Source organism: Collinsella sp. AM18-10, from assembly GCF_003471585.1.
Taxonomy (GTDB): domain Bacteria; phylum Actinomycetota; class Coriobacteriia; order Coriobacteriales; family Coriobacteriaceae; genus Collinsella.
The window spans coordinates 1-52227 of the sequence record NZ_QRJO01000015.1 but is presented as its reverse complement, the minus strand read 5'-3'; the positions used below and the strand labels follow the sequence as shown (position 1 = coordinate 52227).

The window sequence follows — 52227 nt, the reverse complement described above, 5'->3', positions numbered from 1 at the left end:
CGGTTTAGAGTCTACTAGATTGGGGGGACGCGAGCCAAGCCATGGTGCGCCGAACGGTTAGCCACAAGGTCACCTTCGGCGCCAATGGCCTCATTCGTATAACCATTGAGTTCCAGATGACCGGCATCGATCCACACCCAGCCAACGCCCGAAACGCCTGGCTCGCAGCACGCAACGTTGCCTATAAGCATGCTCTCCGTGTCCGCGGTAAAAGAAAGCCCGCCTAGCAAAACGCACGGACAGGCCATAGCAACAGGCAATTCGGCGCAAATCGTTTGAGCAGGCGGCGCGCGGAAGGAGCGTATAGGGCGGTTTTCTGTTGGCTGTCAGCCGCGATATCCTCATGGAAACCTAATTGTCGCCGGAATCAAAGTCCCAGGCGCGGGCTCGATATCCTCTCGGATATCTAATCGTCTTGGACTTTTACCTGCCCAAACACAGTACAGCTTTTACGTGCTGTCACACGGAGCAAGGCTCAAAAAGTGTTATCTACAACTCAAGCCTCTAAAGCAGGCTACGCACGGGCCTGAAGGAAATTGAGGTCTAAATAGGACCCTTATCAGTCTTGCTGCGCATCAGGTTCACAAAACTGACAGCAGATTTGCTGGCCTTATATAGCTGATCATCAGATTTCTGAAGGTCATTCTCGCTTAATGAATCAAATTCAAGAACTTCTTGCCCGGCGTATATCAGCCAGCCGTTCTGCGCGAGAGATTCTTTCTCGACATCATTGAGATGTATGTCACCACGTAAATCTAAGGAGCAAAGCGCCTGCAAATCAGTAGAAGGAGTATTTGCAACCAAACCAGCAAGCCTCAAATACTCGTTGTATCCTATGCTTTCCTCAATGAAGGCCGAGAATAGCTTACTTAGATAATCCACCTTTCGTCTGTCTTCAACTTTATTGATCAAATTCAAGGTAGTTTCAAAATTCTCGATCAACTTCTTCTCGTTCTTAGCAAAGAACGAACGACGCTGTTCGTCATCGACGGAATCCAGTCCGACAAGGAAGCGTTCAACCTTATTAAAAAAGAGCTGATCAGGGATTGAAGCCACCGCTTTGACGGCCTTAAAGAATGAAATGCCGTCCAACGTTTCATCAAACACGATGCTTACTGCATCCATCGGCAGCCCCAATGAATCTCCGATACTTTTACAGTTTTCCAAAATAGTCACGATATTTGAAACAATAGATTCCATATCATAATGCGCTCGACTCAACTCATCCATACGCCACTCCCATAAGTCCACAACTTTATATCATTAGAATTCACTAAAGATATGGTTTATTAAAAACCATCCATCAGGGAGAGCCACCAGCTTTGAGGCGCTACAACCCTATGAATTAAATTCAAACAGATATAACACCACCAAAAACCAATAACGAGGCTAAACCTTCCACCGCCCTCGCGGCTCTTGAGCGTACTATGCCGGATCTTGGGATTGCTTCGCGCCGAAGCGAGAAGTACTCGCTCTCGGAGGATAGGTTTGCCCCAAGCCACGGATCGCCCGTCAAGAAGAACTCCGGCCAGCGGGAAGAGATGCCGGGCGGCAGGCGGAGCATGGCCACCGGACCTATCGAAACACATCTCCACCGTTCCTTCAACTGGGAAAATGCCGCCCCCGGGAGCCCGAATGGGACCTCGGGGGCGTTCGGCTAGCTGCGGGAACGGACTATTCGCTTAATGTGTTCGGCTGAGTTCGGAAATCAATCTCTTGAAGATAAGCAGTGGATTAAAGTATTCAACAAGAAATCCCGCATTACATTCAGCCCACAGCAAAAGACAGATCGCTAATACTCCGCTACGCCTTCGAACTCATATAAAAACCTCATATGATCGACGTCGAATCTAAGTGATAGCATATCTATAGATTTGCGCACATCAGAACACAGGCAAACGAATTTAAAAAACGATTCAGTTAATTCGCTTTCAAACTCTTTGTCGCAAATACGTTTTCCAAGCTCAATAGCTTGGCTCAATTTAGTAGCCACAAGGTGGTTAGAAATAAAACCAAGCATGTTATTAGCCTTCTTAAGGCTATCAAGAGCAGGCAAAACATATTGTATTGCGAAATCTAATGTGATGGTATCCTCCTCAATAAAATTTGGAAGTTGATACGCTAAATCACATGTATCTATATAATATTTAAGCCATGACTCTTTCATTTTTGGAAACCGAGAGATATGGATTAACCGACTTTCAGCAGAGGTATCGCCCAATCTATTGGAAGCTGGAATCAAAATAGTATTTGACCCTTGCTTTCGCCAAGACGAATTATCAAAATTCAAACGAACACGAATATACTCTTGCAACCAAACAAAATAGCACGCTCCATCATCCGCCAAAGAGCACCTGATTAAAAGAAAGGGTATTGCAAACATTTCAGCGTATAAAAGCGTCTTCGTATCAATGGAAAATGGAATTTCAGGTTTATCTTCGAGAGGTTTATCTGTTCCCTTCACCTGAATTGCCATTAATTCACCAGTAGCGAATCCGTTTTCAAAGCGCTCAAAAATTTTATCGATTCCAAAATCACGTTCTGTTAAGTCTCGAACAACCCAGCTTTCAGAAGGCATAAGGGAGGTGACGAAAGAGCATGCCGCTGTTTCAATTATGTGGCTACTTGGACGTTTCGGAGGATATGCCATATGAATCATCTCCATCAGTCTTAACGCAAAGGCACCTAATAACGACAAAATAAAGATAATAGCCAACATAATTAGACTGCGTGTCAGTTGATATCAAATAAGCGGTTAAGGACACAATAACCCATAAAACAAGAAGCACTCGCTGTGTCCAGGGGCATGGATCATCTCCTTCATCCTTCCTGCTCGAGCACGCCAGAGTAACCACGCGGTAAAACCATTGGCCAAGAGCAGCGCCCCCAATCCCCGGGGAGCGACCCGCTTGATTAAACTGCTCAGTATTACGTGCTCACGGGCTCACCAAGAACCAAGTAATAATCCCAATTTGATAAGAAAATCTTAGATAAACAACTCCCATTAACGTAAATTACATCAAATTATCTTTCGAAATGTCCCAGTAGATATAGCAATCGCCAACTCAGGAGTCCACTAGTACACGATTCAGCTGACAAACAAATGACTATACGGCACTATTAACGGATAACTATCACTGTTCATCTACAGGAATATCCAGTTTATTCGCCGCGAAAATGCAACGCTCTCTATCCTCTTGAGTCATCCTGCTCCCAAGAATAACTCGCAACGGCTTGCATGGGCGTTGTACATAATTCATCTCAAGCTCATCTGGCTCTGGTACAAGACAGCCACGAAATTCGTTCTCCCACTCAAACGCACTGCCCTTTCTGTAAATTGCCCGCAGATCACTAAGCATGTCGTCGCTGCCCACATTAAGACCAAGCATCCTAGCAGCAGTCCAAGCAATTTCGGGGTCGCAATTAAATGGTTTGTCATCATATAAAATTGGCAATATCTCAGTACGCATTCCGTTAGCAATATTGCAATTGCAAATAGCTTCTCTGTCGTAAGCAAGAACGAAACCCGCTTGGTTTTCGGAATAAACATTCCACATATTTGAATCGCTAGGATTGTCTGTTAGGCACAAAATGCGGCAACAATTTCGGCAGTTATTCTGATGAACTGGAGCAATAAATCCTCCAACAAATAAACGCAAGTTTTTAACAGCCGAGCGAAAAAGGCTAACTCTCCCCTCATCGGATAGCATCTCGAACTCATCAATTCTTACTCGATTTAAAGGAACCCCCAGAGCCCCTAAAACAAACGCAAGTCGTCTAAAATCAATTTGATTAATTATCTCTAACGCTTGTTCATCATCATTGAGATAACTTTCGATTTCATCTATACCATTCCAGTTATAGATCGGCACCGAGTCGCGCTGATCGCTGAAAACCCTTGGATGAGAAAATGTAACAGTTGCGTTTTCTAGGTCGGCAAAAGCGTATTCAGTTGGAGGACGATAGCGGTAAAGCATTCGTGGGACGAGAAAAGTCGATAGAGCTTCCAGCTCCTTCCCTGCGGAAACAATGGAAACGTCATCGTTTTGCTTGGCAACGAGATTAGCCAGCGTCTCCCGATATGTTTCTTTCTGCGTCAAGCTTAGCACCATGCAATATCGCTTCCCAATCTAGCTAAATTAGATGCAGTTGATTTTATCCAGTGCAAAAAACTGAATGCGCACACGAAGCAGAAGTCATGTCTATAAACTACCAAAAAATGATTCCGATTGGAACGTACCGGAAATCATAAAAGCTGCCAACAATATCTTTAATAGTCTGAGATGACCAGAGATGAAAACATATAGCTATCAAGCAATCTTATCCTCCAATAAAGACGCCAGCTATGACATCGAATTCCCCTCTCTGTCAGGTGATTTATCAATGACGGAGCGCCGCAGATACTGCAGAAGCAGTCGAGTATGCAGAAAAGATTTATATGTGCGTGTCAATTAAAAAAGTCTCTGTTAAAGAAAGTTAATCCAACGATATTGCCGCCCCTTCCAGTAACCCCAGTACAGCCGCAAGGTGCCCCTAGGTCATCTCGCACATTCTAGTGGGTTCCGTCCGAAACTGAACCTCGAACGCGTCGCACCTATGACTGTCGGCGTGCCTTGTCAGCCCGGTCAACGAGAACCATATGAGGAAGCGGTCAAGCATGCGCGAGCTCACCGCGCAGAACGGATTCCGATTCAGGCACACTCGCCTACACGGACTCCCCGCCCGAGCCAACAACGGCATCGACCGGATAAACTACAAGGTCAGGCAAAGGGTGAGGTTCGTCAGCACCTTCATCGATGGAAACTCGGTCCCATGCTCGTCACAGCAAGGTTCGTGCGCACCGTTGAGCACGAGCGGATAAAGAGGAGGTATCTGGAAATGACAAAGTCGGAAGAGATCGACGAACTGAAGACAAGAATAAGGGCTAGGGCATCGGACAGAGCGAGACTGGCTCAATCAATTATCGAAAGAATCTTGGCGGCACCTACAACCACTCGGAGAATTTAAGCATTTAAAAAATCACATTAATTTGAGCAAATGCAGTCATCAGGTCAGAAAAGTAACGCAGTAGCAATGCAAGCGCTGAATATGCAAGGAGCGAATCAAAATTGAAAGATAAAAACACCACAATCCCCTTTGGAGCCGATGAAATTATGTACTCATTCCTCAAATCAAACGGTGCTCCCTTAACAGATAGCGAATTGAAAAGGATAAAACATACTGAATCACTGAAGGATTTAATGGCCCTTGGCTATATTCGACATGAGCACTCAAACGTTTTCCTGACATTGCAAGGCAGAATGGCTCTTCGACAATTTGACGAAGAACATAAGAGTGAATCTAACAAAGAATCCGCAAACGTTTTCAGTATTATCATTAGTGTGCTGGCAATTTTAGTATCTATGCTAAACACAGTTGCGGGATTAGTTAAAAACGACGCAACCGTCAATTATGCCTCAATCAATTTATTCACTAATATGCTTAGCGCACTTGAAGTACTGCTAATCGGATTTTTTGTCTCTAAAAATATATTGCCCTCGGTAAAGTACTTTAGATTCCACCCTGTAGCTCGAGTCTTATTTGGAACGATGGCAGCGGTACTATTATATTTTATTGTTCAACGCTTTGGATAGCAGATGGTACCCCATCCACCCTAAGCTGCGAAAGGCTTTCACGGACCTCAGCACATGGTACATCGCTTTTAGTGGTCGGGTCCAACCTCTCGTGGACCCTGTTGACCCGCAAAAGGCGAACGTACCAGTCGAGGTAGGCCTGCAGTTTCTTAGGAAACATACTCGTGAGGCACCATGGGAAGTGTCTTTGCCACGAGCAGAGAGCTGCTGCCCGAGGGCGGCGGCGATCCTCGAGGAGGCCGAGCCGGACGCGCTGGCCTACCTCGACTTCCCGCCAACCCACTGGAAGCGCCTGCGCACCAACAATGTCCAGGAGCGGACCAACCGAGAGATAAAGCGCAGGTCGCGCGTCGTGCAGGTGTTCCCGTCAACGGGCTCGCTGGTGCGGCTCGCGGGCGCGGTCATGTGCGAGCAGGACGAGATATGGCAGGAGTCCAGATACTTCTCGGAGGCAAAGATGAGGGAGCTCTACGACGAGGGCCGCACGCGTGGAATCGACGGGACGGTCGACTGGGAGCGGCTGGAGGCGGAGGCCAGGAAGATGATCGAATCCGGCCTCGAGCTTGCGGACAGGATCGAGGCGGCATAGGATATCAACCGTGTTCCAGGTTCCCGGACGCCGGGCCGACTCGTTTCGGATCGGGCGCTGCACCAACTTTCTCGACACTACCCTCGAAAAGATTGACTACGAAGGTCACCTGTCTCAAATTGACGGCGAAGATCATCTGACATTAGCGGCGCACCTTCTCAGAAGATCATGCCAAGCGTTTGCGTTAAAAACCAAAGAGATTCTCGGATACAAGGCATTAATTAACAAAGGATACAACGGAAAGGGTCACTATGTATTTTGCCAAGCTGACTTGGAAGGTAAAATTGCGTTAATTGATGCCCGAGGAGTAACGACAAGTTACGATAAATTCATACCCAAGCGCCCACCCGGAACTTTGTTTGATGACAATCCCTCCGGGCGGGCGTTCGTACGTGCGCCGAAACGCCCGGGATACGGCGCACGGCACGCTAGCCAAGGATGGCGGGGTCGAGAGTGAGGCGCACGGGGCAAACGTCAACGACCCAGTCCGCCTGGAGCGGATGGAGATAGTGAACGACCTGTGCTCGAGGCTGAAGCGCTGCCTTTGGCGCTACTCGGGAATGTCGCCGCGGAACACCCAGGCGCATCCCGACTGGCGCGTTGGCCTCTTCCGGGTCCAACAGGCGTGCGGTAGATGGGACCCGACCGCAAGGGTCGTACGCCATATCCCGATGGCCGACGCGACCTACCACAGCTTGGGGCAGGTGCTACATCACCCGTTATCTAAACTGCACAATCTGATCCTAAATGTCCTCTCTTGATTCCATTGCGCCTCGCCAAGCCGGTAGGAGCGTTCTAGAAAATTCACTTTCTGTTAGCGTCAAGACGTCCTTCACGCAAAATCCTTTTAATTTGTCCGAAAGCCCAAAGCGTGCCTTTTTCCTAATCGAGTCGGAAATCAGCTTTGACGCCGACTGATTCGTCGGCTCATTCTTGTTTCCGTTGTACACCAAAACAAAAACGCAGTGCTCGCGAAACCAACTTGTTCTCTTTCCCCATAAATCCGAACAGATCAAAACGCTGTCCTTGCATTTCTCAACGAGAGCGTCCCTCTGGCCAAGATTGATGCCGAGCTCTTCATCAAGCTTTGAATTAAGCCTCTTTCCCAGCCCCTTCGTCAGACTACCGTTTTTGAATTCAATTAGATATAACGTTTCCCGGTCACAATATAGTGCATCAGCAGAGCGCGGAAGATCCATTCGCCTATTAACTCTTTTGCAGTAGCTCTCGGTAACGGAGTCAAAATTAACAATAGAGAAGTCGTCATCAACTAGGGAAGACTCCCCATCTTTAGATGTTTTGGATACTGAGGACATGCAGTCCTTTAGAATACAGGTTCTGCAACGGACACACTCATCACCGTCATCATGCACCTCGGGAGTCTTCGGATGCGGGCAGGAAATGCACAAGTCGCTACTCAAGACCGCACTCCTCCCTCTCAAGAATATCAAAAGGAGCTGCTAACTTCTCATAGGCCACTTCCGTTGAGCGGGTTATGTCGGTCAAACGAGAGCGTCCATCGGCGCAGGTTTCCGCAAGATAGTATGAGCACAATCCATCAATTCCGTACTTTTTAGAATACACTTCGATCGCATTCAAGAAATATGGACTATGGGTACTCATCAAGACATGCATTCCGAGCTCCTTCTGGAGCAGCACGATTATCTCGGCAAAGGCAAGCTGCCATGCGGGATGAAGATGAATCTCAGGCTCATCGAGGATAATGGTTCCTCCGGCTTCAAGCGCCCCAGACTTCAAGAGCACCTTCATGATAGCGAACGTCTTCAAGCCGGCAGAAAGGTTGCCTGGCTCTAGCCCTCGAACAAAACCCCCTTCAAGATATATAAGGTGATCGCGACTGCCGCTCTTCTCGAAATGACCCGGACATAAGGAGACGACTTTCTCCATAAGGACGTTCAGGTGCCGTTCCATTGCAATTTCGTCGAATAGCGAGGACTCTTTGTCATCGTTGCGGATGGTAGACCTAATCAGGTCTTGGCGAAGCTCCTCCTGATGCCCAAGTAGAGTTCTGGAACGAAAAGCGGAGCCGTAGGGGCCCGCGAGCGAGTCAATCAGGAACGGATCGTCTAGATAATGCGCCCTGAATCGCAAGGTTCTTCTGTCGCACACCTCCGTTACCTCATCACCTGCGATTGAGAAAAGCGTAGAAGAGCCCTTTATCTGGAGCTCGACTCTTCCGGATTCATCGTCGAAAACAGAATTTATCTGGCCGTTGAACTCGCTTCGGAATCTGTTTGTCGCAATTGCACGGAACGCTTCGTCATCGGAAATATCCATGATCTCGATAATTTGATCTGCGACTCCTGCCACACCATTCGTGAAATCGGATTCAATTTCACGAGAGATTTCCTTCCCGTAATAGTCCTTTATCTCATCAATTAGTTCATCTCTCGTGTACTTACCCGAAAAAACCCTATCGATAAAATCGGATATTCTTCCAGCACTTCGCCTGTGGCGAGGCGTGGAACCGAAAGGACCGCCTATATAAGCCTTTCTGAGAGCACGCTCAACGCTATAGCGCCTCATGCAATCGATTTTATTTTCAGAATCGGACATACTGTTGAACGCCGCATAGAGAGCTTTCCCGACCGTGCTTTTTCCCGTTCCGTTCTCTCCTGCGACTACGGCAATACCATCAATTTCAACATCAGCCTCAGCAACTCTACCGATGTTTTTCACATTGATTTTCATTGCATGTCACCAGCTCTCAACTTGATATATACAGTGCTTAGATTATCGCACAGAGAAATTGGCTTCTAAGGGACGCCCCTAATGAGGAGTGCACAAAAGATGCCATTTAATTATGCAAAGAAAGGTAGGGCACTTCTAAAACCTGCGGCTACCAAAAACTGCCTTGACGCTAGGATTTTCAATGTTAATCAAACTGTTCCCAATTGCACAAACAAGATCATCTATCTCATCCTTTGAGAAGCAGTCAATAGCTTCCATTTGCTTCAGCTGCTCATAAATGCTGTCAAGAAATTCCTTCTTCGTTAGGCTTTTGTCGAAATACAGATCTTTATTCTCTTCTCGTACTACTGGATTTTCAGAGTTTCTAATAAAATAGAAACAGTTACGAATATTGTTCCCGTGAAGAAACACGTCGATAAAATCGGCGTCTGACATGTTATTTAATGGCCCTGGATCACGCACGTAGAGAAACGACACCGCCTCTCCAGCAACAAATCTATCATAGGATTCACAATATTCACCGCGAAATAAACCGGGCCGCATGGTCAAGTTATGAATGCACGGCTTTATTTTGTTAATAAGCTCTTTTCTGAAATCATCAGATGAATTATTCATGGGCACCCCCTCAGTCCTTCTCCTATTAACGCTTTAATTAGCATCAGCAACCAGCGCTATTAAACAAGTACATAAATAAGACCGCAGAAGCCATTGCTAGAAACACGCTCGCCAATGAACCCAGCAAATAAACCTCAGCGAAATCCTTGTCACTTTCCAGCTGTTTAAAGCGCGCGATACTTTTTGCAGTAAAAATAAATGCAATAGCCGAATATTGGTTCAGCAGAGAAAGCGCCGCGACAATCAGTCTTTCAAATATTCCAATCCACTTGCCTGAATGTGCATTTGATGTGCACGCCGACTGCTCCGTACCAGGGTTTCGGAGAAATTGGAGGACCTTGGCAATAGCGATGCTGCAGGGGCGTCCGCAAAAGCACAATGTCGAAACCCAAGAGAGCTCAGCTCCACGGGTGCCCAAGAGATTCGAAGCAATTGGCCGCATGACCCAGAGGTGACAACATAGAACGCTCAACATAAACAAAAGTACAATATGCAGCATCTGATCGATCAAAAAACTACCAACCGGTGAGAGATCAAGCCCTGCAATCTTTCTTCTCAGGCTGCCATCGATAAACCAGTGTGAAAGAGCAAATACTGTAAAGGACGCAGCCGTGGCGGCTACACTCGCCTCAAACAGAAGAGCTACTGTTGCTGCGGCGCCGGCCGCGTAAATTAAACAGTGCAGACCAAGGGCAATTCTATTGCTTTCCTTCTTATCTGCCATCTTATTCGTCTGAAAATAAAAATCGAACAGCATGTGGAATAGAAGGAAACACCCGAACACCCTCATGACAGCTCCATTTCATTAAGGAAATGAACGGCGAAAGCAGCCAGCTCTCTTTCTCTTACAACGTTCGCGAGCCTAAGGCTTTTCTCGAGCCCCTGCCTCGTCTTCCCCATCGCAACACCCATTTGTCCCGCAAGCCCTACATGACTAGCCCTGATGCTATCTACGTTGAGGTTGAGAGAGCTGCCCAACGCCACTGGCGCGCAATCGCTCGGATTGCTTTTAGCGCCGTACTTTTTGCCTATACGCGCCTCGATTAGCTCAGCATACCTTTTGCTCAAAGTCGCGTCTCTGTCATCATGCAGCATAAGCGGTCGCAGTAATTCAACAACCTCACAGTAATTACGCTGCGACTCGTTTCTGCGATCAATTATTTCTAGACAACCCGCCGCGCACAGTTCCTTCTCGCGCGAAACGCCCGAAACATCAATGATCTTTAAATCGCTGTACTTATCCTTTTCAGACTCAGCAATTGCTCTACGCGCACGATGGTATGCTGACCCGTCTTGTTCCGTCGACAATGCGGACTGCATCCGAGTTTTCCATTCTCCCACTCCAATACCGCCCCTAAGATCAACCGTCTGGACGAGTATCTTAATAAACCTGTATGCCAAGAATGCGCCAGCCATACTACGGAAAAGGCCCTGCAATTCATCGCCCGCACTAAACATTAGCGGCATTTCGAGCTCAGTTTTGAACAGCTCGTTTGTGCATTCCATTGCGTTTGCAAGATCCTCCTGCGCGCTTTGCCTTCTACTGTCCGAAAGACATCTCGAATGCCTCATGTCGACCATGAGAGCCGAATAGCTATTGTTCATCAGGCTTCCTTTCCTCATGGCGATTATAGCAACTAATTTAGTTGCTTTCGTTCGTTTGCAACGGTTTTAGTTTCTTCAGAGCATATGCAACCAAAATCGTTGCTTTGCAATAGGGTATAATTCTTCCAAATCGCCTAGAGAAAGTGTTTAAATGCTGACCGTAATCGTGCCTACTTACAATGCCGAGCCGTATCTTTCTCAGGCTATAGGCAGCCTATTAAACGAAAAAAATATCGAACTGGAAATCCTCGCCATCAACGACGGATCCACCGACAACTCGCTCGCCATTATGCAAGATTTCGCTGCGCGCGACTCACGCATTCGAGTGATCAATAAGGCAAACCAGGGTTACGGCGCAACCTGCAATCTGGGCATTCGCGAGGCAAAGGGAGACTGGATCGCCATCCTCGAGCCCGATGACTGGATCGAGTCCGGAATGTACTCCGACATGTTTGCCTTTGCCAAGCGCGAATTTGGCGGTCCGAACAAGCTCGATATTATTGAGACCCCCTATTGGATCATTCGCAACCCCGATACCCCCCAAGAGGTCAAGCTACATTGCGCATATCGCGGTCGCATTAAACCGCCTCGGCAACCGTTCACCATTCACGACGCTCCACACCTGCTGGCCCACCATCCGTCCATTTGGTCGGCAATCTATCGTCGCGACTTCCTGATGCAAAACAATATCTGGTTTAAGGAAATCCCCGGTGCGGGCTGGGCCGACAATCCATTCCTTGTCGAAACGCTCTGCCAGGCAAAGGCGATCGCTTACTGGCCCAAGCCGTATTACTGCTACCGCGAGGAAACACCCGAAAAGGCAGCCGCTCTGGCCAAGCGTGACCCTTTGATGCCGTTTAATCGTTGGAACGACATGGTCGATGTTCTTGAGAGGCTTAACGTCACCGACTCCGCCGTCTGGACACCGCAAATCACACGCGGCTTCACCTATATGGGCATCATGATTGAGCACACCGGAATTGAAGGGCACCCCGAAATCAAGCGGGCTATCCACAGGATGTTCGAACGCATGCCGCAAGAGCTAGTATTTGCCAATCCTCGCGTTACCCCTGCGGCCAAAAAGCTCTATGCCGAGTATATGGGCATTGCCAATCCTAAAATCAGCTACTGCGCATACGCCAAGGACCTCGTGGGAGAGGGCTTGTATAACGTATGGAACAAGGGGCCCAAGCAAACTCTAAAAATGATCACATCGCACTTTGGTTCGTACAACGCACGCGCTGGAAAATAGTCTGATGGGCAGCAAAGCAAGCAGAAATACCTCCATCGAGGCGCTGCGCTTGGTCGCGGTCGCCGGGATTGCGATATTCCACACGTTTCAATGGACCTTCCAAGCCGTCTGCACCGGCGTGCCGGAATACGCATCGCTTGCGGCTTTCCCCTATTCGGGACTACTGGGATTCATTAACCTGCTGGGCTGTTGGGCCAACGAGATCTTTTTTATGATCTCGGGGTACTTCCTTATTCCCTCGGCGGTACGCGCCCTCCAAAACGGTTCGTCCGCGCGGGGCCTCACGCTCAAATCACTTGAGCGCCTCAAGAAGATCGTCTTGCCCACGCTCTTTTATTGCGCAGCTTGTCTGTTTGTCTCGATGTACGTCTATCCCCTGCCCGAAATCTCACTACACGAGATCGGCTGGCTCACGTTAGGCATCGAGTTTATCTGGGTCTACGCCGCCTCCGTATTGCTCGTCCCAATGATTGCGCTGATACGACAGCGAATCGGCAGCAAAAGGGCCCCGTTTGTCGTAGCACTTCTCGTGCTCGCAACATTTGGAATCAACTGCTACATCGCAGCGACGGCAAACGAACCGGCCGGTATCGTTTTGTGGCGCAAGCTCATGAGCGCCGTTACCTACCTGGTCGCGTTTATTGCAGCTGGAGAAATGCGCTTTGTCCTCGATTGCCACGGCAACGCATCCGGCGCTCAAAAATCCGAGATCGCGCTAATCGGACTCGTTGCCGCCACCATCGCGCTCGAGCTTCTGCTATCGGCAAATAGCCAGTACGACGCGCTCTGGAAGCTCTCCTACAAGTCCTCTTCCGTCATATCCTTTATCTTGGCCGCCGCATCCGTTGCCGCCGCAGCGCTCCATCAGCCGCGCCACGAAGTCCCAGCTGCAGACAAGACAATCATGTCCCTCGCCGCAGGAACGCTCGCTTTCTACGCCGTACAGTCGTTTACCTGCAACGTCTGGCGACCCATCTTTGACAAAGCAATCTACACCATGGCAGCAGGCATCCAAACGGGAGATCCACATCCAGCCGCCGCCATTTTGCTCGGAATCCTTATGAGCCTTTGCCTCGCACTTGCCCTGCTCCTCATGGATATAGTACGCAGGGCCGTAGTCGAGGCCATCAAGGCCCATATGAACAGCTAGACGCCCTTCTGACCCTGCAGACCACGAAGCGCGCTAACACCCGAAGCAAATAAAATCGCAAAGACAATCGCCCAATTCTTGCAGCCAAATACCGGAATATGGACGATCGCATGGTCGTGCATTACAACGAAATAACCCAAAATGACAACCAGGGGCAGCGCAATGAGCAGCGACTGGATCAACACTTTACGACGACGACCCTCTTGCGCGCCACCCCGTATTGAGCATGCGAGTACGGCAATCCAGGTCACCAATACGGCAGCAAACGAAACAAGACAAACGACGTTCGAGAGCATCGCATAACCAGCAGTTGAGCAAATGGCAAACAGCTGCGGGTTCATGCAATAAAACTCCTTCAAAATCTGAGGCCAGTCAGCTTGAGGCAGCAGCGACGACGCACCGTGTGCAGACCAAAGGTCCATCTCGCCCAGAACGTTCGAAAAGACCTCGTTCCAACCCAACACCGATGCAGCGATAATCCATTTCATCGCCCAGGCAAAGACAAACGAAAGCCCAAACCCAAAGAGCGCCTGCAGCATCGTAACGACGCAGCGCTTGGGACGCTCGCCCTCGGGGAGTGCAATGAAGGCGAAAAAGCAATGCAGGGCGACAACTGCGGCAGGAATGGTTAAAAAGTCAAGAAACGAAAACACGGCGCCCGTCGCTATCGACCAAAGGACAAGGCGGCTTGTGAAAACCCGTGCGTTCGGGGCCGAGTCCAAACGAAGGCTCATGCAAGACATCATGATGAGCGCCACAAAAAACGAGATGCACAGCAGCAGATCGCCGATAACATTGAAAAATAGATTGGTCGAGAACAACAGGATTGCAAGGAAACCCAACGTCGCTGGCATTGAAAACCGCTTGTGCAAGACAACGTAAGCGCAAGCGGAGCCGGCAATCGCCAGAGCAGCCGCGGGCGCCACGACAACGTCGATACCGCCAATATACAGGCAGACATTCGTAAGTAGCTGCCATCCATGCCAATACCGGTAGTACTGCTGATGCGTAATCCCGCCGGCTTTCGTAACGTCATCAATCTCGGCAACAGCCATCGTCTTAAACGGAGAACCCTGGTCCTTTTGCTGTGCGACTTCAATGATAAAGCGATTGTTATCAAAGCAAACAGGACCAGCTGCAACACGGTGGTCGTAGACATACATGTCGGACAACAGGGCCGAGGACTCCGAACCCTGCGCATGCGAGTCGATAACGGGCCTCGGCAGGCAATTCGCCGCGGTATTGCTCAAGACAAATGCGGCCTGAAGAACCAAAAACAGCAACATGGCCTTGATGGGAAGGCCATCGGCAAAGGAGGCTAAACGAGATTTATTCACAGGGCATCCAAACAGAAAGATCGCGTCCACAGGAATCGGCACCTACGTAATACCACAATGCGCGCTTGCAACCTCGCCACGCTCACACGTCAACCAGGCTTGTAGCAAACGTTCTTGGTGATTAGCGGAACATTACCCGCGGGCGCCCGCCTACGCTTACAATAGTCCTGTCCCATGGGACACATTGTTTATTCCGCAGGGCCGATACGCTGCCCACGCGAAAGGATATACTCGTTCATGACTTCAACCCTTCCCGCCCCCATCGATAAGCTCGCCATCGTGGTCGTTACGTACAAGCGCCAGGAACTCCTGGCCAACTTGTTCGACTCCATGACCGAGCTCACGGCAACGCCCTGGCGCATCGTGATTGTCGATAACGAGAATTCGCGCGAGACCGAGGCCATGTGCACCGCATTCAACGAGCGCCTGGCCAGCCTGTGGGGCATCGACACCGAGCAGCCCGACGCGCAGGGCGGCACCGACCGTGTCATCTACGCCCCGCAGCTCGAAAACGGCGGCGGTGCGGGCGGCTTCTCCGCTGGCACTAAATGCGCCTACGATCTGGGGGCCCAGTGGTTCTGGGTGATGGACGACGACGTGCTCGTCATCCCCGAAGGCATCGAGCGTCTTGCCAAGTGGACCGACCGCTACGATGTCATCCAGGGTTCGCGCCTGGACTTTGACGGCGGCGCTTTCTTTTGGCAGTACCAGCTCATCCTTTCGCTCGGCATCCCTAACCCCATCGCCAAGTGGGACTTGGGGCCCGAGGGCTACCGCACCATGAACCAACTGTGCTTTGAGGGCGGCATGTTCTCGCGCCGCGTGGTCGACAAGATTGGCCTGCCCGACGCGCGCTTCTTTATCTACGGCGACGATGCCTGCTACGGCTACGTGGCCAGCCAGCACTTCCCCGCCGCCGTGGTTGCCGACGTGGTGCTCAAGCGCGCCCGCGCCGTCTCCAACTGGGATATCGCCGGCAAACGACAGCTCAACTCCACGAGCGACACCAACCGCTACTACATCATGCGCAACCGAGGCTTCCTCGCTCGCTATATGCAGATCTACGGTGACTACCACCCCATGCTGTTCCGTCTGGGCAATGCCGCGACCTTCTGCAAGGAGTTCATTCGTCTGGCAGCAGTCGACAAATGCTTTAAGACCGGCATTCCGGCGCTGCGCCGCGGCATGAAGGACGCCCGCAAGATCGTTAAGGATCCCAACTGGAAGCCCATGCCGCCCCTGAAGGACGCCGAGTAGTAAAGGGCTTTCGCCCGCCGCTACAGTCGTTGACACACCACGGACACACGCTGACCGTCAAAGCCAAAGCCCCAACGCATGCGCCCGACGGCGGGGCGCGGCACGCGGATATCATCGATGCCGTCGCGCTCTATGTCGAGCAGCGCCTGAACCGCCAACAGTTCCAGGCCCAGGGCATCGACGCCAGGGTCGTACAACATGTTGACCGTAATGAGCGGTCGCTCATCGAGCATGCCGAGCGTGTCGGCCACGTCAAACACCCGACCGGTGGGAATCACCTGGATATCCCAGCGATCCGAGACGCCACTTCGCTTGGAGCTGGGATTGCAATAGCCGGGCAGTCCAAAGCAGAGCCCCTGAAGCGCCAGATGATAGGCTGTCGGCATATCTGATTGGCCCACATCGATGCCCAGATCGCCGATAGCACAGCTCAAAGCTTGCTTTACAGTGTCCTCGTCTCCTCGACACAGCCCGTCATGGAACGAGTCGATAACTCCAACGTCCTCAACGGCGCACTCAAACCATTCCAGAATTACAAGACGGAGCGCCTGACGCACTTCGTTATTAGGCAGACGCAGGGAACGAAGGCACGCGCCGTCCTCCGAATGCCCCGTCATATCCGTCGTAAGGAATCCAGACAGATACAGCGCAGTCCAGATATCTTCGGGCTTGGCGGCATCGACCTCCTCGGCATGCATATGCACTGGCGCCTCAATAAACCCATGCGGCTCAACCAAATCGAACAATGTGGACAGGCGAATGAGATTCCAGTCGCCGACGCATGCGCCCAGACGGTCGGCGTAACAATACAGATCCGCCCGAACGGGCGCGACGCAATCGCGATGTGCGTAGTCCACCACGCGCTCCGGGCTCGAGCAATAAAAACCACCAAACAGATAGCCCTCGAGCCACTCACGCGCGTCATCCAGGCAGCCGTTGCGACCGATGCAATCCAACAGCACTTGGACTTCGTCGTCCGAAAAACCGAACCATCGATCACACCAACTCGACAGTGGCGTCGCCGACCGATAGGAAACCCCACGTTGGGACAACGCAAACTCGGCATGACCGGGGCGTTCGCACATCAGACACGTCAATCGCAACGAGTCGCCGGCATCGGCAATGGTGTCGAACAACATTCGGCTGAGCGACTCTAGGGAATCCACGCTACCGTCGTCCTTAGCGTCCAAACGCTTTGGACATACCGCGTCGTAGTCGTCTATCAGAAGAACAACCTGCTCATCGAAAGCTGCCTGGAGCAGCTTGATAAACACGCCAAGCGCCGCATCGATCTCCTTATCGCTGGCCACCCCACGCGCCGCCCTCTCGATAAGACGGACCTCACGTCTTGACAGATCAGGTGCGGCAAGCAGCGGCAGCAATCGGGCGCACTCGTTCGCGACAGCGCTGCGAATAGCCGCCGCAGCATCGGCGTCGCGCCTCGCAGCGGCAGCTGTAAAGTCGAGCATGATGACCGGATAACTCGCGTACTCATCACGATAGCGACCGCCGCCCGCCTGCCAAATCTGGGTACCAGCGAACAGGCTTCGATCCGGCAGCCGGTGATCAGGTCGTTCCAAATAGCACTTGAGCATCGATAAATTCATGCTCTTGCCAAAACCCTTAGGCCGACAGCAAAGCGCAACGGGTACTTCGCTGTCCAATATATCGGCAATAAACATAGTCTTATCGACGACTAAGCACCGATTGATTGCATCGGAAAAGTCGTGTACATCAACCGGCAGAGCTGCGTTATCCGCATAACCGAGCAACCGTGCACCAAACGCATGAGCAACACCATAATTCGCCTGTTCAGACACCGTAAACTCTCCTTCTAACGCAGCACGATGCCCATTGTAGCTAGCGGGTAGAGCGCAACAATATCGACATGAAAACGTTTCGGGCAACGGTAGCAACAGACCCCCGAGGGGGCATAACAAATCGTTGCACAACAAAACGGGGCCCGATGCCGCCGCACCGGACCCCGTCCCAAACTCTTATAGAAAACGATCTGGAAGATTACTCCTCCGAGCCGTCCTCCCCAGAAGCCTTCTTCTGCTGATCGAGCTTATGCTTACCACTTACGATAGACGTAGCGCCCAGTGTGGCCAAGCTTGCACTAGCAAGGCTCGCCATCACAATCAGATCGCCCGTCTTGGGCATGTTGCCGCCCGAAGACTTGGTAGTTGTAGTCGTCGTGGTCGTGGTGGTCACCGTTTTGGAGTCATTTTGCTCCTGGACCTGGTCATCGGTGTTGCCCTTACCGCTGTCCTCGCTCTGCTGCTTTCCGTCCTCAGTCTTGCCCTTGCTCTTGTCTTTCTCCTCAGATTCAGACTTCTTATCCTCGTCCTTCTTCTGTTCGGACTTGTCGCTCTTCTCCTCAGAGCTAGAACCCTTATCGGATTCGGTCTTCTCGGAAGCCTTGTCCTTGGAGTCGCCCTTTGCGGCTTCGATCTTTTCCGTGGAAACCTGATCAGAGTTGCCCTTGTTCTGGGTCGAGCCGTTATTGACGCCAGCCATCAGCGAAGAGCCCAGCGTAGAACCAAGCTGCTCGGAGAAAGAAGGCTTCTTGTCCGGCGAAGCAACGGGAACGTCCGGCGCCTTATTCGAGTCATCCTTGGAAGCATCGGAACCAGGGGTTGCGTCAGAGCCGGAGCCGTTGTTAGAGCCGGTGCCAACGGACGAATCGCTCGAGCCGGTGGATGAGTTAGAGGTGCCAGCGCCGGTCGAACCAGAAGCGTCGCTGTCCGTATTGCCGGCAGAGCTTGAAGACGAATCGCCCGCAGCAGAGCCGTTCGAAACGGAGCCGTTCGAGGTAGAGCCGTTGTTGGTAGTGCCACCAGCAGAGCCATCACCGTCAGCACCGGTCGAGGGCGCATCCATCCTGTCATCGTTGGCATCGTCGCTCGAGTCGTCATTCGAATCAGGCGTCGGCGAGGGCGCCGGCGTGGGCTCGGGCTGCACGGGCGTCGCAGCGGCAGCGGCCTCGTCCTCGGCGATATAAACCAAGCAGTCCTTCAGCTCGTTGCGGTAGCGGTTCTTCCAGCCCTCATGATACTGGGGCTGGCTCGAATACTTGGTCGCCACGTTATTGACCACACTGTTGGAAAGCGCCGTCACAAACTCGCGATCAGTCATACTGTTAGAAAGGTTTGCCCAACGGAAGAAGTCCCTGCAACCACCGGTGCCGCACATGTTGGTGATGCTCCACACCATGCCCTTAACGCAATCGGCACGGCCCGAAATATCAATGCCCAGGCCGCTCTTGAGCCACGCCTCGGTCACCGCATAGTACGAGTTGTACGCATACGCATCCTGCAGAGCCGAGAACTCAACAGGGTCGGTGTTATAAGCACCTTGGAAAGCCTCCTGCGCAATACGGCCCAACTCGGTGAGCTGGCCGTTCTCGTACATGGCATTGCTCGTGTTGGAAATCTCGCTGCCGCGATCAATCGCATCCTTGAGCATGCTGTATTTTTCGGGGTTGTAGTTGTAGGCCTGCTTCATAAACGGGATGAGCGACCAACGACGGTCGAACTGGTAATAACCCAGCGCGTTATAACCGTCACCGTACGAAAAGCCCTGGTTATAGTTGCCGTGACTCTCGTATTTGGTGAAGTACTTCATCTCGGGAGTCACGTTAACAAACGAAACGCCCTGGACCGACCTCAGCACGCCCGAGAAGGACTGCTGGGTGTAGAGACCCTTATCGATATCGGTGGCATCCGAGGCAACGCCCGGCGTGGGCTCCTCGGCAGCGGCGGGTGCCGGCACGGAAACGGCGCCAAACGAAAGCGCCAGCGTCAGGCCCGCGACAATAGCAGAATGCTTGGGCTGCATAAGATCCTCCCTGCATTGGTGTAGTTAAAGTGCAGTTTGCAAAGATAAAAATAAGTATTGCAGCTCGCCCGTTGTTGCACAACAACCCCTCGGTAAACGGCAACAACCCTCCGCGAAATCTTAAGGAATTAAACAAACTGGTCGTCGGGCGCCATCAGAAGCTCGCCGTATCGCTCCATCAGCCCGTCCCTCAACTGACAAAAAGCGGGAATATATACGTTCAAGATGCGCTGAATCAAATCTTGAGCGAGCTTGTTGTCATAGATATGGACGTTCGTATTGCGGTCTTTGAGCATATCTAGCCAGGCCGCCTCATCAATAAAGTAGTAGAATCGGTAGGACTCCTTCAAGATGGCACGAGGAGACCCCGACGCGGCAAGCGTGGCGCCCTCATACTCGAGCAGACGCTTAAGGAGCTTCCAGCTCAGTTCAAATTGAAGATTGAACTTATTAATCAAACCACTCTGAACAAAATCATTGCTAAGATCCTGATTGGGTGCATCCTCAAGATTCGCCAAGGCGCTGGCAAAGTTCTCATATTTTTTCATACAGAATCACACCATCCCTGGCAATTTCATCGAGCAATTGCTGCGATAAGGACTCATCCAGATTGACGACGTCTATATCTAAAAGAGTATCAAGACGCTCCTCTATCAGATATGAGAAACGGTCGAAATCCCGGCAACCTGCTACAGCAATATCAATATCGCTCTTAGGCAAGTTGTCACCGCGGGCACGAGAACCAAACAGCACAACCCTCTCGGCGTCACATTCCCGAGCAAAAATCTCAATTTGCTTGTACACCTTGTCGAGAGATACCATCTGCAGCCCTACAGCTTAATGTCGAAGTTGATCTCGGGGACGGCAGCAAGGTCGGCCAACGTCACGCCGTCGACGTACTTTTCGATCACGTCGTCCAGACCGCGCCAGAATTTGACGGTCGAGCAAAGATCGCTGCGGGCGCAGCTGTTGTCGATGCCATCGCACGCCACCGGAGCCGTGCTGCCTTCGACGGCGCGCAGGATGTCGCCGGCACGCACCTCGGCCGGGTCCTTGGCCATCATGTAGCCGCCGCCCTTGCCGCGCACGCTCTTAAGTAGGCCCGCCTTCATGAGCGGACGAACCAGCTGCTCCAGATACTTTTGCGAGATACGCTCGCGGTCGGCGACCTCGCGCAGAGCGATCTTGCCCTCGGCGTCGCCCAGCGCTGCGATATAGATCATCAGTCGGAGGGCATAGCGGCCCTTAGAAGAAATGAGCATACCTACCCTCCCATCGCATCTTGGACAACATAACCAGGTTTGTTTGTCCCAAATCTTAAGTAAGTGGGACAAACACAACAGGTTATTTTGTCCCACATCTAGAAAAGTCGAGTGGATTAGTCGGGTTTTCCCTTGACTAACGCCGAACCCATAGTAACTTTATTCCGAGAAGATTCCTAGGGTTTCGTACACCCATGAGTACACCATATACAGAGAGGGACAGCATGAGCGCAAATCCGCTGCTTTCCATCGAAGGTCTGACCGCCTCCGTGGACGAGAAGACCATCCTCCACAACGTCAACCTTAACGTCGCCGCCGGCGAGACCCACGTGTTGATGGGACCCAACGGCGCCGGCAAGTCCACCCTTGGCCACCTGGTCATGGGCGACCCCGTCTACACGGTCAACGACGGCCGCATCGTCTTTGACGGCCAGGACATCACCGAGCTCACCACCGACAAGCGCTCGCGCGCCGGCCTGTTCCTGAGCTTCCAGGCCCCTGTCGAGATCCCCGGCGTGCCACTGTCGAGCTTTTTGCGCGCCAGTATCGCCGGCCGCCCCGGCCTGGAGATGAAGGGCAAGGAATTCCGTCGTCGCGTCAAGGAGCTCGCGGCCGAGCTTAACATGGATACCGCCTACCTCAACCGTGAGCTGGGCGTGGGCTTCTCGGGCGGCGAGAAAAAGAAGGTCGAGATGCTCCAGCTTCTGCTGCTGCAGCCCAAGCTCGCCATCTTGGACGAGACCGACTCCGGCCTGGACGTCGACGCCCTGTCCACCGTCAGCCACGGTATGGACGCCTACCGCAAGAGCTGCAACGGCTCCATGCTCATCATCACGCACAACACGCGCATCCTGGAGCACCTGGATGTCGACCGCGTCCACGTTATGGTCAAGGGCCACATCGTGCGCGAGGACGATGCCTCGCTGATCCCCTGGATCGACAAGAACGGCTTTGAGACCTTCGAGCGCGAGGCCGCCGAGCAGCGCGCCCAGGCCGAGGCCGCCGCTGCCGAGCAGCAGGCGTAAAGGGGCGACGCAATGACCAAGAACCGCACCGAGGTCGCGGACATCGACCGCAGCCTCTACGACTTCACCTACGGCGAGGAGGGATTCGAGCGCCTCGACGCCGGCATCACGCCCGACATCGTGCGCGAGATCAGCGCCAAGAAGGACGAGCCACAGTGGATGCTCGATCTGCGCTTAAAGTCCCTCGAGATCTTCAATCGTTTTCCCGACCCGACGTGGGGCCCCTCGATCGAGGGCCTGGACATGGACAACATCGTCACCTACGTCAAGCCCAACACCGACCAAAAGCACGACTGGGAGTCGGTGCCCGACGACATCAAGAACACCTTTGAGCGCCTGGGCATCCCCGAGGCCGAGCGCAGCTACCTGGCGGGCGTCGGCGCGCAGTACGACTCCGAGCTGGTCTACCACAACATGCAGGACACCGCGTCCAAGATGGGTATCGTCTACTCCGGCATCGAGGAGGCCCTGCACGACCCGCAGTGGGAGCCGCTCATCCACGAGAAGTTTATGACGCTCATCCCGCCCACCGACCACAAGTTTGCGGCCCTGCACGGTGCCGTGTGGTCGGGCGGCTCGTTTGTCTACGTGCCCAAGGGCACCAAGCTCGATTTTCCGCTGCAGAGCTACTTCCGCCTTAACGCCAAGGGTGCCGGCCAGTTTGAGCACACGCTCATCATCGTCGAGGACGACGCCGACCTGCACTTTATCGAGGGTTGCTCCGCGCCCAAGTACAACGTTGCCAACCTCCACGCCGGCGCCGTCGAGCTCTTTGTGGGCAAGCGTGCACATCTGCGCTACTCGACCATCGAGAACTGGTCCAAGAATATGTACAACCTCAACACCAAGCGTGCGCGCGTGGACGAGGACGGCGATATCGAGTGGATCAGCGGTTCCTTCGGCAGCCACGTGGGCTACCTCTACCCCATGAGCGTGCTCAACGGCCGCCGCGCCCGCTCGAGCTTTACCGGCATCACCTTTGCCGGCGCCGGCCAGAACCTGGATACCGGCTGCAAGGTCGTGCTCAACGCGCCCGATACCTCGGCAACCGTCGAGACCAAAGGTATCTCCAAGAGCGGCGGCATTCAGACCTTCCGCAGCTCTATCGTGGCCACGCCCAAGGCAGAGGGTTCCAAGGCAACCGTGAGCTGCCAGTCGCTCATGCTCGATGACCAGAGCCGCTCCGACACCATCCCCGCCATGGACATCCGCGCCAAGAACGTCGACATCGGCCACGAGGCCACCATCGGCCGCATCGGCGACGACAAGGTGTTCTACCTGATGAGCCGCGGCATCTCGGAGGAAGAGGCCCGCACCATGATCGTCAACGGCTTTGCTAACCCGGTCTCCAAGGAGCTGCCGCTGGAGTATGCCGTCGAGATGAACAACCTGATCAAGCTCGAGATGGAAGGAGCGATCGGATAATGAAACAGGAAACCAACGCCGCTGCTACCACGCTCGAGCAGGTCAACGCGATGCCCGCAGCAACCTGGGGCTGGTTGAAAATGAACCAGACCAAGCTCGAGCTCTCTGACGAGCTTGCCGCCACTCCCGCCGAGGCCGTTGAGGTCGAGGGCTTGGACGAGCAGTTCTCCGGCGCGGCCGACGCCTTCGACACCGCCATGGACGCCATGGCCGAGCGCTTCCCCGAGCGCCGTGCCTCCGCCCCCGGTGATGCCGCCGACCGCGCCCGCATCACGCCCGAGACCGAGCTCGACGTACCCGCCACCTCCGTCTACCAGGCCGGTGCCATTAAGCTCGAGGAGGAGCTCTCCCCCGTTGAAGCCTTCGAAACCGGCATGGGCGAGGCTGCCTACGCCTACTTGGCCGAACACGCTACCAAGCACATCGTCATCGATGTGCCCGCATACAAGCACGCCACGGTTGCTGTGCGCGTGAGCGGTGTCGATGCCGCCGCGGCCATCGCCGCCATCGACGTCGTCGCCCGCCCGCGGGCAACGCTCGACCTGCAGATCGCCCTGGACTCCCCTGTTACCGGCGAGGGTGTCGTGGGCTCCGTGCTACGCGTGTGCTCCCACGAGTACGCCATCGTCAACGTGACCTGCACGCAGACGCTCGACGATAGCTGGATCGCGCTCGACGACACCGGCCTGTTCCTGGACGAGGGCGCGCGCGTCAACGTGCAGCACACCGTCCTGGGTGCCGGCGCCAGCGCCACCGGCCTTGCCGGCGACCTGCTGGGCGATACCGCCAAGGTCACCATCGATACTGACTACCTGGGCGCCCGCGAGCAGGTGCGCGACTTTAACTACGAGCTGCGCCACCGCGGTCGCAAGACCGAGTGCGAGATCGACGCCAACGGCGTGCTGACCGGCACGTCCAAGAAGGTCTACCGTGGCACCATCGACCTCGTGCACGGCTGCAAGGGTGCAACCGGCACCGAGCGCGAGACGGTGCTTTTGGCCAACAAGGGCGTCGACAACAAGACCGTTCCCGTCATTCTCTGCGACGAGGACGACGTCGCCGGCAACCACGGCGCCACCATCGGTCACGTCCGCGACGAGCAGCTGTTCTACCTCGCCTGCCGCGGCCTTGACCAAAACGCCGCCGAGGACCTGTTCATCCGCGCCAAGCTGGAGGACGCCGCGCTTTCCGCCACCGACGAGCGCACCCGCGCCGCCGTCGTCCGCCTAGGCAACAACCTGATCGACAACTTTGAAGAGGAGCTCGCATGATCGACACCGAGCACGTTAAATGCGACACCTGTACTGCCCCCGAGCCCATGGAGCTCGACGCCAGCGACGAGGCTTCGCGCGGCTGGCCCACTGTGGACATCGAGGCCAACCCCTACAAGGGCCAGTTCCCCCTGTTCCAGCAGCACCCCGAGATCGCCTTCCTCGATAGCGCCGCCACCGCGCAGCGCCCTGCCTGTGTGCTTGACGCCGAGCGCGACTTCTATCAGCGCATGAACGCCAACCCCCTGCGTGGCCTGTACTCGCTGTCCGTCGAGGCCACCGACGCCATCGCGAAGGTGCGCCAGCAGATCGCCGACGTCATCGGCGCCGCCCAGGCCAACGAGGTCGTCTTCACCCGCAACACGAGCGAGTCGCTCAACCTGGTCGCCAAGAGCTTTGCGCCCACAGTGCTCGAACCGGGCGATGAGGTCGTCATCACCATCATGGAGCACCACTCCAACCTGATTCCGTGGCAGCAGGTCTGCCGCGAGACCGGCGCCAAGCTCGTCTACCTCTACCCCACCAAGACCGGCCAGCTCACGACCGAGGAGGTTCTGGCCAAGGTGGGTCCCAAGACCAAGATTCTGGCTGTGGGTCAGGTCTCCAACGTGTTGGGCGTCGAGAACCCAGTCAAGAACCTCGGCAAACTCGTGCACAAGTACGGCGGCTACCTGGTCGTCGACGGTGCGCAGTCGCTGCCGCACATGCCGGTCGATGTGGCCGACCTGGGCGCCGACTTCTTTGCCTTTAGCGCGCACAAGGCCATGGGCCCCATGGGCATCGGCGTGCTGTGGGGCAAAATGGACCTGCTCAACGCCATGCCGCCCATGCTCACCGGCGGCGAGATGATCGACTCGGTCACCGAGCGGGACGCCGTCTGGGCGCCCGTCCCCGAGAAATTCGAGGCCGGCACGCAGGACGCCGCCGGCATCTTCGCCACGGGTGCGGCACTCGACTACCTGGTCAACACGGTGGGTTACGAGAACATCCAGGCCCGCGAGCAGGCACTCGTCCACTATCTGATGGGCGAACTCATGCAGCTCGACTTTGTCCAGATCATCGGCTCCATCTATTGGGATAACCACCACGGCGTCGTGAGCTTTAACGTCAAGGGCATCCACCCGCACGACGTCGCGAGCATCATGGACATGGACGGCGTCTGCATCCGCGCCGGTCACCACTGCGCGCAGCCGCTGCTCACCTGGCTGGGCGTCGAGAACCTCGCCTGCTGCCGCGCCAGCGTGGCCTTCTACAACGACAAGGCCGATATCGACAAGTTCATCGCCGGTCTGCATCACGTTTGGAGCACGTTCAATGGGTAACCTCTACACCTCCACCACATTTATGGAGCACAACTCGCACCCCGACTACAAGTACGAGATGGATGCCCCCACGCACGAGCACGACGGCATCAACCCCAGCTGCGGAGACGAGCTCACCTTGCAGCTACGTGTCGAGAACAACGTGATCGAGGAGGCCTCCTTCACCGGCCACGGCTGCGCCATCAGCCAGGCCAGTGCCGACATCATGGCCGACCTCATCACCGGCGAGACCGTCGAGGAAGCTCGCCGCCTGGCAGAGCTCTTCCTCGCCATGATCCGCGGCGAGAAGCTCTCCGAGGAGGACCTGGAAGATCTGGACGAGGCCGCCCAGCTCCAGGACATCTCGCACATGCCCGCCCGCGTTAAATGCGCCGAGCTCGCCTGGCGCACCCTCGACGGCATGCTCGAGGGGCAAGCAACCCAGTAGCGTATGCCCCGAATCCAAGGTTTTTGATTGCCGAGCCGCCCGATACGGGCGGCTCTGTTTTTTCTAATGAGCGCGAACGCACAAAGTCCGCGCGTCCTGCACCCCGTCTGTCATTTACCACACAGCCAGACGCGAACACGGGCGTTTTCCACAGCACCAAAGGCCTGCGGCAGGGCCACGAGCACGCCTAGCATCGTCCCATGCCCCATCCAGCTGGGCTCCAATTCGCTTCGCGCCTGCTGCAGACGGGTCCCATAGGGAGCGGCGTGCATTTTTGCGAGTATTCAGCACGCCAAGCTGTGTGTATACGCATCGAAAGCGTTAATCAACGTCTCCAGGCGCATATATAGTGCGTTTTAGAACAAGCATCTTGGTCTCAGGGGCGCAAACATGAGCTTCGGGAGCGCATCGGCAGGCATAAATAGCTTCGGGGCCCGTATGTTGCAAAATTGCGACGGTAGTGGCAGCACCGCGATGCTGAAAACTCCGTTTTTTGCACGGCGCAGATGGGGGTAGGCACGGGCAAACCCGGACTGAGCCCTTATTTTATGCAAGATGGCGATTGTTCTATGCATATAAAGAAGTGCAGTTACCGCACCAAGCTTTTGAACGCTTGTTGCGGCGTATAGACGACCCCATCTGCGGTGTACAGGCGACCCTACATCACGTTTCCGCCAGTCCGCATCGCCGTCCGCGCGCGGGCACGCACAATACGAGAGACGGTACTTTTGCCAATCCCGGTATAGCGCTCAATCTGGCGCACCGTGAAACCGGCATCGTGTAATCCAACAATAACGGTATCGCGCCGCGCCGGCGGTGCGGCTTTAACCCCGCAGAGCGGAACCCCGAGACTCTTCGCCATCTTGTTGGCAAAGGCGTGGCGTTCCCATTCCGTCTCTTTCATATCGCACAGCGCTGGCTCACTGCCGTCGGGCGTCGAAAGCGAATAGGCAATAAAGCCCTCGGCAGAACCAAAAAGCTCAAGCACGCAAGAAGGATCAGAAAATCCCCTCGCGACATCTGCCGCGTCACCGTCGTAAGCGCACAAATGCTCCGCAAAGCTACTCCAGGGATAACGCTCGATTAGGCTAACGCCCGCATCCTGAGGATCGGCGTGTACGGAGCGAATAGCCTCCATCGTCTGCCAGTCGGTATCGAGCGAGCGCCGGTCAAAACGGTTCTGGAACAGATGACCTGTACGCCCCGTGCGTTTATTGAACCGCCGCGCGTACGTCAAAAGCAGCCGGTGCATCGCCGCGCTCATCGCGTCCTCGTAATCTGCAAGCACCAGATGCACGTGATTGCCCATAAGGCACCAGGCGATAACCGTCACGCCCGCCTCGCGGCAGCACTCGCGCATCAGCTCCAAAAACTCCCACCGGTCTTCATCGCCCTCAAAGATGAGCTGCTTGCCCACACCGCGGGCACAGACATGGTAAAAGCCGGTAACCGTTCTCCAAACGCGCTGCATGGCGCTCCCTTCGCCGGGATCTGATTGCCATCCAATACAGCACGATTGAAGCGTGCCATCAAAACATTCACGCAAAACAATACACTCGCGCGGCCAAAGGCAGTAAACGGGCGGCGAACGGCACCGTTGCAACAGGTCAGACCCCGCAACGCATACAAGAGCTGACCAAAAGCTTGCCCAAGACGAACCCCCTCTACGGAAGTTCGCGACCACAGAACATATAGTTAAACCGTTTCAATTAAAACTTCCGGACTTCTCGCTACGAAAACTGAGCCGTTCGCCGAATATTCCGTGCATTTCGCGGTATTATAGGGGCTGCATGTCATGTCCCTTTCGAAGGGTCGCCCGGCAATCGCCAGCCACGACCCCCAGACGGGACGCCAACACGATAGAGAGGAGAGGCATGCAGTACTCACAGGAAGTGGAGAACATGTGCCCCGTTGCCAAGGGTGCATACCACGGCCCCGCACCCATCCCCGAGGAGGGCAAGTGGGTCCAGGCTAAGGAGATTTCCGACATCTCCGGTCTTACGCACGGTGTGGGTTGGTGCGCACCTCAGCAGGGCGCCTGCAAGCTCACGCTGAACGTCAAGGACGGCATCATCGAGGAGGCCCTCGTTGAGACCATCGGCTGCTCGGGCATGACCCACTCTGCCGCCATGGCTTCCGAGATCCTTCCCGGTAAGACCATCCTCGAGGCCCTCAACACCGACCTCGTCTGCGACGCCATCAACGTTGCTATGCGCGAGATCTTCCTGCAGATCGTTTACGGCCGCAGCCAGACCGCGTTCTCCGAGGGCGGCCTGCCCGTGGGCGCCTCCCTCGACGACCTCGGCAAGGGCCTTCGCTCTCAGGTCGGCACCATGTTCGGCACCAAGGCCAAGGGCGCTCGTTACCTCGAGCTCGCTCAGGGCTACGTCACTCGCATGGCTCTCAACGACAAGAACGAGATCATCGCTTTCGAGTTCCTGAACCTCGGCAAGTTCACCGACGCCGTCAAGGCCGGCAAGACCCCCGAGGAGGCCATCGCTGGCGCTATGGGCCACTATGGTCAGTGGGAGAACGCTGCCAAGTACATCGACCCGCGCACCGACGAGGAGACTCACTCCGTCGCCAGCGTGTTCCCGGTTCACGAGTAGAAAGGGAGGGAAATAACTATGACTGTTACGTTCGAAGGTTACGAGCGCCGCGCTGACAAGATCAACAAGTGCCTCGCCGACAACGGCATCGCCTCCCTCGAGGAAGCTCTGCAGATCTGCACCGACAAGGGCTTCAACCCGCGTGAGATCGTCAACAACACCCAGTCCATCGCCTTCCAGAACGCCGAGTGGGCCTACACCCTCGGCTGCGCTCTCGCTGTCAAGCGTGGCGCCAAGACTGCTTCTGAGGCTGCCGCCATCATCGGCGAGGGCATCCAGGCCTTCACCGTTCCCGGCTCCGTCGCCGAGGACCGCAAGGTCGGTCTGGGCCACGGCAACCTGGGCGCTATGCTGCTCTCCGACGACACCGAGTGCTTCGCCTTCCTGGCCGGCCACGAGTCCTTCGCTGCCGCTGAGGGTGCTATCGGCCTGGCTCTGAACGCCAACAAGGCTCGCAAGAAGCCGCTGCGCGTTATCCTGAACGGTCTGGGCAAGGACGCCGCCCAGATCATCGCCCGCATCAACGGCTTCACCTATGTGAAGACTCAGTTCGACTACTACACGGGCGAGCTCAAGGTCGTCGAGACCATCCCCTACTCCGATGGTCCCCGCGCTGCCGTTAACTGCTACGGCTCCGACGACGTCCGCGAGGGCGTTGCCATCATGTGGCACGAGAACGTCGACATCTCGATCACCGGCAACTCCACCAACCCCACGCGCTTCCAGCACCCCGTCGCTGGCACCTACAAGAAGGAGCGCCTCGAGGCTGGCAAGAAGTACTTCTCCGTCGCTTCTGGTGGCGGCACTGGCCGTACCCTGCACCCGGACAACATGGGCGCCGGCCCTGCCTCTTACGGCATGACCGACACCATGGGCCGTATGCACTCCGACGCCCAGTTCGCCGGTTCTTCCTCCGTGCCTGCGCACGTCGACATGATGGGTCTCATCGGCATGGGCAACAACCCCATGGTCGGTGCCACCGTCGCCTGCGCTGTCGCCGTCGAGGAGGCCCTCAAGGCCTAATCGCGCCCGCGCGATGCTCATATAGTTGAGCTTTAGAGCCGCTACCTTTCGAGGTAGCGGCTCTTTTTGTTTGCGCTATCGCAGGGTAGCGAATGCCGATATATCAGTTGGGGCGAAATACGAGATGTGACGAGATGAAACGTCAGAGCGTCCATGACGCCCACCTGTCATATGTGCCCTTTACCGATTTGCCGAGTCTTTGCGGCCCCATTGCCGATCACCCGTGCGACAATGCGCCGGACGAGAAAGGAATCCGATGGAATCGACTGACGTACTGGTAATTGGATCTGGCATTGCGGGCCTTTGCGCCGCCATCGAAGCGGCACGCACGGGTGCAACCGTCACTGTGGCAAGCGCCGGAAAGACTATGAGTGGATCGAGCTTCTTCCCCGGAACCTGGGGCCTGGGGCTTATCGGACCCGTTAACGAAGACGACGAACAAGACCTCATCGATACCATCCAGACCGTTGGTGGCGGCGTCGCCGACCCCGAGCTTGTCCAGACGTTTGTCCACAGCATTCCCCAAGCAATTGAATGGCTCGAGCAAGACCTAGGCGTTGAGCTCCAGCGTCCGCAAAGCGCTGAGAGCGCCCAGCAAAAGCAATTTATCCCCTGTTTTGACCACAAGACGCGCATGTGGCGCGGCCTCACCCGTAAGCCCCTTGAGGACGCTCTGACGACCCGGATCGAGTCGCTCGGCATTCGCCTGCTCCCCCGCCATGAGCTTATCGACCTTGTTGAAGATACGGACGGAAAGATTGTCGGCACCACGCTCTACGACCGGACAAACGAGCGTCTCGTGCCTATGGCAGTCAAGGCCACTATCATCGCTGCGGGCGGCACGGGTGGCCTGTTCGAGCGCAGCCTCACTTCCGCCGACGTGCTCAGCTCATCACAGGCTATCGCGCTGGCGCACGGTGCGTCCCTTACTAATATAGAGTTCATGCAGATGATGCCCGGCTTTATAGAGCCCAAGCGAAACCTTGTTTTTAACGAGAAGACCTGGCGCTACGTCAAGTTCGACCAGCCGGTCGATATCGCCGACGATAAGCTCGACGATCTGCTCGAGCAACGCTCCGGATATGGTCCCTTCACTTCGCGTCTGGATTCTCGCGCTATCGACCTAGCCATCGACCAAGCGGGAGCCGAAGGCCTGGCGCTCCACTACGACTTCCCCCGCGAGGACGTCCCCGAGTTTGTGCAGACCTTTGCCACCTGGCTACAAGACGAGCACGGCATCGCGCCGACCGACGAGATGCGCGTGGCGATGTATGCCCACGCCGCTAACGGCGGCATCAAGATCGATAAGACCGCGCAAACGGGCGTTGAGGGCCTCTACGCTTGCGGCGAGGCGACAGGCGGCATGCACGGCGCCGACCGCATCGGCGGCTTATCGAGCGCCAACGGCATCGTGTTTGGGCGCATCGCGGGCGCATCAGCGGCTCGAGCAGCGCTGGACGCTCCCAAGGCGGGCGCTCCGATGGATATCGCCCTCCCCCAGTATGGCATTGCCACAACAGATGCCAAACGCCTGACACGCAGCCTTAAGCACACGATGAGCACCTATTGCATGATCAGCAGGACCGAAGTTGGCCTTTCCAAGGCGCTGCAAGAGCTTGAAAGCCTGCAAGATGATGCCACAGCTCTAAATAAGCCGCATACCAACGACAGCGAAATCGCTGCGCTCGCCCGCATACAGTCGCAGATTCAGCTGGCAATGGAGATGGTCAAAGCCATGCGCAAGCGAACCGAAAGCCTCGGATCGCACTATCGAGCGGACTAATTCGAACACCCATCTAAAGCAGAACACAACTAATCGATATCTATGGGCCCCGTGAGCTCGAAGTGGCACGGGGCCCATTCGTGTCCGTACGGCAGCGTATCCTTATTCTGAATACGGAGCGGGCAAAGCCCGCATAGACAATAGGCCAGCGAGGAGGAGATATGGACAGTAGAGATATCGAGAAGTGGCGTGTCGAACTTGATAGCTACGCCAATGTAGAAGACGGCGTTGAGTATTGGCTCGCACAGATTTAATGGAACCCATGGGGTACACGCGATGGGAAAACTTCGCCGAAGTTGTTAAGAGGGCAAAAGTCTCGTGCGAAACAAACAAAACTCCAGTTGATTCTCATTTTCGTGACACCACGAAAATGGGAATTGCCGGTGTCGCCGCTCGCGCGGTTAAAGACTACAAACTTACGCGCCATGCATGCTATTTAATCGCCCAGAACGGAGATTCAAACAAGCAAGAAATCGCGCTCGCACAGGCGTACTTCGCCGTGCAGACGCGCCGGTTTTACTGATCCCCAGGGTAGACTCGATCTGTGAAAGCGGCTGTGCCCTTTCGGGTTCGGCCCCATGCGAGGTCAACAAAAAAGACGGCCAACCGAAGTTGACCGTCTTAACAATCTTTGGTGGGCCGTCAGGGGGTCGAACCCTGGACCTTGGGATTAAGAGTCCCCTGCTCTACCAACTGAGCTAACGACCCAAAGCTAAAGTCCGTTGTAGCGGACTTTAGAGGAGATATCGTGTGGTGGGCCGTCAGGGGGTCGAACCCTGGACCTTGGGATTAAGAGTCCCCTGCTCTACCAACTGAGCTAACGACCCGATATCAACACGAAGCAAGAACTGGGGTGGGTAAAGGGACTCGAACCCTCGACCTACGGGACCACAACCCGTCGCTCTAGCCAACTGAGCTACACCCACCGTGTCCTGTGCGCTTCGCGCTCGACTATTATTGCAAGGAACGCCACGCGATGCAAGCCCCAATTTTCAAGAATTTTGAAAAGAGTTTTTCGAGCGCGTTTCGAGCAATTCCCACCGGTTTCATAGGAGTAAACTTGCCCCACTGCAAATGCTCGAAAGGACAAGCATGAAAGAACTCTCCAATCGCACGGCATCATTTACCGATTCGGTCATCCGCCGCATGACGCGCATCTCCAATAAGTACGGTGCCGTCAACCTCTCGCAGGGCTTCCCCGACTTCGATCCTCCGGCGCAGCTGCTCGAGAGCCTCAGCGCCATCGCGACCGACCCCAAGCCGCTCTATCACCAGTACTCCATCACTTGGGGCTCCCAGGCCATGCGCGAGGCGCTCGCCGCTAAGCAGGAGCACTTTATGGGCATGCCGATCAACCCCAACGAGAACATCGTAGTCACCTGCGGCTCCACCGAGGCCATGATGGCCGCCATGATGACGGTTACGAACCCCGGAGACAAGGTCGTCATCTTCTCGCCGTTCTACGAGAACTACGGCGCCGACACAATCCTTTCGGGTGCCGAGCCCATCTACGTGCCGCTCAACCCGCCCACGTTCGACTTCGATCGCGAGGTCCTCGAGGCGGCCTTCCGCGACAACGATCCCAAGGCCATCGTCCTGTGCAACCCTTCCAACCCCTGCGGCAAGGTCTTTACGCGCGAGGAGCTCACCTTTATCGCCGACCTCTGCAAAAAGTACGACGCCTACTGCATTACCGACGAGGTATACGAGCACATCGTCTACGCGCCCCACGAGCACGTCTATATGGCCACGCTGCCCGGCATGTTCGATCGAACCATCAGCTGCAGCTCGCTGTCCAAGACCTACTCCATCACCGGCTGGCGCCTAGGCTACACCATCGCTCCCGCCGAAATCACCGAGCGCATCAAAAAGGTCCACGACTTCCTCACCGTAGGCGCCGCCGCTCCCCTGCAAGAGGCCGTCGTCACCGCCCTCAACTTCGACGACAGTTATTACCAGGAGGTCCTCGACCTCTACACCGCCAAGCGCGACCTATTCTGTCAGGGACTCGACAGCATCGGCCTCACGCACAACGTGCCGCAGGGCGCCTACTACGTGATGATGGACATCTCTGAGTTTTGCTATGACAGCGACCTCGACTTCTGCGAGGACCTAGCCTCAAAGGTGGGCGTGGGCGCCGTGCCCGGCTCGAGCTTCTTCCGCGAGCCTGTCAACCATCTGGTCCGTTTCCACTTTGCCAAGCGAGACGAAACGCTCAACGCAGCACTCGAGAACCTCAAGTCCCTGCGAGATAAAATCAAGCCGCGCGGGTAGAGACGGCCCAACAACTAAAAGCACCAAAGAAACCTCGCATCGTCCGTTGGGCTGCAAGGTTTCTTTTTATAGCGCTTTCTTAGTTTTTTAGGGCGCTATACTTTAGAGGTGAAGTAACTCGCCCAATAGAGAGGGACGCTATGGCAGAGCAGCAGCTTATCGGAGCGCTCGAGGCCGGCGGCACAAAGATGGTGTGCGCCACGGGCTATGCGGACGGCACGGTCCTGGAGCGCGAGCAGATTGCGACCACAACCCCGCAGGAGACCGTTGAGGCCGTCAACGCATGGTTTGCAGACAAAGGCATCGCCGCCCTGGGCATCGGAGCTTTTGGCCCCACCGCAGTCAACCCCGCCTCGCCCCAGTACGGCAAGATCTTGGAGACCCCCAAGACGGCATGGCGCTACTTTGACCTGCTGGGCACCATTCAAAACGAGCTCGACATTCCCTGCGGCTACGATACCGACGTCAACGTCGCCTGCTTGGGCGAGGTCACCTTTGGTTGCGCCCAGGGCCTCACTGACGTGGCGTATCTGACCATCGGCACCGGCGTGGGCGCCGGCGTGCTTTCGGGCGGCCAGCTCGTGCACGGCATGATGCACCCCGAGGCCGGTCACATCCTGGTCACGCGCGACCCGCGCGACACCATTGGCGAGCACAGCGGCTGCCCCTTCCACGACAACTGCCTCGAGGGCCTCATCGCCGGCCCCGGCGTTAAAAAGCGCTGGGGTGGCAAGAGCGCCGGAGAGATGGCCGATGACCCGGAGGCCATGGACCTGCTCGCCGGCTATCTTGCGCAGGCGCTCATGACCTACATCCTGTGCTACGCACCGCAGAAGATCGTCATCGGTGGCGGCGTGGCCGACCACACCCCCATCGCGCCGCTCGCACGCAAGAAGTGCGCCGAGATGCTCAACGGCTACATCGTCACGCCCGAGATGGCCGACATCGATAGCTACATCGTCAACAACAGCCTCGAGGGCAAGCAGGGCATTATGGGCTGCCTGGCCCTGGGCGCACAGGCGCTTCAGTAGCAGACGCACCCACAGGGCGTGGCGCGCCCGGCAAATCCGACCTACGGAACGACGCCACCACGCCTCATATAAGCTCTCAAATAAAAAAGGCCGCCTAGGACCAAACAATACGTCCTAGGCGGCTTTTTTGGCGCACATCAGCGACCGAAAGAGATATCGGAGCACAACGCCCGTTGCCGCACCACAGCAGTCGATCATCACATCGGTGATCATGCCGGCGCGTCCCGGCACAAAGAGCTGAATCGTCTCGTCGATCGAGGGAATCAGCAGCAGGAACACCGCCGTGGGCAGCAGCACGTCAAAGGTGCGCCGGCCCTCAAAATCAAAGGCGTGCGTTGCCAGGATGCCGAGCACCAAATACTCGGTAAAATGCGCGCACTTACGAACAACAAAGTTGGTCACCCATTCATATGGAAGTCCCACGCCGCGCAGGAAACCGCGGATAGCTTCCATGACCGTTAGGCTCAGCGAACCCGACCCCGAGCCGGGAACCAGCGAATTGCCCCAGATCAAGAGCGCCATCAGGCAGGTCACGACCGCCCATTTTCGATTGATCTTAACCATGCAGAAGTTATGCCTCCGCGCGGAGCGGCGCGAAGCTGGCGGTACCGCCCTCGATAACGCTCAGATAGGCACGGCCCGTACGCTTGGCGGTAGAGGACTGAAGACGCTCGATCTCTTCCTCGAGGATCTGATTGACGCGCTCGTGACGACGATTTTCCATAATGCCGGCGGCAATAGCCTCGGCCCGCTCGATGCTCTCACGCGAGATACGGGCAGTATCCTCGGGGAACACAGCGCTGTGACGGCCGACATAGGCGGGGGCAGCAGGCTGAGGGGCAGCGACGGGAGCGGGGGCTGAAACAGGAGCAGGCTCGTCAATCTCATCCAGAATCGCGGTGGCGGCGGCCCACATACCCTCGTGGCCCGAGTAATCGGCCATGGGGACATCAACCTCGAGCGAGGCGTCCGGAAGGTCGCCGGTGTCGATGCGATCTTGGGCATCAATCGATGCGGTGATGGCTGCAGGCTCATCGAGGTCATCGAGATCGATGCCCGCGGCACCGGAGATGATAGGCATGCTGGCGAGGTTTGCATTGTACGGCGCAGCCTCAGCCGCCTGCTGCTGGGCAGGAGCGCCCCAAAGCGAGCTTTCGGCGGCACGGCGGGCGGCAACAGCCTCCTCGTCCGCGGTCATGGCTTCATCAACGTACGAATTATCGGCAGAAGCGTTCGCGTCCGCCGAGGTAGCGCTGTAGGCGTTATTGACCGCCGCATTGGCAACGAGTGCCACGAAAGCCGCCGTGCTGCCCGCAGGGGCGGCCTGGGAGCCCGACACGGCGCGTGCCGCGGCGGCGATATCATCGCGATTGAAGGAGCCGGTCTGCCCGCCGTTGGTGAGCTCGTCGATGGCGACTTGATAGACGTCGCGCGAGCGCGCAGGGTCGCAGCTCACCGGCGAATCGTCGTCGAGCATGCTGTCGATCATGGACCAAGCCTCGGCCTCGTCCATAGCATCTGCGGCTCGAGCGATGGTGGGGACACCATCATCGGCATGACGGCGCTGGAACGCACCAGTCAGGCCGGAAAGGAATGCCGAGGTAGACTGCTCCGACTGAGCCTGAGAAGCAGAAGCCGCAGCGTACGGAATCGCATCCTGCTGCTGAGCTGGAATCGAGGCGGTCTTGAACTCGCTTTGATGCTGATTGAGATTGGCGGCACCGCCCATGGCATCGGGCTGGAACAGACGCTCTTCACGCTGCGCACGATACTCGGAGATACCCAGCGAGGCGGCATAGATACCCACGCCCGCCACCGCGCCCACGGCGAAGGGAACTGCACCCGCCACGACCGTCTCGTTCACCGACGAAAACGGCAGCGTCGCGGCATACATAACCACGGGAGCGGCAAGGCCGATCCCGCACGAAAGTCCGGCAAGGACTGCTCGTTGTGTTGCATCAGAAGAAGCCATGAGCTCTCCCCATCTTCCAGCACCCAAATCGCATCATTCAGTTGGCTGCGCGAGAGAAGATGAAGCGGGGCTATGCCCCAAAGCAACGGTATATGGTTCGTTTCATCTGCGTTTTCCGTCGCGAAGCTTAACAGCTATTATGCGAAACCCCCTTGGGGATTGCAAGCGCGAAGCGGGATTGAAACGGGAAAATCGCTGCTTGCCGGTCGTGAGGTCAATAATCGTTGGCGAGCGGCTATACGAAAAGGGCCAGAATCTAAACCCCGGCCCTTCTGGCATGTCTATGGTTGTTGTCGCGTGCGGCGGACGGCCTAGAACGTCTGCTCGTAATCGCTGTGCTTTTTTGCCGAACGCACCAGGAACTCCTGGTTGGTATTGGTGCCCTTGAGGCCCTTGATAAACGACGCGGCCGCGCGCTCGGTATTGTTCATGCCGGCGAGGATACGGCGCAGGCCAAAGACAAACGGGCGCATCTGCTCGTCGACCAGCAAATCCTCGTTGCGCGTGCCCGAGGCAACGGGATCGATGGCCGGGAAGATACGGCGGTCGGCCAGGTCGCGGTCGAGCTTGAGCTCCATGTTGCCGGTACCCTTAAACTCCTCAAAGATGACCTCGTCCATCTTGGAGCCGGTATCGATGAGTGCGGAGGCCAGGATGGTGAGCGAGCCGCCGTTCTCGATGTTGCGGGCTGCGCCCAAGAAACGCTTGGGCGGATACAGGGCCGCCGAATCGACGCCGCCCGACAGGATACGGCCCGAGGCGGGCGCCGCCAGGTTGTAGGCGCGAGCAAGGCGCGTGATGGAGTCGAGCACTACCACGACGTCGCCACCCAGCTCCACGATGCGTTTGGCACGCTCGATCACGAGCTCTGCCACGCGAGTATGGTTGTCGGCAGGCATATCGAAGGTCGAGGCCACGACCTCGCCCTTGATGGAGCGCTGCATATCGGTGACCTCTTCGGGGCGCTCGTCGACGAGCAGGCAGATGAGGTGTACCTCGGGATTGTTGATCGAGATAGACTGGCAGATCTTCTTGAGGATCGTGGTCTTGCCGGCCTTGGGCGGGGACACGATCAGGCCACGCTGGCCCTTGCCGATCGGCGACACGATGTCGATGGCGCGACCGGTAATGGAGTCCTTGCCGTGCTCCATGCGCAGCGGCTCGTTGGGATAGACCGGGGTGAGGTCGCCGAACTTGGGACGGTTGCGAATCTGCTCGGGGTCCAGACCGTTGACGGTCGTGATTTTGGCGAGGCCGGCGCGCTTGTCGCCGCCGCGCGAAGGACGCAGCGAGCCCTCGATGACATCGCCCGTGCGCAGGCGCGCGGAGCGGATGAGGTAGGCGGGCACGAAGGCGTCGTCGTTGGACTTCATGTAGCCATGGGCGTGGATGATGCCGGAGCTGTCCGGGCGAATCTGCAGAATGCCCTTGATGTCGCGGAAGCCCTCGGCCTTCGCAGCGGTGACGTAGATTTCCTCGACGAGCTCGGCCTTCTTCTTGCCGGTCGTCTCGATCTCGAACTCTTTTGCCTTCTCGCGCAGCTCGGCGACCTTCATGGCCGCAAGCTCCTCGCGCGAAAGCGTTGGCTCGGTGGGAGCGGCATTACGCTCCTTGTTGCGTTGCTTGCGATCGCGCTGGCGGTTGCGACGGTCGTTGTTGCGCTCGTCCTTGCGCTCGTTGCGCTCCTCGTTGCGCTTGTGCTGGCGACGGTTGGGGCGAGCGCCGTCTTCGCCCTCGGCGGGGGCGGCACCATCGGTTGCGGTGGTGTCAACATTGGCCGCAGCGGCGTCATTGGCCTCGGCGCCGGAATCGACCTGCGCTTCGACATCAGCATGCTGCTCGGCGGCCTTGGCCTTAACGGACTTCTTGCGACCGCGCTTGGGCTTCTCGGATGCAGGCTGTTCGACGTCCTGGGGCTCGACGGCATCAGTCGATGCATCGGCGGTCGTCTCGGCGGAATCCTCGGACGCGCCCTTCTTGGCAGCCTTAGCCTTGGACGTGCGCTTAGCAGCAGTGCGACGCCTGCGACCGGGACGGACGCCGGCGGGCTCGGCATCGGCAGAAACGGCCTCGGAAGTCGTAGCATCCTGGACGGGTTCATCGGCAGCAGTTGAGGACTTGGCGGTCGCCGCAGCATCCCGAGCGGCGGCGGCTGCGGCTGCGGCCTTCTCGGCCTCGACAAAGGCCTTGGGCTTGCGACCGCGACGGTGCGGGCGCAAAGCCGGATCGACAACGGGAACTTCGCTGGCCTCGACAGGCGCAGCGGGCTCAACAGACGATGCACCCTCCCCTGCCGCGGAACGGAGCGAAGTCTCAGTGGGCTCGGGGACTACCTGTTCCGCAACCTGCTCGGCCTTAGCAGCCGTGCGACGGCGTGTGCGCGGTGCCAGCTTCTCGGTCGGCTGGTCGGCGGCAGGAACCTCGGTGGCGGCAGGGGTCTCGAGTACAGACGGAGCTGCAAGCTCGGTCAGAGCCGCGGCCTCGCGCTCGGCAGCACGACGGCGGGCGCGCACCACCTGAGCCTCGCTAATCTGCGCCAACGCACGTGCCTGCGCGACCTCATCGGAAATCGGCGCCGAGGAGTCAGCTGCAACGGTGAGCTTGGCGCGCGTCGTGCGCGTGGTACGGCGCTTTGGCTTGGTGACCTCCTCGCCGTCAGCGGCAGGCTTGGCCGTGCGGCGCATGCGCTTGGGCTTTGCCGGAGCAGCCTCCTCACCAGTTGCAGGCACGGCCTTCTCAGCCGCTACAGGCATAGGCGTCGAAGCAGCCTTAGGCGTCTCAGGAGCCGAGGCTTGCGCGGGCGCCGCGACCTGGTCCGACGCAACCGGTGCAGCGGGAGCGGCCTGCGTCGTCGTTATTTCGTTTTCTTGCTGTTGATCAGACACAGTGTTTGCTCAACTTTCTTTTCAAGCCCTGTGATCACATGCTCCCTGCATAAACCTTCAGGGCGGCTAAACAGTCTAGTTCCGTTCAAAACGACGGACATCATTGATCTGTATCGAGATGATTGCGTCAACTACGCAGCGTTAGTGTAACACAACCGCCGCCACCTGCAACTTAGTCATTAGGGGCGTTCTTAAACGACTAGTCAAAAGGGACACTCTTTGGTCTACCACCCACAAATCAGACTGCCTCCGCCAAAACTATGGCGGTTTACTACGACGAATCGATCAACCGCGACCACTCCGAAACATGTTGAACTAAAACCGCAGGTAGATGCCTTGCGCTTTTTTGCGAAAAGCCGGCGTGGTTGGAAATTCCCAATTCATCGTAGTAAACCGGCATAGTTTCGTATTTCCAGCAGTTCCAAATTCGTCAATACGTCGGCATTTGCGAAAAAAGCCCGACCTCCGTGGGAGATCGGGCTTATAGGCCTCAGTTAAACCAAACCTACACGGTCAAATGACCCGCAGGTTACATCTGCTCGGGCGCGGAAACGCCAACGAGGGTGAGCACCAGGGCGAGCGTCACGCGGACGGCATCGCAAGCGGCCAGACGGGCACGCGAAAGCTCGGGGTCGACGGGACGGCCCTCGCTCGGCAGCACCTGGCAGGCAGCGTAGAAGCTGTGGAAGTCACCGGCGAGCTCCTCGGCAAAGTGCGTCAGACGGAACGGAGCGCGATCGCGAGCGCAGCTGGCGATCAGGTCGGTAAGCTCGTTAAGCTTGCGCGAAAGGGCGAGCTCGGTCGGGTCGGTCAGCAGCGAGTAATCGACGTTCTCACCGATGGCCTTGGCGGCAACGGCCTTCATGCCCATCTCGTCGGCCTGCTCGGCGGTAACGTCGGCGGCACGGCGCAGGATGGAGCACACGCGGGCGTGAGCATACTGCACGTAATAGACCGGGTTGGAGTTGTCGCGCTTCTTAACGGCCTCAATGTCGAAGTCGACCATCTGGTTGGAGCTCTTGGAGATGAGCGTGTAGCGAGCGGCATCGGAGCCGACCTCGTCGACGAGCTCCTGCAGGGTCACCATGGTGCCCTTGCGCTTGGACATACGGACGGGCTTGCCGTTACGCAGCAGGTTGACGAGCTGGCCCAGTAGAACCTCGAACTTGCCGGGGTAACCCAGAGCGTCGCAGACGCAGCGGACGCGCTCGATGTAACCGTGGTGGTCGGCGCCCCAGATGTCGATGACGTGATCGACGCGCTGGAACTTATCCCAGTGATAGGCGACGTCGGAGGCGAAGTAGGTGTACTCGCCGTCGGACTTGATCAGGACGCGGTCCTTGTCGTCGCCCAGATCGGTGGAGCGGAACCACAGGGCGCCGTCCTTGGTGTAGAGGTAGCCCATCTTGTCGAGCTTCTCAAAAGCGCGGTCGACGGCGGAGGTGCCGGCGGTCTCGCCCTCGGTGTCCTTCACATACAGCGAGCGCTCGGAGTACCAACGGTCAAAGTCGCAGTTGACGGCGTGGCAGAGGTCGCGCATGTTGTCGACCATCTTCACGTAGCCGCGCTCACGGAAGCTCTCCATGCGCTCCTGCGGATCGGCGTCGACCCACTTGTCGCCGTCGGTGCGCCAGAACTCGGCGGCCTCGTCGATGATGTAGTCGCCGCCGTAAGAGTCCTTGCCCAAGGTCTCGGCAAAGTTGTCCTGATACGGATGGGTCTCGGGGTGCTCGTCGTTCTCGTCGGCAACAAAGGCGTCACGGTCGGCGATCAGCAGCTTGTGAGCCTCGTCGATATCAACGCCCTGCTTGGCGATGATGTCGGCAAGCTGCATATAGCGCGTGCTGATGGAGTTGCCGAAGGTGTTCATCTGAGAGCCGTGGTCATTGATGTAGAACTCACGCTGGATGTCGTAACCGGCGTGGTCCATGACGCGGCAAAGGGAGTCGCCCAGAGCGGCCCAGCGGCCGTGGCCGATGTGCATGGGGCCGACGGGGTTGGCGGAAACGAACTCGACCTGGGTCTTCAGGCCACCACCGACGTTGGACTTAGCGAAGTCCATGCCCTTCTCGCGAGCCTCGCCAAAGATGGCATTCTTGACGGCAACGGAGAGGTAGAAGTTGATGAAACCGGGGCCTGCGATCTCAACCTTCTCGATCGCGGGATCCTCGGGCATATGGGCAACGATGGCCTCGGCGATCTTGCGCGGGGCGCAGTGGGCCAGCTTGGCGGACTTCAGGGCCATGGTAGAGGTCCACTCGCCATGAGAAGTGTCAGCCGGTCGCTCGATAGCGCAATCGTCAAGTTCAAATGCGGAAAGGTCGCCGGCCTCCTGGGCCGCAGCAAGCGCAGCGCGTACCAGCTCTTCAATCTTCTCGGGCATAGATCCTCCTTGTGTTAAAGCCCCCGAGCTCTTGGTCACTCGTAGGGCAAAAGCCAGAGTTTGTAGCACTCTATCACAAGCGAGGGGCACTGTCGCAGGGTAAAGCCAATCGAAATTGCATATGCACAAAATTGACTACAGCTTGTATGGAGTCACTCAAAGATGCCGGTCTGCCTGCAGATTATGCACGCGTTGAAAATGCATAAAGGTGTGAATGAGCTGTGTCTTTTATCGAATACTCTTACCTATCAGAGTTGTGTGCTTTTCCTGCATAAAGTGAGGATTTGCGCACGTCAGCGTGTTATTCTAGACATACGTAAATTCGTATAAGTTGGAGGTAGCATGTTCTCAATCGGTCAACACGTCATTCATCCGGGTCAGGGAGTCTGCACCGTCGTCGGTTTTAGGGACGACACGCCGCAGCCCATGTTGTTGCTCGAGGCCAAGCAGGGGCATGCGCAGACGATCCTTATGTACCCCGTGGCGCAGGCCGACCGTCTGCATGCCGCCATCTCTCAGCAAGATGCCGAGCATCTGCTGAGCCACTATGACGAGCTGGAGTGCGACACCTTTACCGAGCGCAACAGCTCGCTTGAAGAGACACACTTTAAGCAGCAGCTCAAGCTGGGCGCGCCCGAGACGGTCCGCGTGGCAAAGACCATGATGCACCGCATTCGCCAGGCCGAGGAAGCCGATAAAAAGCCCAGCTCTTACTATATGCGTGTACTCAAGGAAGCCAAGCGCCGCTCCATCGAGGAGTTCGCCGTGGCATTGGGCGTCACCGAGGAGGCCGCCGAAGCCCGCCTAGCCCAAGCCGCCCTCAACTAACCTGCCAAAAAGGGACAGGTTTATTTTGGCAGGTTCTATCTGGCCAAACATCAACAAACAATCAGTAAATGGTCAGGTGCTCCGTTTTGTTTAAGAGCGCCCGACCATTTTTCTATCGCCGCAAAAATGCGTGAAGCCCATTTGCGATGACATCACGCGAGGGCCGTCCAGATCGACGTAACCAACGCCCGCATCCACAACAAGCGCGCCCGTCTTACTCAATTACCATTAAAAAGCATCAATTTGAAAACGCAATTATATTTCGGCAGGTAGCAGCTATAGTCGGTGAACTGAATCTCGACAACCGAAGCCCCCGAATGAGGTATCTTCAGCCCATCCAAGCTAAAGGAGGGGCCATGCCGAGAAAACCTCGTTCAAAGTCACCAACCGGTTATTTCCACATCACGTTGCGTGGAAACGGAGGGCAATTGCTGTTTGACGATGCCGAGGACCGAATCGCCATGCTTCAGATCCTCGATGCGATCCTCCCCAAACACAATATCGAGCTTATCGCTTGGTGCCTTATGGGAAACCACATTCATCTGCTCATCGACGATCCGGACGACCGCAAGAGCGACGCGATGCATGCGATAGCCGTATCGTATGCGGGCAGGTACAATGCGCGGACGGGGCATATCGGCCACGTGTTTCAGGAGCGGTTTTGGGATTCGCCCATTAAGTCAGAAGTATATTTACTCGAGGCAATTCGATACATTCATTTGAATCCACAAAAAGCGGGACTGGCAGCATACGACGAATATCCCTGGAGCAGCCATCGCGAGTATCTCATGAGTGCCAGGTCACGGCCGCATGTTACCGGCAGCGTTGTCGGTGTTATATTCCCAACACCTCGCTCATACCTTCGGCTCATGGAAAGTACGCCGTCGCTTCCCTATCGCCCCAGCGCAACAGCCAAGGTTCGCGAGGAAGATCTATGCGAATTTGGCACGGCAATCGTGCAGAGTGTCGCAGGATGTGCTCCGACGGAACTCAAATCCGCCTCCAAGCCACTTCGCAATGAGGCGATTCTCGCGCTTCGAAAACAAGGGCTAACGATTAAGCAGGTTCAGCTGCTGACCGGACTGGGAACATGGATTATCAAGAACGCGTCGTAGCGTCGCGTTTGCCGAGTTACGGATACGGCGAAGCGCAGCTGTCTGCCGCGAGGCGCCGCCATTCGCCAGCTTCACCATGTCAAACAGAAAACGCTTCCGCTGAATAACATCCAACGGAAGCGTTTTCCCAGATAAAATCTACCAAAATAAACCTGTCCCTTTTTGGCAGGTTAGGCCTGGAAGGTGTCGCGGTCGGGCGCGAAGGACTGCATGGCCGCGATGGTGCGGTCAAAGAGCTCGGGGAGCTCCCAGCCGAGCATCTCGGCGCCCTGCGAAATCACGTCGCGCGAGCAGCCGGCGGCAAAGCGCTTGTCCTTGAACTTCTTCTTGAGTGACTTGGTCGTAAAGTCCATGACGCTCTTGCTCGGGCGCATGATGACGGCGGCTCCGATCAGCCCGGTGAGCTCATCGCAGGCAAACAGGATCTTTTCCATCTGCAGCTCGGGTTTGGGCAGCGAGGTGTTGAAGTCCGACGTGTGCGTCTGGATGGCGCGAATGAGCTCGGGAGACGCACCTTCGCCCTTAAGAATCTCGGCAGCGTAGATGGTGTGGTTCATGGGGTCGTCCTCATGCTCCTCCCAATCCAGGTCGTGGAGCAGACCGACGATGCCCCAGAACTCCTCGTTCTCGGGGTCGAACTCGCGCGCAAAGTAGCGCATGGTGCCCTCAACCGTCTCGCCATGGGTAATGTGAAACGGGTCCTTGTTGTGCTCGTTGAGCAGTTCGAATGCGCGGTCGCGGGTGATTCCGGCGGTGAGCGTCTGGGACATGGCAATACCTCCAGGTGAGTCGATGTTAGGACACGGTGTCACTATCGTATATCGCCGCGGCTCAAGCCGAAAGGCAAAAAAGTTATGCGGAGAAAAAAGCCGGGGAACGTGTCGCCCGGCAAAACCGCAGATAAAACCTGCCAAAATAAACCTGTCCCTTTTTGGTAGGTTTAGGGACGGACCTGGCCGGTGCCGCGGAGCTTGTATTTGTAGGTAGTGAGGGCCTCGGCGGCAAAGGGGCCGCGGGCGTGGAGCTTTTGGGTCGAGATGCCGATCTCGGCGCCCAGGCCAAACTCGCCGCCGTCGGTGAAGCGCGTGCTGGCGTTGGCATACACGGCCGAGGCATCGACCGCGTCCAGGAAGCGCTCGCAGGCATCCTCGTCCTCGGCAACGATGGCCTCGGAGTGCATGGTGCCGTAGCGGTTGATGTGCGCGATGGCTTCGTCCTCGTTCGCCACGACCTTCACGCTCATCTCGAGCGCCAGATACTCGCGGCCCCAGTCCTCCTCAGTCGCGGCTACATAGTCGTCGCCCTCGGCAAGCCCGGCGGCAGCGCATGCGGCGCACGTGGCCTCGTCGCCGTGAATCAGCACGCCGTGGTCGTGCAGCACGGCAACGACCGCCGGCAAAAACGAATCCGCCACGGCACGGTCGACCAGCAGCGACTCGGCGGCATTGCACACGCCCACGCGCTGCGTCTTAGCGTTGACGATAATGTTGAGCGCCTTGTCAAAATCGGCGGATTCATGCACGTAGATGTGGCAGTTGCCTGTGCCCGTCTCGATCACCGGCACAAGCGACTCGCGCACGCAGCGCTGGATCAGGCCCGCACCGCCACGCGGAATGAGCACATCGACAATACCGCGGAGCTTCATGAGCTCGCCGGTGGCCTCGCGGTCGGTGGACTCGATCATCGAGATAGCTTCGCGTGGAAAGCCCTGGGCCTCAAGCGCATCGGCCAGCAGTTCGGCAATCATGGCGCACGAGTGATAGGCCAGCGAACCGCCGCGCAGGATGCAGGCGTTGCCGGTGCGGATGCAGATGCCCGCGGCATCGGCCGTCACGTTGGGGCGCGCCTCGTAGACCATGGCAACCAGGCCCAGCGGCACACTCACGCGCGTAAGGTCCACGCCACTCGCAAGCACACGGTGATCGAGCACGCGGCCCACGGGATCGGGCAGCTCGGCGAGCTTCTCCAGGCCGGCGGCCATGCCCTCGACGCGCTCGGGCGTCAGCAGCAGACGATCGAGCAATCCGACCGAGGTGCCCGCATCACGCGCAGCGGACATATCGAGCTCGTTGGCGGCGACGATGGAGTCGATACCGTTGCGCAGTGCTGCGGCCATGGCGCGCACGGCCTCCTGGCGCTGCTCGTCGCTCGCCGTGGCAAGCGAGGCCGACGCTGCCTTAGCGGCAACGGCAAGATCGTGGACATACGTGGCTATATCGACCGACATGGACGGCCCTTTCTCCTAGAAGTTTGCAACCATGGTAGCCGATTTGCGCATGGCCTCGCTCGCGGCGGTAGAATTGGTCAACCCGAAACACCGCAACGAACGGAAGACTCACATGGCCCTCATTACTTCGTACCACGTCCCCGGCCTGTATGTCGAGGACCACAGCATCGACGTCCCCCTCGACTGGCGCGGCCTGGAGCCAATGCTCCTGGCCGTCGGCAGCACCATGCGCCGCGGCGCTATGCCGGCACCAATCGCCGGCGCGCCCGAGAGCATCAAGCTCTTCTACCGCGTGGTTTGCGCGCCCGACCGCATCAACGACGATCTGCCGCTGCTTCTGTTTTTGCAGGGCGGCCCCGGCGGCGAGAGCCCGCGTCCGCTGTCACCCACAAGCGATGGCTGGATCGAGGAGGCCGTCAAGCACTTCCGCGTGGTCCTGCCCGACCAGCGCGGCACCGGACGCAGTAGCTGCGTGGACGGACGCACGATTGCCACCTTGGGCGATCGCGCCGAGGCAGCCGGCGCCGATGCGGCCCGCTCGCAGGCGGACTTCCTCAAGCGCCACCTCGCCAGCTCCATCGTGCGCGATTTTGAGTACCTGCGCCTGGTGGGCTTTGGCGGCAAGCCCTGGGTCACACTCGGGCAGAGCTACGGCGGCTTTTTGACGTTGAGCTATCTGTCGCTCTTCCCCGAGGGCGTAGCGGCAAGCTTTACCTGCGGCGGCATCCCCCACGTGCCGGCGAGCGCAAGCGAGGTCTACGCGCACACCTTCCCGCGCATGGCTGCCAAGACACAGCAGTATTACGACCGCTACCCCGCCGACGTCGAGCGCGTGGCGGCTCTTGCCGATGCGCTCGAGGCTCAGAAGCCCGTGCTGCCCGACGGCTCGCCGATGACGGTCGAGCGCCTACAGCTCATGGGCAGCGACTTTGGCATGAAGCCGAGCTTTGAGCGCATGCATTGGATTATCGATCACGCTTTTGTTGACGGCGACGGCGCGCTGACCTGCGGCGCCTCGGTATCCGACAGCTTTTTGATGCGCGCCTTCGAGCGCACCAACACGCGCACGAATCCGCTGTACTGGACGCTGCAGGAGTTCATATACGCCGACGGTGACACCATGCCCATTGGCTGGGCCGCGGCTGAAGAGAAGGCACACCGCGCCGAGTTTGACACCCTCGCGCGCCCGCTCATGTTTACCGGCGAGGCCATGTTCCCGTGGATGTTCGAGCAGATGCCCGAGCTCAAGCCCTTCAAGCCCGCCATGGATCTGCTTATGGAAGACACAAGCTGGGACAAGATCTACGACCCGCAGCGCCTGGCGTGCAACGAGGTGCCCCTGCAGGCCGCGGTGTACTTCGATGACATGTACGTGGACTCGGGCATGCAGCTCGACACGCTCAGCCGCGTGGGCAACTCGCGCGCCTGGGTGACCAACGAGTTCGAGCACGACGGCCTGCACGGCAGTATGGTATTCAAGCACCTCTTCGACGAGGCCCTCAACCGCGGAGACCTGCGCCGAATCTTCTAGCAAAGGAGTGTCCCCACCTGCCGGCACAATAGAAACGTCCCCAAGTGCCGGATGATGTCCTTCGCCACGAAAGCGGCCCATCTACTACGTTTCACCCGCATGGCCCAACCAGATGCCATAAATAAAGAAAACCGCAGGCGTTCTACCTGCGGTTTTCTTTTTGCAATTCTTGGCATGGTCACCGATAGCCTATTAAACGTAGTAGATGGGCCGTTTTCGTGGCGACCAGCTCGGACATAAGCGCGGCGGGGCAAAGTTACCCTGGTAATTTCGCCCCACGTGCATTGCAGATCGAAGGCGCCCGGCGTCGAGGCCTAAGCAAATACAATCAAGTTGTCTCGATGGATTGCGGGCTTCTCGGCCAGGTTAGCGAGCAGGCGGTTGCTGGCGATCTGGTCCTGGCGGCGGCCGGCGGCAAGCTCCAGCACGTCCGAATCGGCCTCGGCGATACCGCGGGCGACAACCATGCCGCTCGGGTCGCACACGTCGAGCACATCGCCCTCGGCAAACTGGCCATCGACCTCGCGAATACCCACCGCGAGCAGCGACGATCCGCAGCTGACCAGCGCCTTCGCGGCGCCGTCATCGACCGTCACCGAGCCGTGCGCCTTGTCGCCCAGTGCAATCCACAGCTTGCGCGGCGCAATGTCCAGGCGCTCCGCCGGCGGATCGAACAGCGTACCCACGCTCTCGCCGCGGGCCAGACGCACGAGCGCATCGGGCTCCTCGCCCGAGCAAATCACGCTTTGAATGCCCGCCGTCATGAGAATGCGGCTCGCGCGAATCTTGGTGATCATGCCGCCCGTACCCACCGATGTGGAAGAATCGCCCGCCGAGGCGATAATCTTGGCATCGATCTTATGCACGACAGGAACAAACTCGGCCGTGGGGTCTTCATGCGGATTGGCAGTATAGAGACCATCGATGTCCGAGAGCGTCACGCACAGATCGGCAGAAACCAGGCAGCTCACAAGCGCCGCCAGCGTGTCGTTGTCGCCAAACTTGATCTCATCGACGGTGACGGTATCGTTCTCGTTGACGACCGGCACCACGCCGAGCTCCACCAGGCGAAGCAGGGCGTCGCGCGCGTGCAGGTAGGACGTGCGGCGCGCCGTGTCGTGACGCGTGAGCAGCACGAGCGAGGTGAGCAGGTCGCGCGCATGGAACTCCTCGTCGTAGGCCGACGAGATGATGCACTGACCGGCCGAGGCGCAGGCCTGCAGGCTCGGCAGGTCGCCGACCGGCTTACGGTCGAAGCCCAGCACGGGATAGCCGCAGGCAATGGCGCCCGAGCTCACCACGATCAGGCGCCAGCCAAGCTCGCGCAGCGCTGCGGCCTGGTCGGCAAGCCCGCCGATAAAGGCGCGGTTGACCTTGCCGTCGGCGCCCACCACCGTGGACGAACCGATCTTTACCACCATCGTTTTATAAGAAGTCGTCATACGTCAAACCAATCAACTGTTCAGCGAACGGCCGAGCCGGCGGCCAGGGAAGCGTGACTCGCCCCTACCGCCCAAGGAATTAGTGAGCCCAGGGAAAGGCAGAGGCCGCGGCCATGTTCTTGCGCACGAGCTCGTCGCGCACCTGAGCCAGGCCCTGCTCCATACCCACCACATAGGTCTGCGGGTACAGGAAGCGCTTGAAAGCTGCGTCCAGATGGTCGAGCGCCCAAGCACAGCGCTCGCGCGCGTCCTGGATGCTCTCACGCGGAGCCACCGCACTGCCATCGCGCACGATCGGCACCAACAGCTCGCGATACTCAAGTTCGGACACGTCGGTCACCAGGGCGGCATCGTTCACGGCTACGAGGGTATTGCCGCGCGCGGCGCCCTCCCCCGCCAGATGGTCCTCGTCGTAGATCATGTCGCAGACCGGGCCGCCAAAGCCGTCGTAATAACGGCGCACGCGTTGCACACCCGGGATCGTGCGCTTGTAGGGCTGCTCGGAGAGCTTGACAACCGGCGTCCATGGATCTGCCTCGCTCGCACGGCGGGCGGAAAGCTTGTACACGCCGCCCAGCGCCGGCTGGTCGTAACAGGTCGCAAGCTTGGTACCCACGCCAAAGCTGTCGATGGGCGCGCCCTGGTCGAGCAGCGACTGAATCGTGTACTCATCCAGATCGTTGGAAACCGAAATCCCCACATAGGGCAGGTCCTCGGCATCAAAACGGCCGCGCACATACTTGGAGAGCTTGGCGAGGTCGCCGGAGTCGATGCGAATGGCCGACAGGCGCTCGCCCACCGCTTCCATCTCCTTGGCAACCGTAATGGCATGTTCACAGCCCTCGCGCACGTCATAGGTGTCGATGAGCAGCGTACAGTTCTTGGGGCTCGACTTGGCAAAGGCGCGGAAGGCCTCGAGCTCGGAATCGAAGCTCATCACCCAGCTGTGCGCATGCGTGCCAAAGACGGGAATACCGTAGCGGCGGCCGGCGAGCACATTGGACGTAGAGGAGCAGCCGGCAACGTAGCTCGCGCGCGCGACGGCCAAGCCGCCATCGGGACCCTGAGCGCGGCGCAGGCCAAACTCGGCAACGGGACGGCCGTCCGCCGCCAGCACCACGCGCGCCGTCTTGGTGGCGACAAGCGTCTGGAACCCAACGATGTTGAGCAGCGCCGTCTCAAGCAGCTGGCACTCCAGCGCGGGGCCGGTGACGCGAACCATGGGCTCGCGCGGAAAGACGAGCTCGCCCTCGGGCACGGCGTCGATGTTTACATGCGCACGAAAATCGCGCAGGTAGTCGAGGAATCCAGGCTTGAACATCGCGCCGCCGGCCGGGGCCTGGAGCGAGGCGAGGTAGTCGATATCCTCGGGCGTAAAGCGCAGATTCTCGACCAGCTCGGGCAGTTCGGCGGTGCCGCACATGACGGCATAGGCGCTGCCAAAAGGATGGTCGCGGTAAAACGCGGTAAAACAACCCTGCTCATTGGCCTTGCCGCTCTCCCACAGGCCCTGGGCCATAGTGAGCTCGTACAGATCGGTGAGCATTGCAATGTCGGTGGGATGCGAGATGTCGGTCAAAGCCATGGGGCGACCTTTCGGATGCGTTGTGCAGAGGTTGAGGGTTGGAAAAGGGCAGAGTGTTCGGGCATGGCACCCAGCGCGAATGGGCTAGAGCAGGCCCATGCTGGTCAGGATCGTGTAGCCCATAAAGATGACAAACGCGATGAGGGCAAGGACAATGATGATTTTTTGAGCCGGCGCCATGCCAGGGATCTCGTTCTCGCCCGTAGGCTCCTTGGAGGTAACCATGCGCTTGGCAAAGGTCATCTCGTCACGGCTCGGCTTGGGCTCGACGGACTTGGAACGAGCGACCTTTTTAGGCTGAGGTTTAGGCGCGGTGGGCGCGGGCTTCGCGGCGGCGGGCTTGGGCGCGGGGGCGACGTTCGCGGCGGCCTCCTCGGCCTTCGCACGCTCGGCACGCAGGGCGGCCAGCTCCTCACGCTCGCGGCGTGCCTCTTCCTGGGCCTCGCGACGAGCTTTCTCGGCGCGGAGCTCTTCCAACTCGGCGCGTTCCTCGGCAGACAGTGGTTGGGACTCAAGCTTGGCCATGGTACAGCCCTTTCTTTTAAAAAAAGCCGCCGACACAATGTCAGCGGCTTATCAAATCCAAGGGTGGAGACGAAGGGAGTCGAACCCTCGGCCTCTGCCATGCGACGGCAGCGCTCTCCCAACTGAGCTACGTCCCCAAGACAAGTTGATATTTTACCTACGGCTCGCCAACTGTCAACGCCCAATACCCAGTCTTTTTGGGACGCGGCTATTTTGACAACTTTTCGAGCAGGCGATCCTCTCGATGATTTTTTAAGGCTCTGTTAGACCAGGATTGACATTCCGCCCCATC

At 57.2% G+C, this 52227-nt stretch carries 44 protein-coding genes and 4 tRNA genes; 20 read left to right on the top strand and 28 right to left on the bottom strand.

Going from position 1 to position 52227, the window contains the following annotated elements; translation table 11 throughout:
- Positions 1–543: 543 nt before the first annotated feature.
- The 3 genes from DW211_RS08490 to DW211_RS08480 all read right to left on the bottom strand — a co-directional run bounded on the left by DW211_RS08490 (position 544) and on the right by DW211_RS08480 (position 4100).
- Complete coding sequence (locus DW211_RS08490) at positions 544–1230, bottom strand: hypothetical protein (RefSeq protein ID WP_117583721.1); 687 nt, start codon at positions 1228–1230, stop codon at positions 544–546.
- Positions 1231–1792: 562 nt separating this feature from the next.
- Positions 1793–2650, bottom strand: coding sequence for a DUF4365 domain-containing protein (locus DW211_RS08485; RefSeq protein WP_158564514.1), 858 nt, complete (start codon positions 2648–2650; stop codon positions 1793–1795).
- A 484-nt stretch (positions 2651–3134) separates the two neighbouring features.
- The gene (locus DW211_RS08480; protein WP_158568515.1) at positions 3135–4100 is read right to left on the bottom strand and encodes a DUF2971 domain-containing protein; all 966 of its coding nucleotides are present in this window, start codon (positions 4098–4100) and stop codon (positions 3135–3137) included.
- A 1008-nt stretch (positions 4101–5108) separates the two neighbouring features.
- Here DW211_RS08480 and DW211_RS10055 point away from each other — a divergent pair.
- The 3 genes from DW211_RS10055 to DW211_RS10050 all read left to right on the top strand — a co-directional run bounded on the left by DW211_RS10055 (position 5109) and on the right by DW211_RS10050 (position 6679).
- A complete protein-coding gene (locus DW211_RS10055) occupies positions 5109–5633 on the top strand; it encodes a hypothetical protein (RefSeq protein ID WP_117776167.1) in 525 nt (174 codons plus the stop codon).
- 187 nt (positions 5634–5820) lie between these two features.
- Positions 5821–6222, top strand: coding sequence for a transposase (locus DW211_RS08470; protein ID WP_233540489.1), 402 nt, complete (start codon positions 5821–5823; stop codon positions 6220–6222).
- A gap of 10 nt (positions 6223–6232) precedes the next feature.
- Positions 6233–6679, top strand: a complete 447-nt coding sequence (locus DW211_RS10050) for a hypothetical protein (RefSeq protein WP_147357257.1) — start codon at positions 6233–6235, stop codon at positions 6677–6679.
- A 286-nt stretch (positions 6680–6965) separates the two neighbouring features.
- Here the strand turns inward: DW211_RS10050 and DW211_RS08465 are convergent, their stop codons facing one another.
- The 5 genes from DW211_RS08465 to DW211_RS08445 all read right to left on the bottom strand — a co-directional run bounded on the left by DW211_RS08465 (position 6966) and on the right by DW211_RS08445 (position 11154).
- Positions 6966–7643 carry a hypothetical protein gene (locus tag DW211_RS08465; RefSeq protein WP_147357256.1) on the bottom strand — a complete coding sequence of 226 codons (678 nt, stop codon included), beginning with the start codon at positions 7641–7643 and terminating at the stop codon, positions 6966–6968.
- Complete coding sequence (locus DW211_RS08460; RefSeq protein WP_118260273.1) at positions 7636–8934, bottom strand: ATP-binding protein; 1299 nt, start codon at positions 8932–8934, stop codon at positions 7636–7638. The genes DW211_RS08465 and DW211_RS08460 overlap by 8 nt, the downstream gene beginning before the upstream one ends.
- Before the next feature lie 135 nt (positions 8935–9069).
- Positions 9070–9549: a hypothetical protein gene (locus DW211_RS08455; RefSeq protein ID WP_147357255.1), complete on the bottom strand. Its 480-nt coding sequence runs from the start codon at positions 9547–9549 to the stop codon at positions 9070–9072.
- 43 nt (positions 9550–9592) lie between these two features.
- Positions 9593–10339 carry a DUF3307 domain-containing protein gene (locus DW211_RS08450; RefSeq protein ID WP_118260270.1) on the bottom strand — a complete coding sequence of 249 codons (747 nt, stop codon included), beginning with the start codon at positions 10337–10339 and terminating at the stop codon, positions 9593–9595.
- A complete protein-coding gene (locus tag DW211_RS08445) occupies positions 10336–11154 on the bottom strand; it encodes a SatD family protein (RefSeq protein ID WP_158568514.1) in 819 nt (272 codons plus the stop codon). The genes DW211_RS08450 and DW211_RS08445 overlap by 4 nt, the downstream gene beginning before the upstream one ends.
- Positions 11155–11305: 151 nt before the next feature.
- Between DW211_RS08445 and DW211_RS08440 the strand changes: the two genes are divergently transcribed.
- Together DW211_RS08440 and DW211_RS08435 are read left to right on the top strand one after the other, a co-directional pair.
- Positions 11306–12406, top strand: a complete 1101-nt coding sequence (locus DW211_RS08440; protein WP_118260266.1) for a glycosyltransferase family 2 protein — start codon at positions 11306–11308, stop codon at positions 12404–12406.
- Between the two features lie 4 nt (positions 12407–12410).
- The gene (locus DW211_RS08435) at positions 12411–13556 is read left to right on the top strand and encodes an acyltransferase (protein ID WP_118260264.1); all 1146 of its coding nucleotides are present in this window, start codon (positions 12411–12413) and stop codon (positions 13554–13556) included.
- Here DW211_RS08435 and DW211_RS08430 read toward each other — a convergent pair.
- Positions 13553–14893 carry a hypothetical protein gene (locus DW211_RS08430; protein ID WP_147357254.1) on the bottom strand — a complete coding sequence of 447 codons (1341 nt, stop codon included), beginning with the start codon at positions 14891–14893 and terminating at the stop codon, positions 13553–13555. The genes DW211_RS08435 and DW211_RS08430 overlap by 4 nt on opposite strands.
- A gap of 237 nt (positions 14894–15130) precedes the next feature.
- Between DW211_RS08430 and DW211_RS08425 the strand changes: the two genes are divergently transcribed.
- Complete coding sequence (locus tag DW211_RS08425; RefSeq protein ID WP_118260261.1) at positions 15131–16150, top strand: glycosyltransferase; 1020 nt, start codon at positions 15131–15133, stop codon at positions 16148–16150.
- A gap of 20 nt (positions 16151–16170) precedes the next feature.
- On the opposite strand, the gene DW211_RS08420 is transcribed toward DW211_RS08425, so the two are convergent.
- The 5 genes from DW211_RS08420 to DW211_RS08400 all read right to left on the bottom strand — a co-directional run bounded on the left by DW211_RS08420 (position 16171) and on the right by DW211_RS08400 (position 21252).
- A complete protein-coding gene (locus DW211_RS08420; RefSeq protein WP_158568513.1) occupies positions 16171–17970 on the bottom strand; it encodes an AAA family ATPase in 1800 nt (599 codons plus the stop codon).
- A 199-nt stretch (positions 17971–18169) separates the two neighbouring features.
- Positions 18170–19990: a hypothetical protein gene (locus DW211_RS08415; protein WP_118260257.1), complete on the bottom strand. Its 1821-nt coding sequence runs from the start codon at positions 19988–19990 to the stop codon at positions 18170–18172.
- A 128-nt stretch (positions 19991–20118) separates the two neighbouring features.
- Positions 20119–20538 (bottom strand): HI0074 family nucleotidyltransferase substrate-binding subunit, encoded by a 420-nt coding sequence (locus DW211_RS08410; protein WP_118260255.1) that lies wholly within the window; start codon positions 20536–20538, stop codon positions 20119–20121.
- Positions 20525–20812 carry a nucleotidyltransferase family protein gene (locus DW211_RS08405; protein ID WP_117655961.1) on the bottom strand — a complete coding sequence of 96 codons (288 nt, stop codon included), beginning with the start codon at positions 20810–20812 and terminating at the stop codon, positions 20525–20527. Before DW211_RS08405 ends, DW211_RS08410 begins: the two co-directional genes overlap by 14 nt.
- Positions 20813–20820: 8 nt before the next feature.
- A complete protein-coding gene (locus DW211_RS08400) occupies positions 20821–21252 on the bottom strand; it encodes an Rrf2 family transcriptional regulator (protein WP_099431873.1) in 432 nt (143 codons plus the stop codon).
- Between the two features lie 224 nt (positions 21253–21476).
- On the opposite strand from DW211_RS08400, the gene sufC reads away from it, so the two are divergent.
- From sufC to sufU, 5 genes are read left to right on the top strand one after another with little or no spacing between them, the layout of a single operon-like run.
- Positions 21477–22277 (top strand): Fe-S cluster assembly ATPase SufC, encoded by an 801-nt coding sequence (gene sufC / locus DW211_RS08395; RefSeq protein ID WP_118260253.1) that lies wholly within the window; start codon positions 21477–21479, stop codon positions 22275–22277.
- Positions 22278–22289: 12 nt separating this feature from the next.
- Positions 22290–23702 (top strand): Fe-S cluster assembly protein SufB, encoded by a 1413-nt coding sequence (sufB, locus tag DW211_RS08390; protein WP_117854891.1) that lies wholly within the window; start codon positions 22290–22292, stop codon positions 23700–23702.
- Complete coding sequence (locus DW211_RS08385) at positions 23702–24973, top strand: SufD family Fe-S cluster assembly protein (protein WP_118260251.1); 1272 nt, start codon at positions 23702–23704, stop codon at positions 24971–24973. The genes sufB and DW211_RS08385 overlap by 1 nt, the downstream gene beginning before the upstream one ends.
- Positions 24970–26295: an aminotransferase class V-fold PLP-dependent enzyme gene (locus tag DW211_RS08380; RefSeq protein WP_199576754.1), complete on the top strand. Its 1326-nt coding sequence runs from the start codon at positions 24970–24972 to the stop codon at positions 26293–26295. Before DW211_RS08385 ends, DW211_RS08380 begins: the two co-directional genes overlap by 4 nt.
- The gene (sufU, locus tag DW211_RS08375; RefSeq protein WP_118260249.1) at positions 26288–26722 is read left to right on the top strand and encodes a Fe-S cluster assembly sulfur transfer protein SufU; all 435 of its coding nucleotides are present in this window, start codon (positions 26288–26290) and stop codon (positions 26720–26722) included. The genes DW211_RS08380 and sufU overlap by 8 nt, the downstream gene beginning before the upstream one ends.
- A gap of 658 nt (positions 26723–27380) precedes the next feature.
- Here sufU and DW211_RS08370 read toward each other — a convergent pair.
- Positions 27381–28193, bottom strand: coding sequence for a transposase (locus tag DW211_RS08370; RefSeq protein WP_118260247.1), 813 nt, complete (start codon positions 28191–28193; stop codon positions 27381–27383).
- A gap of 403 nt (positions 28194–28596) precedes the next feature.
- Between DW211_RS08370 and DW211_RS08365 the strand changes: the two genes are divergently transcribed.
- From DW211_RS08365 to DW211_RS10460, 4 genes are all read left to right on the top strand, one after another.
- Complete coding sequence (locus DW211_RS08365) at positions 28597–29331, top strand: iron-sulfur cluster assembly scaffold protein (RefSeq protein ID WP_006235554.1); 735 nt, start codon at positions 28597–28599, stop codon at positions 29329–29331.
- 18 nt (positions 29332–29349) lie between these two features.
- Positions 29350–30354 (top strand): GGGtGRT protein, encoded by a 1005-nt coding sequence (locus DW211_RS08360; RefSeq protein WP_055252290.1) that lies wholly within the window; start codon positions 29350–29352, stop codon positions 30352–30354.
- Positions 30355–30610: 256 nt separating this feature from the next.
- Entirely contained in the window at positions 30611–32137 is a 1527-nt protein-coding gene (locus tag DW211_RS08355) for an FAD-dependent oxidoreductase (RefSeq protein ID WP_118260245.1), read from the top strand.
- A 253-nt stretch (positions 32138–32390) separates the two neighbouring features.
- On the top strand, positions 32391–32660 hold the full coding sequence (locus DW211_RS10460; protein ID WP_369832403.1) for a BRO family protein: 270 nt from the start codon (positions 32391–32393) through the stop codon (positions 32658–32660).
- A 109-nt stretch (positions 32661–32769) separates the two neighbouring features.
- Here the strand turns inward: DW211_RS10460 and DW211_RS08345 are convergent.
- The 3 genes from DW211_RS08345 to DW211_RS08335 all read right to left on the bottom strand — a co-directional run bounded on the left by DW211_RS08345 (position 32770) and on the right by DW211_RS08335 (position 33063).
- Positions 32770–32845, bottom strand: a tRNA-Lys gene (locus DW211_RS08345).
- 43 nt (positions 32846–32888) lie between these two features.
- Positions 32889–32964, bottom strand: a tRNA-Lys gene (locus DW211_RS08340).
- A 22-nt stretch (positions 32965–32986) separates the two neighbouring features.
- A tRNA-His gene (locus DW211_RS08335) sits at positions 32987–33063 on the bottom strand.
- Between the two features lie 166 nt (positions 33064–33229).
- Between DW211_RS08335 and DW211_RS08330 the strand changes: the two genes are divergently transcribed.
- Positions 33230–34411, top strand: a complete 1182-nt coding sequence (locus DW211_RS08330) for a pyridoxal phosphate-dependent aminotransferase (RefSeq protein WP_118260242.1) — start codon at positions 33230–33232, stop codon at positions 34409–34411.
- A 140-nt stretch (positions 34412–34551) separates the two neighbouring features.
- The gene (locus DW211_RS08325) at positions 34552–35442 is read left to right on the top strand and encodes an ROK family protein (RefSeq protein WP_118260240.1); all 891 of its coding nucleotides are present in this window, start codon (positions 34552–34554) and stop codon (positions 35440–35442) included.
- Positions 35443–35556: 114 nt separating this feature from the next.
- Here DW211_RS08325 and DW211_RS08320 read toward each other — a convergent pair whose 3' ends face one another.
- The 4 genes from DW211_RS08320 to argS form a co-directional block, all read right to left on the bottom strand.
- A complete protein-coding gene (locus DW211_RS08320) occupies positions 35557–36006 on the bottom strand; it encodes a VanZ family protein (protein WP_118260238.1) in 450 nt (149 codons plus the stop codon).
- 7 nt (positions 36007–36013) lie between these two features.
- On the bottom strand, positions 36014–37414 hold the full coding sequence (locus DW211_RS08315) for a hypothetical protein (RefSeq protein ID WP_117583743.1): 1401 nt from the start codon (positions 37412–37414) through the stop codon (positions 36014–36016).
- A gap of 311 nt (positions 37415–37725) precedes the next feature.
- Positions 37726–40098 carry a transcription termination factor Rho gene (gene rho, locus DW211_RS08310; RefSeq protein ID WP_369832402.1) on the bottom strand — a complete coding sequence of 791 codons (2373 nt, stop codon included), beginning with the start codon at positions 40096–40098 and terminating at the stop codon, positions 37726–37728.
- Between the two features lie 730 nt (positions 40099–40828).
- Positions 40829–42682: an arginine--tRNA ligase gene (argS, locus tag DW211_RS08305; RefSeq protein WP_117757736.1), complete on the bottom strand. Its 1854-nt coding sequence runs from the start codon at positions 42680–42682 to the stop codon at positions 40829–40831.
- Between the two features lie 342 nt (positions 42683–43024).
- On the opposite strand from argS, the gene DW211_RS08300 reads away from it, so the two are divergent.
- Both DW211_RS08300 and DW211_RS08295 read left to right on the top strand, forming a co-directional pair.
- A complete protein-coding gene (locus DW211_RS08300; RefSeq protein WP_089572030.1) occupies positions 43025–43510 on the top strand; it encodes a CarD family transcriptional regulator in 486 nt (161 codons plus the stop codon).
- Positions 43511–43866: 356 nt separating this feature from the next.
- Positions 43867–44625: a transposase gene (locus DW211_RS08295; RefSeq protein WP_158552035.1), complete on the top strand. Its 759-nt coding sequence runs from the start codon at positions 43867–43869 to the stop codon at positions 44623–44625.
- Positions 44626–44795: 170 nt separating this feature from the next.
- Here the strand turns inward: DW211_RS08295 and DW211_RS08290 are convergent, their stop codons facing one another.
- Positions 44796–45395, bottom strand: coding sequence for an HD domain-containing protein (locus tag DW211_RS08290; protein ID WP_117798241.1), 600 nt, complete (start codon positions 45393–45395; stop codon positions 44796–44798).
- A 170-nt stretch (positions 45396–45565) separates the two neighbouring features.
- Positions 45566–46852 carry a glutamate-5-semialdehyde dehydrogenase gene (locus DW211_RS08285; protein ID WP_117770210.1) on the bottom strand — a complete coding sequence of 429 codons (1287 nt, stop codon included), beginning with the start codon at positions 46850–46852 and terminating at the stop codon, positions 45566–45568.
- Between the two features lie 112 nt (positions 46853–46964).
- Between DW211_RS08285 and DW211_RS08280 the strand changes: the two genes are divergently transcribed.
- On the top strand, positions 46965–48383 hold the full coding sequence (locus DW211_RS08280) for an alpha/beta fold hydrolase (RefSeq protein ID WP_118260234.1): 1419 nt from the start codon (positions 46965–46967) through the stop codon (positions 48381–48383).
- Positions 48384–48697: 314 nt separating this feature from the next.
- On the opposite strand, the gene proB is transcribed toward DW211_RS08280, so the two are convergent.
- The 4 genes from proB to DW211_RS08260 form a co-directional block, all read right to left on the bottom strand.
- Positions 48698–49825 carry a glutamate 5-kinase gene (proB, locus tag DW211_RS08275; RefSeq protein ID WP_118260232.1) on the bottom strand — a complete coding sequence of 376 codons (1128 nt, stop codon included), beginning with the start codon at positions 49823–49825 and terminating at the stop codon, positions 48698–48700.
- Between the two features lie 79 nt (positions 49826–49904).
- On the bottom strand, positions 49905–51410 hold the full coding sequence (locus DW211_RS08270) for a nicotinate phosphoribosyltransferase (protein ID WP_117772987.1): 1506 nt from the start codon (positions 51408–51410) through the stop codon (positions 49905–49907).
- Positions 51411–51494: 84 nt separating this feature from the next.
- The gene (locus DW211_RS08265; protein WP_117646360.1) at positions 51495–51935 is read right to left on the bottom strand and encodes a hypothetical protein; all 441 of its coding nucleotides are present in this window, start codon (positions 51933–51935) and stop codon (positions 51495–51497) included.
- 64 nt (positions 51936–51999) lie between these two features.
- Positions 52000–52072, bottom strand: a tRNA-Ala gene (locus DW211_RS08260).
- Positions 52073–52227 lie beyond the last annotated feature (155 nt).

What these genes read in the sequence shown, in the direction of transcription:
- DW211_RS08490 (WP_117583721.1), bottom strand. Translation starts at nt 1,230, where the DNA reads ATGGATGAGTTGAGTCGAGCGCATTATGATATGGAATCTATTGTTTCA.
- DW211_RS08485 (WP_158564514.1), bottom strand. Translation starts at nt 2,650, where the DNA reads ATGGCATATCCTCCGAAACGTCCAAGTAGCCACATAATTGAAACAGCG.
- DW211_RS08460 (WP_118260273.1), bottom strand. Translation starts at nt 8,934, where the DNA reads ATGAAAATCAATGTGAAAAACATCGGTAGAGTTGCTGAGGCTGATGTT.
- DW211_RS08455 (WP_147357255.1), bottom strand. Translation starts at nt 9,549, where the DNA reads ATGAATAATTCATCTGATGATTTCAGAAAAGAGCTTATTAACAAAATA.
- DW211_RS08450 (WP_118260270.1), bottom strand. Translation starts at nt 10,339, where the DNA reads ATGAGGGTGTTCGGGTGTTTCCTTCTATTCCACATGCTGTTCGATTTT.
- DW211_RS08445 (WP_158568514.1), bottom strand. Translation starts at nt 11,154, where the DNA reads ATGAACAATAGCTATTCGGCTCTCATGGTCGACATGAGGCATTCGAGA.
- DW211_RS08440 (WP_118260266.1), top strand. Translation starts at nt 11,306, where the DNA reads ATGCTGACCGTAATCGTGCCTACTTACAATGCCGAGCCGTATCTTTCT.
- DW211_RS08435 (WP_118260264.1), top strand. Translation starts at nt 12,411, where the DNA reads ATGGGCAGCAAAGCAAGCAGAAATACCTCCATCGAGGCGCTGCGCTTG.
- DW211_RS08425 (WP_118260261.1), top strand. Translation starts at nt 15,131, where the DNA reads ATGACTTCAACCCTTCCCGCCCCCATCGATAAGCTCGCCATCGTGGTC.
- DW211_RS08415 (WP_118260257.1), bottom strand. Translation starts at nt 19,990, where the DNA reads ATGCAGCCCAAGCATTCTGCTATTGTCGCGGGCCTGACGCTGGCGCTT.
- DW211_RS08410 (WP_118260255.1), bottom strand. Translation starts at nt 20,538, where the DNA reads ATGAAAAAATATGAGAACTTTGCCAGCGCCTTGGCGAATCTTGAGGAT.
- DW211_RS08405 (WP_117655961.1), bottom strand. Translation starts at nt 20,812, where the DNA reads ATGGTATCTCTCGACAAGGTGTACAAGCAAATTGAGATTTTTGCTCGG.
- DW211_RS08400 (WP_099431873.1), bottom strand. Translation starts at nt 21,252, where the DNA reads ATGCTCATTTCTTCTAAGGGCCGCTATGCCCTCCGACTGATGATCTAT.
- sufC (WP_118260253.1), top strand. Translation starts at nt 21,477, where the DNA reads ATGAGCGCAAATCCGCTGCTTTCCATCGAAGGTCTGACCGCCTCCGTG.
- sufB (WP_117854891.1), top strand. Translation starts at nt 22,290, where the DNA reads ATGACCAAGAACCGCACCGAGGTCGCGGACATCGACCGCAGCCTCTAC.
- DW211_RS08385 (WP_118260251.1), top strand. Translation starts at nt 23,702, where the DNA reads ATGAAACAGGAAACCAACGCCGCTGCTACCACGCTCGAGCAGGTCAAC.
- DW211_RS08380 (WP_199576754.1), top strand. Translation starts at nt 24,970, where the DNA reads ATGATCGACACCGAGCACGTTAAATGCGACACCTGTACTGCCCCCGAG.
- sufU (WP_118260249.1), top strand. Translation starts at nt 26,288, where the DNA reads ATGGGTAACCTCTACACCTCCACCACATTTATGGAGCACAACTCGCAC.
- DW211_RS08370 (WP_118260247.1), bottom strand. Translation starts at nt 28,193, where the DNA reads ATGCAGCGCGTTTGGAGAACGGTTACCGGCTTTTACCATGTCTGTGCC.
- DW211_RS08365 (WP_006235554.1), top strand. Translation starts at nt 28,597, where the DNA reads ATGCAGTACTCACAGGAAGTGGAGAACATGTGCCCCGTTGCCAAGGGT.
- DW211_RS08360 (WP_055252290.1), top strand. Translation starts at nt 29,350, where the DNA reads ATGACTGTTACGTTCGAAGGTTACGAGCGCCGCGCTGACAAGATCAAC.
- DW211_RS08355 (WP_118260245.1), top strand. Translation starts at nt 30,611, where the DNA reads ATGGAATCGACTGACGTACTGGTAATTGGATCTGGCATTGCGGGCCTT.
- DW211_RS10460 (WP_369832403.1), top strand. Translation starts at nt 32,391, where the DNA reads ATGGAACCCATGGGGTACACGCGATGGGAAAACTTCGCCGAAGTTGTT.
- DW211_RS08330 (WP_118260242.1), top strand. Translation starts at nt 33,230, where the DNA reads ATGAAAGAACTCTCCAATCGCACGGCATCATTTACCGATTCGGTCATC.
- DW211_RS08325 (WP_118260240.1), top strand. Translation starts at nt 34,552, where the DNA reads ATGGCAGAGCAGCAGCTTATCGGAGCGCTCGAGGCCGGCGGCACAAAG.
- DW211_RS08320 (WP_118260238.1), bottom strand. Translation starts at nt 36,006, where the DNA reads ATGGTTAAGATCAATCGAAAATGGGCGGTCGTGACCTGCCTGATGGCG.
- DW211_RS08315 (WP_117583743.1), bottom strand. Translation starts at nt 37,414, where the DNA reads ATGGCTTCTTCTGATGCAACACAACGAGCAGTCCTTGCCGGACTTTCG.
- rho (WP_369832402.1), bottom strand. Translation starts at nt 40,098, where the DNA reads ATGCGCCGCACGGCCAAGCCTGCCGCTGACGGCGAGGAGGTCACCAAG.
- argS (WP_117757736.1), bottom strand. Translation starts at nt 42,682, where the DNA reads ATGCCCGAGAAGATTGAAGAGCTGGTACGCGCTGCGCTTGCTGCGGCC.
- DW211_RS08300 (WP_089572030.1), top strand. Translation starts at nt 43,025, where the DNA reads ATGTTCTCAATCGGTCAACACGTCATTCATCCGGGTCAGGGAGTCTGC.
- DW211_RS08295 (WP_158552035.1), top strand. Translation starts at nt 43,867, where the DNA reads ATGCCGAGAAAACCTCGTTCAAAGTCACCAACCGGTTATTTCCACATC.
- DW211_RS08290 (WP_117798241.1), bottom strand. Translation starts at nt 45,395, where the DNA reads ATGTCCCAGACGCTCACCGCCGGAATCACCCGCGACCGCGCATTCGAA.
- DW211_RS08285 (WP_117770210.1), bottom strand. Translation starts at nt 46,852, where the DNA reads ATGTCGGTCGATATAGCCACGTATGTCCACGATCTTGCCGTTGCCGCT.
- DW211_RS08280 (WP_118260234.1), top strand. Translation starts at nt 46,965, where the DNA reads ATGGCCCTCATTACTTCGTACCACGTCCCCGGCCTGTATGTCGAGGAC.
- proB (WP_118260232.1), bottom strand. Translation starts at nt 49,825, where the DNA reads ATGACGACTTCTTATAAAACGATGGTGGTAAAGATCGGTTCGTCCACG.
- DW211_RS08270 (WP_117772987.1), bottom strand. Translation starts at nt 51,410, where the DNA reads ATGGCTTTGACCGACATCTCGCATCCCACCGACATTGCAATGCTCACC.
- DW211_RS08265 (WP_117646360.1), bottom strand. Translation starts at nt 51,935, where the DNA reads ATGGCCAAGCTTGAGTCCCAACCACTGTCTGCCGAGGAACGCGCCGAG.